This window comes from Okeania sp. SIO2C2 (assembly GCF_010692625.1).
GTDB lineage: Bacteria > Cyanobacteriota > Cyanobacteriia > Cyanobacteriales > Microcoleaceae > Okeania > Okeania hirsuta.
The window spans coordinates 57,672-115,342 of sequence record NZ_JAAHGM010000011.1; the positions used below are offsets into that span (position 1 = coordinate 57,672).

The 57,671-nt window shown below is 37.1% G+C and carries 39 protein-coding genes and 3 pseudogenes (2 of these 42 cut by a window edge); 17 read left to right on the plus strand and 25 right to left on the minus strand.

Going from position 1 to position 57,671, the window contains the following annotated elements; translation table 11 throughout:
- Both F6K18_RS11090 and F6K18_RS11095 read right to left on the minus strand, forming a co-directional pair.
- On the minus strand, positions 1–1,360 hold the 5' portion of the coding sequence (locus F6K18_RS11090; protein WP_287520831.1) for a TolC family protein. Its footprint begins 1,598 nt before the window's first position; 1,360 of the gene's 2,958 nt are visible here — the first part of the coding sequence; it begins with the start codon at positions 1,358–1,360; its stop codon lies beyond the left edge, outside the window.
- Positions 1,361–1,446: 86 nt separating this feature from the next.
- Complete coding sequence (locus tag F6K18_RS11095) at positions 1,447–2,790, minus strand: TIGR03279 family radical SAM protein (RefSeq protein WP_287520833.1); 1,344 nt, start codon at positions 2,788–2,790, stop codon at positions 1,447–1,449.
- Positions 2,791–3,186: 396 nt separating this feature from the next.
- Between F6K18_RS11095 and F6K18_RS11100 the strand changes: the two genes are divergently transcribed.
- Both F6K18_RS11100 and F6K18_RS11105 read left to right on the plus strand, forming a co-directional pair.
- On the plus strand, positions 3,187–3,498 hold the full coding sequence (locus F6K18_RS11100; RefSeq protein WP_287520834.1) for a hypothetical protein: 312 nt from the start codon (positions 3,187–3,189) through the stop codon (positions 3,496–3,498).
- Positions 3,499–4,219: 721 nt separating this feature from the next.
- Positions 4,220–4,816 (plus strand): hypothetical protein, encoded by a 597-nt coding sequence (locus tag F6K18_RS11105; protein WP_287520835.1) that lies wholly within the window; start codon positions 4,220–4,222, stop codon positions 4,814–4,816.
- Between the two features lie 110 nt (positions 4,817–4,926).
- On the opposite strand, the gene F6K18_RS11110 is transcribed toward F6K18_RS11105, so the two are convergent.
- From F6K18_RS11110 to F6K18_RS11140, 7 genes and pseudogenes are all read right to left on the minus strand, one after another.
- Complete coding sequence (locus F6K18_RS11110; protein WP_287520837.1) at positions 4,927–5,535, minus strand: hypothetical protein; 609 nt, start codon at positions 5,533–5,535, stop codon at positions 4,927–4,929.
- 325 nt (positions 5,536–5,860) lie between these two features.
- Positions 5,861–6,670 (minus strand): precorrin-4 C(11)-methyltransferase, encoded by an 810-nt coding sequence (gene cobM / locus F6K18_RS11115; protein ID WP_287520839.1) that lies wholly within the window; start codon positions 6,668–6,670, stop codon positions 5,861–5,863.
- 792 nt (positions 6,671–7,462) lie between these two features.
- Positions 7,463–8,347: a prolipoprotein diacylglyceryl transferase gene (gene lgt, locus F6K18_RS11120; RefSeq protein ID WP_287520841.1), complete on the minus strand. Its 885-nt coding sequence runs from the start codon at positions 8,345–8,347 to the stop codon at positions 7,463–7,465.
- 56 nt (positions 8,348–8,403) lie between these two features.
- On the minus strand, positions 8,404–8,535 hold the full coding sequence (locus F6K18_RS11125) for a hypothetical protein (RefSeq protein WP_287520843.1): 132 nt from the start codon (positions 8,533–8,535) through the stop codon (positions 8,404–8,406).
- Positions 8,536–9,336: 801 nt separating this feature from the next.
- Positions 9,337–11,070 carry an iron uptake porin gene (locus F6K18_RS11130; RefSeq protein WP_287520845.1) on the minus strand — a complete coding sequence of 578 codons (1,734 nt, stop codon included), beginning with the start codon at positions 11,068–11,070 and terminating at the stop codon, positions 9,337–9,339.
- A gap of 1,730 nt (positions 11,071–12,800) precedes the next feature.
- Positions 12,801–15,005, minus strand: a complete 2,205-nt coding sequence (locus tag F6K18_RS11135) for a PhoX family phosphatase (protein ID WP_287520847.1) — start codon at positions 15,003–15,005, stop codon at positions 12,801–12,803.
- A gap of 1,072 nt (positions 15,006–16,077) precedes the next feature.
- Positions 16,078–16,230 (minus strand): annotated as a pseudogene (locus F6K18_RS11140) (IS5/IS1182 family transposase); the annotation flags it as partial.
- A 280-nt stretch (positions 16,231–16,510) separates the two neighbouring features.
- Between F6K18_RS11140 and F6K18_RS11145 the strand changes: the two are divergent.
- A pseudogene (locus tag F6K18_RS11145) lies at positions 16,511–16,817 on the plus strand (IS5/IS1182 family transposase); the annotation flags it as partial.
- A gap of 198 nt (positions 16,818–17,015) precedes the next feature.
- Here F6K18_RS11145 and ribBA read toward each other — a convergent pair.
- Positions 17,016–18,761 (minus strand): bifunctional 3,4-dihydroxy-2-butanone-4-phosphate synthase/GTP cyclohydrolase II, encoded by a 1,746-nt coding sequence (ribBA, locus tag F6K18_RS11150; RefSeq protein ID WP_287520848.1) that lies wholly within the window; start codon positions 18,759–18,761, stop codon positions 17,016–17,018.
- Positions 18,762–19,227: 466 nt separating this feature from the next.
- Here ribBA and bluB point away from each other — a divergent pair, with 466 nt between their 5' ends.
- On the plus strand, positions 19,228–19,866 hold the full coding sequence (bluB, locus tag F6K18_RS11155; RefSeq protein WP_287520849.1) for a 5,6-dimethylbenzimidazole synthase: 639 nt from the start codon (positions 19,228–19,230) through the stop codon (positions 19,864–19,866).
- A 730-nt stretch (positions 19,867–20,596) separates the two neighbouring features.
- Here the strand turns inward: bluB and F6K18_RS11160 are convergent.
- Positions 20,597–23,200: a hypothetical protein gene (locus tag F6K18_RS11160; protein ID WP_287520851.1), complete on the minus strand. Its 2,604-nt coding sequence runs from the start codon at positions 23,198–23,200 to the stop codon at positions 20,597–20,599.
- Between the two features lie 917 nt (positions 23,201–24,117).
- Between F6K18_RS11160 and psaA the strand changes: the two genes are divergently transcribed.
- Positions 24,118–26,373 (plus strand): photosystem I core protein PsaA, encoded by a 2,256-nt coding sequence (gene psaA, locus F6K18_RS11165; RefSeq protein WP_287520852.1) that lies wholly within the window; start codon positions 24,118–24,120, stop codon positions 26,371–26,373.
- Positions 26,374–26,613: 240 nt separating this feature from the next.
- Positions 26,614–28,830 (plus strand): photosystem I core protein PsaB, encoded by a 2,217-nt coding sequence (gene psaB, locus F6K18_RS11170; RefSeq protein ID WP_287520853.1) that lies wholly within the window; start codon positions 26,614–26,616, stop codon positions 28,828–28,830.
- A gap of 786 nt (positions 28,831–29,616) precedes the next feature.
- Here psaB and F6K18_RS11175 read toward each other — a convergent pair.
- Positions 29,617–29,748, minus strand: a complete 132-nt coding sequence (locus F6K18_RS11175) for a hypothetical protein (RefSeq protein WP_287520854.1) — start codon at positions 29,746–29,748, stop codon at positions 29,617–29,619.
- A gap of 114 nt (positions 29,749–29,862) precedes the next feature.
- Here F6K18_RS11175 and F6K18_RS11180 point away from each other — a divergent pair, with 114 nt between their 5' ends.
- The 4 genes from F6K18_RS11180 to yidD all read left to right on the plus strand — a co-directional run bounded on the left by F6K18_RS11180 (position 29,863) and on the right by yidD (position 33,605).
- Positions 29,863–30,843, plus strand: a complete 981-nt coding sequence (locus F6K18_RS11180) for a glutathione S-transferase family protein (protein ID WP_287520855.1) — start codon at positions 29,863–29,865, stop codon at positions 30,841–30,843.
- A 419-nt stretch (positions 30,844–31,262) separates the two neighbouring features.
- The gene (locus F6K18_RS11185; protein WP_287520856.1) at positions 31,263–32,174 is read left to right on the plus strand and encodes a D-alanyl-D-alanine carboxypeptidase family protein; all 912 of its coding nucleotides are present in this window, start codon (positions 31,263–31,265) and stop codon (positions 32,172–32,174) included.
- A 255-nt stretch (positions 32,175–32,429) separates the two neighbouring features.
- Positions 32,430–33,311 (plus strand): aspartoacylase, encoded by an 882-nt coding sequence (locus F6K18_RS11190; RefSeq protein WP_287520858.1) that lies wholly within the window; start codon positions 32,430–32,432, stop codon positions 33,309–33,311.
- Positions 33,312–33,368: 57 nt separating this feature from the next.
- Positions 33,369–33,605, plus strand: coding sequence for a membrane protein insertion efficiency factor YidD (gene yidD / locus F6K18_RS11195; protein ID WP_124144875.1), 237 nt, complete (start codon positions 33,369–33,371; stop codon positions 33,603–33,605).
- Between the two features lie 483 nt (positions 33,606–34,088).
- On the opposite strand, the gene F6K18_RS11200 is transcribed toward yidD, so the two are convergent.
- Together F6K18_RS11200 and F6K18_RS11205 are read right to left on the minus strand one after the other, a co-directional pair.
- Positions 34,089–35,519 carry a WD40 repeat domain-containing protein gene (locus F6K18_RS11200; RefSeq protein ID WP_287520860.1) on the minus strand — a complete coding sequence of 477 codons (1,431 nt, stop codon included), beginning with the start codon at positions 35,517–35,519 and terminating at the stop codon, positions 34,089–34,091.
- 210 nt (positions 35,520–35,729) lie between these two features.
- Entirely contained in the window at positions 35,730–36,248 is a 519-nt protein-coding gene (locus F6K18_RS11205) for a ferric reductase-like transmembrane domain-containing protein (RefSeq protein ID WP_124144873.1), read from the minus strand.
- 945 nt (positions 36,249–37,193) lie between these two features.
- Here F6K18_RS11205 and F6K18_RS11210 point away from each other — a divergent pair.
- The gene (locus F6K18_RS11210) at positions 37,194–37,364 is read left to right on the plus strand and encodes a hypothetical protein (RefSeq protein WP_161564509.1); all 171 of its coding nucleotides are present in this window, start codon (positions 37,194–37,196) and stop codon (positions 37,362–37,364) included.
- A 25-nt stretch (positions 37,365–37,389) separates the two neighbouring features.
- Positions 37,390–37,614 carry a hypothetical protein gene (locus F6K18_RS11215; RefSeq protein WP_287520862.1) on the plus strand — a complete coding sequence of 75 codons (225 nt, stop codon included), beginning with the start codon at positions 37,390–37,392 and terminating at the stop codon, positions 37,612–37,614.
- 77 nt (positions 37,615–37,691) lie between these two features.
- Here F6K18_RS11215 and F6K18_RS11220 read toward each other — a convergent pair whose 3' ends face one another.
- The 4 genes from F6K18_RS11220 to F6K18_RS11235 all read right to left on the minus strand — a co-directional run bounded on the left by F6K18_RS11220 (position 37,692) and on the right by F6K18_RS11235 (position 40,876).
- Positions 37,692–37,937, minus strand: coding sequence for a hypothetical protein (locus F6K18_RS11220; protein WP_287520864.1), 246 nt, complete (start codon positions 37,935–37,937; stop codon positions 37,692–37,694).
- A 549-nt stretch (positions 37,938–38,486) separates the two neighbouring features.
- The gene (gene thiO, locus F6K18_RS11225) at positions 38,487–39,590 is read right to left on the minus strand and encodes a glycine oxidase ThiO (protein WP_287520866.1); all 1,104 of its coding nucleotides are present in this window, start codon (positions 39,588–39,590) and stop codon (positions 38,487–38,489) included.
- A 610-nt stretch (positions 39,591–40,200) separates the two neighbouring features.
- On the minus strand, positions 40,201–40,434 hold the full coding sequence (locus F6K18_RS11230; RefSeq protein WP_287520868.1) for a hypothetical protein: 234 nt from the start codon (positions 40,432–40,434) through the stop codon (positions 40,201–40,203).
- A gap of 103 nt (positions 40,435–40,537) precedes the next feature.
- Positions 40,538–40,876, minus strand: a complete 339-nt coding sequence (locus tag F6K18_RS11235; RefSeq protein WP_287520870.1) for a 2Fe-2S iron-sulfur cluster-binding protein — start codon at positions 40,874–40,876, stop codon at positions 40,538–40,540.
- A 277-nt stretch (positions 40,877–41,153) separates the two neighbouring features.
- On the opposite strand from F6K18_RS11235, the gene cimA reads away from it, so the two are divergent.
- Positions 41,154–42,752 (plus strand): citramalate synthase, encoded by a 1,599-nt coding sequence (gene cimA / locus F6K18_RS11240; RefSeq protein ID WP_287520871.1) that lies wholly within the window; start codon positions 41,154–41,156, stop codon positions 42,750–42,752.
- A 132-nt stretch (positions 42,753–42,884) separates the two neighbouring features.
- Here cimA and F6K18_RS11245 read toward each other — a convergent pair whose 3' ends face one another.
- From F6K18_RS11245 to pstS, 3 genes are all read right to left on the minus strand, one after another.
- On the minus strand, positions 42,885–43,250 hold the full coding sequence (locus F6K18_RS11245) for a DUF2237 family protein (protein WP_124146633.1): 366 nt from the start codon (positions 43,248–43,250) through the stop codon (positions 42,885–42,887).
- A 314-nt stretch (positions 43,251–43,564) separates the two neighbouring features.
- Positions 43,565–43,732, minus strand: coding sequence for a hypothetical protein (locus tag F6K18_RS11250; RefSeq protein WP_287520873.1), 168 nt, complete (start codon positions 43,730–43,732; stop codon positions 43,565–43,567).
- Between the two features lie 154 nt (positions 43,733–43,886).
- Positions 43,887–44,924, minus strand: coding sequence for a phosphate ABC transporter substrate-binding protein PstS (gene pstS / locus F6K18_RS11255; RefSeq protein ID WP_287520875.1), 1,038 nt, complete (start codon positions 44,922–44,924; stop codon positions 43,887–43,889).
- A 734-nt stretch (positions 44,925–45,658) separates the two neighbouring features.
- Here pstS and F6K18_RS11260 point away from each other — a divergent pair.
- On the plus strand, positions 45,659–46,600 hold the full coding sequence (locus tag F6K18_RS11260; RefSeq protein ID WP_287520877.1) for a hypothetical protein: 942 nt from the start codon (positions 45,659–45,661) through the stop codon (positions 46,598–46,600).
- A gap of 464 nt (positions 46,601–47,064) precedes the next feature.
- Here the strand turns inward: F6K18_RS11260 and F6K18_RS11265 are convergent, their stop codons facing one another.
- Positions 47,065–47,301, minus strand: a complete 237-nt coding sequence (locus F6K18_RS11265) for a hypothetical protein (protein WP_287520879.1) — start codon at positions 47,299–47,301, stop codon at positions 47,065–47,067.
- A 152-nt stretch (positions 47,302–47,453) separates the two neighbouring features.
- Between F6K18_RS11265 and F6K18_RS11270 the strand changes: the two genes are divergently transcribed.
- Positions 47,454–48,278 (plus strand): phytoene/squalene synthase family protein, encoded by an 825-nt coding sequence (locus F6K18_RS11270; protein ID WP_287520880.1) that lies wholly within the window; start codon positions 47,454–47,456, stop codon positions 48,276–48,278.
- A gap of 1,160 nt (positions 48,279–49,438) precedes the next feature.
- Positions 49,439–51,598 carry an EF-hand domain-containing protein gene (locus tag F6K18_RS11275; protein ID WP_287520882.1) on the plus strand — a complete coding sequence of 720 codons (2,160 nt, stop codon included), beginning with the start codon at positions 49,439–49,441 and terminating at the stop codon, positions 51,596–51,598.
- A 139-nt stretch (positions 51,599–51,737) separates the two neighbouring features.
- Here F6K18_RS11275 and F6K18_RS11280 read toward each other — a convergent pair whose 3' ends face one another.
- A complete protein-coding gene (locus F6K18_RS11280) occupies positions 51,738–54,215 on the minus strand; it encodes an ATP-dependent Clp protease ATP-binding subunit (RefSeq protein ID WP_287520883.1) in 2,478 nt (825 codons plus the stop codon).
- 597 nt (positions 54,216–54,812) lie between these two features.
- Between F6K18_RS11280 and F6K18_RS11285 the strand changes: the two are divergent.
- Positions 54,813–55,039: pseudogene (locus F6K18_RS11285) on the plus strand (DUF2887 domain-containing protein); the annotation flags it as partial.
- Here the strand turns inward: F6K18_RS11285 and F6K18_RS11290 are convergent.
- Together F6K18_RS11290 and F6K18_RS11295 are read right to left on the minus strand one after the other, a co-directional pair.
- Complete coding sequence (locus tag F6K18_RS11290; protein ID WP_353735056.1) at positions 55,036–55,440, minus strand: tetratricopeptide repeat protein; 405 nt, start codon at positions 55,438–55,440, stop codon at positions 55,036–55,038. The pseudogene F6K18_RS11285 and the gene F6K18_RS11290 overlap by 4 nt on opposite strands.
- Before the next feature lie 259 nt (positions 55,441–55,699).
- Positions 55,700–57,671, minus strand: partial view of a peptidase domain-containing ABC transporter gene (locus tag F6K18_RS11295; protein WP_287520884.1) — the 3' portion only. The gene runs 239 nt beyond the window's last position; 1,972 of the gene's 2,211 nt are visible here — the last part of the coding sequence; its start codon lies off the right edge, out of view; the stop codon is at positions 55,700–55,702.

The window sequence follows — 57,671 nt, forward strand, 5'->3', positions numbered from 1 at the left end:
TATAAATAGTTGCCACTGAATTTCGGTTATTTCTACCGGGCAATTTCAGGGGATTAGTTAAGCCTAATGCTTGGGTTTCAGTCTGTGCTAAGTCATTGACTGTTTCCATTATCGGTGCTCGATTGATGCTTGTCATTACTCGGTAAGAATTTCCTAGAATTGAATTTCTTTCTGATGTTGTTTTGGGGTTATTTGTTTCGTTTTCTTGATTCGGTTGTAAATTTGTCTGAAATTTTGCTGTTTCAATTTGAGGATTTTCTGCTTTTGGTTTTGACTGTAATAAATCTAATAAACTAGAATTTGATTTCTCTAATTCAACCAATTTTTTTGATTCTACATCAAATTTTTCAGCCCCTTTACCAGCAAGAGTAATTGACTGTTGAAATTCTGTTCCTTTACCAGGAATAACATCTGCTTCTCTGTGATAATTATCTGAATTTGACTGTAATAAATCTAATAAACTAGAATTTGATTTCTCTAACTCAACCAAATTTTTCGATTCTACATCAAATTTTTCAGCCCCTTTACCAGCGAGAGTAATTGACTGTTGAAATTTTGTTTCGTTACCCGGATTACTTTCTGCTGCTCTATGAGAATTACCATACTTTGACTGTAGCAAATCTAATAAACTAGAATTTGATTTCTCTAACTCAACCAAATTTTTTGATTCTACATCAAATTTTTCAGCCCCTTTACCAGCAAGAGTAATTAACTGTTGAAATTCTGTTTCGTTACCCGGATTAATTTCCGTTTCTACCTTATAATCATCTGAATTTGACTGTAATAAATCTAATAAACGAGAATTTGATTTCTCTAATTCAACCAAATTTTTTGATTCTACATTAAATTTTTGATTCTTGTTAGCTGCAAAACTACGATTAATATTTTGTTTAAATGGTAAGACTGAGGACGAAACATTTTCTCCCTTTCTATGGGATTTTAATTCGGTCAATAAACTACCTGTATTTTCATATATATGTTCAAATTTTTTTAAAGATGAAATAATCTCTTGATTAGGTTTTGACTTAGGTAATTGTTTATTAATATTGACTTTTGAGTGTCTTGTTGATGGTGCTTTTGTACCTAATGAAGGAGCATCAGAATTTGAATTTAACTTTTCTAATAAACTGCCTTGAGGTCTTGATTGAGTAATATCCTCTAAAGAATCAGTATCTGACTTGACTTCTTGAGTTTCTGTTACCTCAATAGATTTTTCTTTGACCTCTTGTGGGTCTAAAATAGAATCTTTAGGAGTATTACTTTGGGAGTGCATAGGTGGTGGGGCAGTAGACCCCTGTCCCGCATTTGAAATAACTACTCCGATCGCTCCTGCTACCAATACATTACGAAAAACACTCATGGATTTTTTTATTCGTCTCCAAGTCCAACTGATATTTTAAACTAACGAGTCAACTGCTTTGCCAAAGTCAAAAGTTGAAAATTCAATTAGCGATCGCCCACAGCAGTCAAAATTAGTTCTTCTACTCCTGCCACTGGCCAAATAGGTTTCTTCAGTCGATCTGCTAATTCTTCTAGGGTCATATCATCCAAAAATAGATGATCTCCTGGTTTGAGCATGACTGAGGGTAAAATAATTCCTTCCCCTAAGTCTCGTCCCTGTAAACCCTCTAGCAAATCTTGGCCTGTTAATAATCCAGTGACACTAATACTTTGTCCCCAATAATTGCTTGATAAGGCCACCATATTTACTTCCAGTCCTTCAATTTGATTGAGTCGCTCGGCGATCGCTGCAAATGCTTTTTCTACTGCATTTCCTACTACCCAGGTTAATTTCCTTTGAGTGCTTAAGCAAATGTTTCGATCTAAATTTTCTTTGACAGCAGCTTCAAATTGTGATATGAACTGGCGAATTGAACCAACTCCATTGCCAATTTGAGGATAATCTTCATATTCTGAGGCAGGGGGTAGGTCTCGGCGGCCAATCAAAAACCATTCGTCAGCTAACCAGATGCAATTAGTCCCAGATATCTGTCTCAGTTTAGCTTGAATTTCTTGGACTTGGTCTATGACTTCCTCCGCTTTTTCAGTAGTGACGGGTATTAGTTCACCTGAACTAGGGCGAAAGCGAGTTAATCCCACTGGTACAACTGCCACAGATGCTACTGCTGGAATTTCCCCAGTATGAAAATTTGCTAAATCTAATAATGTGCGTTCCAGATGAATACCATCATTAATTCCCGGACAAACTACAACTTGAGCGTGTATTTGCAGTCGCCGTTGTTGAAACCACTGAATTTGTTCGAGTATTTTACCTGCTCTAGAATTTTTCAACAGGCGCGATCGCAATTCTGGTTCAGTAGCGTGGACAGAAACATAGAGTGGTGAGAGTCGCATTTGTTCTATTCTCTCCCACTCTCGTTGGGGAAGGTTAGTCAGAGTTAGGTATGAACCGTAGAGAAAACTGAGACGATAGTCATCATCTTTTAAGTAAAGAGTTTCTCGTTTACCTGGTGGTTGTTGGTCGATGAAGCAAAACGGACAACGGTTATTACATTGAATTAAACCATCGAACAGAGCGGTAGAAAATTCTAAACCCAAGTCTTCATCGTAGTCTTTTTCAATTTCGATGTGGTGAGTTTTGCCTTTAGCATCGATGACCTCTATTTCTAGATATTCGTCAGCACAAATATATTGATAGTCGATCAAGTCTCGTGGTTGTTGTCCGTTGATAGAAGCGATCGCATCTCCTGGTTCAAAACCAATTTCGGCAGCGATGGAGTCGGGGATAATTTTAGTTATGAGAGCAGGGCGAATAGAAGTTTTACTCATTTAATATATTTAATAGCAAATAAATTTTTTATTATATCATTTATCAAACATATTTTAACCTAATTAAGTATATATAAAATTTTGTATCGACATTCAGAATTTCTGGGTTTCCAACAGGAGGTAATAGATAAAAGCACTTGATTAGGTGTTATCAAAGCTCTAATTCAGTACCGACAGAAACTTATTCACTCAAAAACTGGACAAAGGATACAAATGTAAGTATTCAGCGGTCAGCTATCAGCTATCAGCTTTATTACCTTTAGTGTACTATTTAAGCTTGCTGTTCTTGTGCTTCAATTCTTTGTTTAAAAATGTTGAGAAGTTAAGCAAATGCTTACTTCATTCATTAAAAAGCTGATAGCTGACCGCTAATAGCTGAATGCTTACATACAAATTATGGCAAAAGATATAGTTGCAAGCTATGAAATACTACATAAGTTAATTAATGATCTATCCGAAAAGAAGGAACATTTCCTAATAAGTCTTAGAGAAGAAATCAAAGAATATGTTAGTAGTCAAGATACACTCACTTGTCTAACTCTTGTTTCTAAAAAGATAGACTCAGAAAAGCATGAATTATCTTGGAAACCTACTGAAGGATACAGGTACGGTAGAAAATTTATTACCTTTATTAGAAAGGGTGTAAGCATTCAGCAGTCAGCTATTAGCTATCAGCTATTGATGATCGGAGGAGGTAAAAGCAATTGAGAAATGCAATTGATAAATTTGGATAGAATTAAAACTTACTGTAAAATTATGCTTCTTTAAGCTTATAAGAAATTATTCATTATTTGCGCTCTAGCTGAATGCTGAGAGCTGAATGCTTACGAAAGGGGAATTATGTTGAAAAAATGTTTGCTACAGAGTAGATTCTATTTTCACCAGTAATATAACTGAAATAATTAGTAGGCATTTTAGTCAATTTTATCAAGAAAATCAGGAGTTAGTAGTACAACATTTAGCAATCTATCTTTTAGAGGAAGGAATAGTAGCAGATGCATTTGTTAATGCTGCTATAAAAGAAAGTAAAATTGTGGATTTTGCGAAAGAAGAAGCTAAAGCAGTCGCAAAGCGTGCTGTTATACTAGTATTCAATAATTAATAATTGATAATGGATAATTGATAATTACCTCTCCCTAAAAGGAAGAGGATTGAATAAAAGGAAAATTTTTTCTCTCTTGGTCGATTGGATATGGCGTTAGCGGAGCGGCTCTGTTAAGAGCAGGAGACCCGTTCTTACAGACCCGCTCCGCTGTTAGCGTTTGCGGTAGCATTCCGGAACGGAAAGCTTTGCGGTAGCAAACGCCATCCCACCCTACGGGAAGCTACGCTAACGACCGCTTGTTTCTCCTTTAAAGGAGAGGATTTTTACCTTAATTATTCGGTAAAAAAAATTGTCCAAGATGCGACAAAAGAAGTTTCTTCTTATTTGACTAACAGCGCAGCAGTAAAATCAGTTGAAACAGTTGTAAAATTGGTTGGCACAACTATTGCAACACAAGGAACAGTAGTTGTAGGAAAAGTTGTATTTCAGAAGGCTCTTGTTATTGCACTAAGGAGTTCTTTAGCAAAAGCTATTGCTAAGGTAGTAGCTGAGTTAATTTCTACAAAATTTATGGTAGCAGTTGGGGCACTCTTGTTAACAATACCATTTCATAAAATTGTAGATGAGCTGGTTTTAGTGGTAGTAATTGGTAATTTTCTTCTCTTGATTGGAGAAGCAGGTATTATGAGCACAACTACCATAACTGCAATTATTTTAATACCAATATTTGCTTGGATTATGTACCATGAGTACAAAATTTTTCCATCTAAAATTGGCAAGAGTATATCAAAGTCAATGTTCAAAGAATTAGATAAAAACTTCGATCAGATTAATACTAAAACTTTTGCTAGTTTAGTTCAAAATGCAGGACAAGATTTAGGAAAAACTTTAGGAACTCTTTTATTTGAAGATGCAGAAGTTAAAGCTCAGATTAATACAATTATTAATGCAGTTACTCAAACTCAGAAAGTGATGAATTAAGCCGATAAATACAAAAATTAAGTACACGACTTTAGGGAAATAAATTCTCATTCGCGCATTTGAGTTGGTTTTTTTCAGATCAACCCAACCTACATTCTTTTTTCTTGAATTTATCTTGCTTGAGAAGTCAGACTAGCTGTTAATATTCCCATAATTAAATTAATTTGATTTAGATAATATTCTGTTAAATCTATAATAATATTTTCCCCTTCCAGTTTCAAGAATCGCCAATTTGTTCCCGATGTAATTGCCCCATAAATTGTAGTAATATTGTTACTTTCTTTCTGGTTAAATATTCGGGCTGCTATCATTTCTGCTATACATTGCCCTAATCCTAAATTAAGGTTTTCTTTTTTCGCTTCAACAATCACGATTATTGGAGCTGTTATGATTAACATTTCCGCAGATTTCGTGATTAAAAAGTCACAACTTCCGTTTAATCCTGTTTCTGGTTCGACTGTAAAATCTATGCCTGAAAATATGTTTATTTGTGTTTGATTTTGTCTTTTGACATCTATTAATATTGGCGCAATTATCATTTCCGAACGAGCTTTTTCACTATTACTTGCTAGAGCGATCGCTACGTTATAGTTCAGTATTTCTGTTAATAATTTACTTGGTTGTAATGGCGATATATTTGCAAAATAGTTTTGTTCTTCTCTGATATTAATTTCAAAGGATTGTTTAATTTTTTCTAATGTAAAATCGCTGTAAGACATTTTTTATTAAACACCTATAGCAGGGAACAGGGAACAGGGAACAGGGAACAGGGAACAGAAAAGAATAAAAACAACTGTACTTCATAGCTTCGGAAACTGCTGTATATCATGTCCGAATAATAGCACGATCAAAAAACCTTTTGCCTTCCGTCTTATATCATGTTCGGATAAACACTAACTATAAAGTCATTGCGACTGGAACGGAGTGGAAGGAAGCAATATCAGGGGTTTGAGATTATCTCTTCCATCTATATCCTAATCATAACTATTCAACCGAACATGATATTACTTCCTCCAAAGTGTAAATATTCAACCGGACATGATATTATTCCTTCTTCCTTCTTCCTTCTTCCTTCTTCCCTCGAAATAAATGAGTATGTTGAGGATTATAAAGACCAGAACGCCCTACTTTTTCCACTTTCTCCAACGCTGGACTAATCACATAGAGCGTTGTTCTAACTAACTGTTTCTCCTCAGTAACAACAGCCATTTTCTCCAAAGGTACAACCCAAATCTGTTCATCAGGCCATCCCAAACGATAACATATTGCAATAGGTATTTGAGGCGAGTAATGTTCTATCAACTTTTGTTGTGCTTCCCAAACATGACGAGCGCTCAAATACAAACATAAACTCGCTCCGTGAGCAGCCAAACTACCCAACTCTTCACTAGGAGGAACTCCTGTAGCTTTTCCACTAATCCTAGTTAATATGATTGTCTGCACCAACCCAGGTACAGTCAACTCCACTTTTAACTTAGCTGCTGCATCCTGAAATGCGCTAATTCCCGGCACAATTTCAAAATCAATTTCTGCCTCTGCCAAAAGCTGCATTTGCTCATAAACCGCCCCATACAAACTTGGATCTCCAGAATGGAGACGCACTACAGAACAACCTTTTTTCACTCGGTCTATCATTAAAGGCAGAATATCTTCTAGAGTTTTATTTGCCGTTCCAATAACCTCAGCATCAGGACGTACAACTCGTAACATTTGCTTAGGTACTAAAGAATCTGCATATAGAATCACATCTGCTTTCGCCAAGAGATTATAAGCTTTCACCGTTAATAGCTCGGGATCTCCTGGACCTGCCCCTACAATGTAGACTGCTGGTTCAAGACTTTCTGTATTATTCATTTATTATATTAGTCAAAAAATTTTCTTCAGTATTCTGTGATTTTTCCTGATGTTAGTACCTATATTCAGAGAAAAGGAATGGTAGATGGACCCTGGTATAGCTCTGGACTTACTGTCTAGAGCTTTTTTTATCTTTTCTTTTGCGAGTTTAATACCAAGCGTGAAAAAATAATGTTACAAACTCTAGTTATAGGGAACAGGGAATAGGGAATAGGTAACAGAGATTCGTCGCAAACATTTATCAAACTGGTATAATACCTCACAGTCAACGCAGGGTCAATTTATTGTCACGCTTAGAAAAATTGTATCCTCAGGACTTATGCAAATTAACCTTTGACACGCCATATGTAGGGGTGAATGGCATTTGCGCTCTGCAAAGCTCCGAATAGCGTCCTCACTTGATTTAGTGTCCGTGCGTAAGTCCTCATTCTTTGAAATTTCCTACATCTTGCTAGAATTAGTTAACCAAAAATATAGAGTTGTAAATATTCTCTGATGACAAAGAATTAGCCCTGCACCGTCAACAGGGGTGGTGAAAATTGTTTGGGGCAATCAGAAACGAAGTAGCGTGTCAAACACTATCGCCATGCAATTTTTCCTTCTTACTTCTTCCTTCTTCCTTCCCCTTTTGCCTTCTGCCTTCTGCCTTACTCATTATAGCGCTATGCGCAGGCAACAGGCAACAGGCAACAGGCAACAGGGGGAATAAAAAACCGATAATATCAGGCTTTTAGCTATTGGACAGTTACTGTAATTTGTAAATATGCCAGCACACATTGCTATACTAGCATTTCACTCTTTCTGTGTCTCTTCCTCTCTATACTTATTCTCTGAAGGCCATATATCAGGTAAAGGTCGCTTCAACAAATATAGCCAAGCCAAACCTGCTAACCCCAACAAAATTCCAGCTAAACTCACAAATTGGGCAATTCGCAGTGGCCCTAACATCAAACTATCAGTCCGTAATCCCTCAATCCAAATTCGTCCACTACTATAAGCTGCCATATAAACAAGAAATAAAGTCCCTACTTTAAGTCGATATCTACCCCGCAAATCTCTAAAAAATAGGAATAGTAATAGTCCAAATACCATCAAATTCCATAGAGACTCATATAAGAAAGTGGGATGAAAATAATCAAAATTTACTAATTCCGATGGACGACGTTCTGGAGGGATATATAACTTCCAAGGTAAATCAGTGGGACTACCAAAAGCCTCAGAATTGAAAAAATTACCCCACCTACCAATGGCTTGTCCCAAAATCAAAGAAGGAGCCACTAAATCTGCCAACTGCCAAAAAGAGATTTTATTAATTCTGGCAAAAATTAAAGCAGCGATCGCTCCACCAATAATTGCTCCATGAATTGCAATACCTCCTTTCCAAATTGCAATCATATCTATAGGATTTTGTTGGTACTGTTCCCACTCAAACAGAACATAGTACAACCTTGCTCCAGGAATTGCAGCTAATACCAACCAAACCACTAGATCACCTAATAACTCAGGGTTAACATGACGTCGTTTAGCCAAATATTGGGAGAGAGTAACTCCAATTAATACTGCTGTGGCAATTAAAAGTCCATACCAACGGACAGCCAAAGGCCCCAATTCAAAAATAATTGGACCTGGAGAAGTAAATTGAAAGCCTAAAGGCAATAGTGGAATCTCTACTGTCATAGATTTACATAGAAAAATTACTTAATAAGAATACCTTAATAGCTAAAAGTCAAAAGTTAGAAATTTTGATAAATATAGCGATCGCACAGCATATAGTTAAGTAATATTATGTCTGGTTGAATAGTTATAAATAACGAGAGAGGAGTCAGTAGGGAAGAAGAAGGAGCAAGAGGAGAAAATTTTTTCATCACTAATTTATCCGGACATGATATAAATAGTTTTTCCGTTCTACTAAACTTACCCAAACTTACCCAAATGAGATTTTGAGCTTTGGAGCTAGCTTCCTGCTTCTGTGAGAACCACTGACCGCAGTCTGTAACTTATTCTCTCCACAGGCTTAAAATCGCTTGAAACTCAAGCTACTGATACACATAGTTTTTCAGGTTGACAGCAGCATTAAAATCTCTGTCTGCTTGAAAACCTTTCAATGCTGACTGCTGATATGAAATCCGGTTATACAGTCAAAAAAATAGTGCAAATTATACCTATTTCTTTCTATTTAGTCACCGAAAAACTCCTTTCTGACTCCTGTACGATAGTTATGCGAAGTATAGGCAAGAAACGCGTTTGCTTCGCATAACTATCGTTAACGCCCCTACTGATACCAATTCCCAAAAATAATGCTATACTTCCGATGAACTTAAGTTATTAAGTAATAATAATGCTTCAGTAATATTTATAAAGATTATCGGCATTAAACCAAAATATCTTATGTCTTTTCACCCTACTCCCTACTCCCTACTCTCAAGGAGATGTAGCAAGACTTTTGAGAAATGGTATGACTCCTTTAAAATCATACATTTATTCAGCAAGCCAAAAATTAAACCCCTTAGCTTTTAATCAGCACTTCTAAAGGCTAGCTAGGGGGTATAAAACTATTCCAGAAACTGACTAGCTAATCGGTTGTTCTATCATTTACTAAATTGCCAAAGTTGTCGAAATAATGGAATCTGACTAACTAATATATTTCTTGTTGTTAATTCAAAGTTTTAGAATCTGAATTGAGTTCTTAATGTACCGACCCAAAGAGTGTCATTATCTTCAATGTGGTTAGGATTTGTAATCACAAATACACCAGGAGTAATAGCTATATTATCGTTCATTTGGAAGCGATAAAAAGCTTCAATATGTATTGAAGTATCATCATCTTTCAAATCATCATTATCACCACCATCAGTAACAATTGGTGGTACACCAACAATAATACCTCCTAGACTACCTTCTTTCAGTAGGTCTGGGAAAGCTAAAGTCAAAGCACCAGTAATAATAGTGATATCATCAGTATCATCATCATCTTCAGGACGGGCAAATAAAGTACCGCCCCAACCACCTATCTGAAAGCCATCAGTAACTCTCCATTGAGCCTCAAAGTTAATAGTATCTGTGGTAGTTGCTCTACCATCAAAAGGATCTCTGGCTAGAAAACTACCTGTACTTCCGGTCAAGTTAACATCATTTTTCGTATGATAGCCGCGCAAATAACCGACTTGAAAAGCAAGTTTGTCATTTGGTTCAATTGTAAACTGGCCAAATCCACTAAATGAACCATTAAAAGCACCTCTACCTTCTCGAGGATCTTCCTTATCTGGTGCAGCATAACCCACAGTTACCTGAATTGCATCATTGAAAGCGTAGGCAAACTTAACACCAGCATCAGAAGGAGCACGATAATAAATAGGGTTGAATCGTCCAAATCTGGAAATACTACCAGCACCACTACTTTCTAGAGGTGTGATAACTCCGATAAAGTCATCAATACCATAGCCTGTAGCAGCTAGTTCTACTTCACCTCTACCATTCAGTACAGGAAAACGATAGGCCAACTTGCCAATGGAAACAGTATCATCTGGACTGCTATCTGTAGATAAACGAGTCATTAAACTATTGGTCAAATCTCCACCGCTATAGTTAGGAATGTTATTAGCTTGTAGACGAGTTCTTAAGCGGTCCTCTCCTGTAAAACTGGTATCAAAGTTCAAACGAACCCGATAACCAAAAGTTGTCTGAGTTTTGTCATTGTCTGACTGTGATACACCACGGCCTCCAGCTCTTTCTCCCCAGGTATCGCTCAACCAAAACAAAACCTCTCCGTTAAGTTTGGTAGTAGTGGAGAACTGATTATTTTCTAGTTCTGCTGTTCTAGCTTCTAGAGCATCTACTCGTCCTCGCAAAGCAGCTAATTCTGCTGCAAATTCCTCTTGTAGTCTTTGTAAAACTGCTAAATCTTCTCTGGTTACTAGGTCAGAAGTTGCCGCTGCGATTAATTCTGTAATTCGGTCTAAACAAGAATTCAAACCTGCTGCAAACTCAAAACGGGTCATCGCTCGATTTCCCTTATAAGTCCCATCAGGATAACCTGCGATACAACCATAACGCTCTACCAAGGATTGTAGTGCTTGGAATGCCCAGTCTGTAGGTTGTACATCTGATAACTGAGTTACAGATGTTACCTGATCTAGTGAATCTCCATCTTCCAAGTCTGATACTGCCACTGGTGCCAATGAAGGGTCATCCATGGGCATTGAGCGAATATCTATTTGAGCTATTTCAAAGGAAGATGCGTTTTCTATCGTACTTTGGGCTAAGTTCTGATTTACAGAGTTTTCGCCACTTCCTAAAGTCTGTGGAGGAGCTTCAGCAGCGATCGCCGAGCCTGCCATTAATAATGCTACGCTAAAAACACTAGGACTGTGTTTTAGAGTTTTCCAGATAAGTCTTGTCATATTTACTAATCCTCACACCAATTTGGACTGAGCCAGGAATACCTAACTTTATACTGACATCTGCTTGATAAAACTGATACAAAGCGTCACATTAAGTGACAATCTGATGTTTACTTCCTGCTTCTACCGGAACTGTCGGCAGCACTCCGTCCACAGGCATTTTCATGTCGGCGATAGCCGAAACGGTTAAGCTAACCGCATTTCTCCCTCTTTATACTTGGGTTCAAATCGCGGTCAATGGATATAATTATGGTAAATGAGCTGCAAACCTCGCAATATCATGTTACAAGGGCTGTTTCTGTCTCTATGTGGGCTATAACTACACTGAGGACATTGAAACTTTTTATTTCCACCTAACTGCTCCATAAAAATGATATAAAACGTCATATAGCGACATTTTAATCTTCACTTCCTGCTTTCCTACGGAATGCTACGCAAACAACTGAGGCCGTCGGCGGTTACTCATCCACAGGAGTCCACGGCCAATCCGACCGCATCTCTACTTTTGTTTTGATATATCAAGACTAGGGCGTTATATTTGTTTTTGTTTTACAAAAAAACATTTGAATAAGTCTTAATATTTTTTTTGATCTTAAGTTTTAAATGGCCAACTGCAAAAGTCGTTTGACAATGTTAGAGATTGGTTTACTGATTAAGCGATACTGTAAGCTAATTTCCAGCCTTTGAGAAAGACGTGAGGATTTATTTACAAAAAGCTCAACCATTATTCCTTTCTCTCTATCACAGTTTAGTTATTTTGTCTATATATACAATTTGTTTACAAGGGATGAGCTGAGAATGCCACCTTAGAAATTAGATTTTTGCTTGATTTGTAAAAATTACGGTCTCGTGGCAAATTTTACACCTAATTTGGTAATTTGCAACCTAATTTTCAGAGTATTTTTTTCAGGAAAACAAGCCGAAAACTAAGCAGGGAATAGATAGTAAGACAAACTGATAGTAAAATCTGAAATCAATATAATAATCTAACCCACATTCCGCACCACAAAATGTAGTATCGAATCAGGAGTCAGGAGTCAGGAGACAGGAGACAGAATTTTAGAAGAAAATCATAGCTGCCGTGATTGAGTAATCAATCAAGCAAGTATTTATGCGTAAATTTTTTACTCGGAAGCATGATCAACGAAAAAAGTAATTGAGATGATTTGCATAGTATAAATACCTGCCAAGCTACGGATTTATATACTACTTTTAATGCTACAAATTGACGTGCGGAATGTGGGATCTAAAATTAGAAAATCATTCGATCTAACGACCCCCTGCTCACCACTTATCATTTTTCAGTTTCTCAATTTCTATTTAGGGCTTGCTGATTAAATCTAAAAGCATTGACAGGTAAAGGATTTAGCTTTTTTACAGCGAAAAAAGTGCAACTTTTTTAAGCTTGAGCGACCAAAAAGTTAGGATAAAAGGCAGAATAATTGCAGAAAAATCAAGGGATAATATCATGTCCGGTAGCATCGGAGCGTGTATAAAATTAAGGTGACAATAGGATAAAACCTTCTGCCTCCTGCCTCCAGCATAGCTGCCTTCCTTCCAGCAAAGTCTAATTATTCAACCGGACATGATATAAAATATCCGACTACCTCCTCTAAATTCTCCATTCCTCCTGACTCCATTTCTCCTGACTTCCCCTCCTGGGAGGGGGAGGGGTTAGGGGTGGGTTGACTCCTACCTCATACCAAAAGACTTCCATAAGCAAACCCTATTTAAGTAATCGATGTTGAATCTAATCGACGAATAGCTACCACTGAAGGTTTCGGAGGATCGTTAACTTGTTTAGTTGGCCAGTTAGACCCCATAGGCACTATACGATTCTGGACTAAATCTGAACCATCAGTAGTTTTCATTGCCAACTGACGAGTTTCTGAAGCCATATTCTGGCGAATGCCGTTATATTCTCCTGGATGTTGAATGGCCAGAAATAAAGTTTTCCCATCTTTAGTAAAGAACGGCCCACAAGTTTCGGTTTCTGTTGGTCCAATACCAAATAAGTATGCTTCACCAGCATTAGGACCGGAGGTAGGAATATACCAAATTGAATTATTACCAAATAAACCACAAAGACTAGCTTGATTCATTGGTTTGCCATCTTTACCCATTCGATTTTCAGGTACTGCTTTATTATGTTTGCTGGTACTAATATCTGTCATCATCCAGAGATTACCCTGTGGGTCAAATTCTAAATTGTCAGGATTAGAAAATCCTAGTCCACCCTCCATAGGTTCGCCCCCAGTAGCAAACATTTGCCAACTAAATGTCATAGCATCTGGTTGATTATCATCCTCAGTCAAACGCATGATCCAACCAAACTCGTAAGCTTCACCATCGGGACCTTTAAATATACGTTTATCTGGACTACCATCAGATTTACTGGGAGACCCGGAGGTAAAGGCAATAAATAAATTACCATTTTTATCTACCTGAGTATCTTCGGGACGTGCAGTACAAGTAACACCAGCAGCATTAGCAGCTAGATGAGCATCAATAAGAATAGCTCCTTGTTTCTGTTCCGCATTACCTTCATACAAGTCCCCCAAAGTTTTATATTTCTGTTTAAACCTTTCTACTTCTTGAGCAGTTATCGCTTTGAAGCTACCACCATCAGGTCTTTGGGGTAGATTAATCATATTGTTAACGTGGACTTCTGGTAAATCTGGATTCACAGGAGTATCAGGTTGCAGGGAAATCCAACTACCTGTACCATCAGGATTAAATTTAGCGCCATACAACATCCCCTCTGTCAAAAGTTGAGAGTTAGCTTGATCAGTGGGGTCTTTTACTTTACCTTTACTGACAAATTTATATAGATGACCACTACGGCGATCGCATCCGGAATAAAAAACTAATGGTTTATCTGTTTCTACCCTAATACCTACTGCTTCGTGGCGATAACGACCTAACCAAGTATGTTTTGTACCATAGTCGTCAGGGTTAGCTGGGTCTAGTTCTACCATCCAACCATACTTATTACCAGCTAAACCAAATACACTTCCCAAACCTGCTACTCCTCTTTCACCCAAAAAGAGTGATTTTTCTTTGGTAGGGTCTATAGAAGTACCATCAGAATATACTGCTTCTACTACATAATTTTGAAAATTTTCTTCGGCACTAAATACTGTTCCCCAAGGTGTAGTACCACCTGCACAGTTAGCAAAACTACCAATGATGCGATCGCCTAATTTATCATTATAACCTTTGCCTTTTTTATTAAAAACTGCTACTGCGGGTCCTGTTGATTTTAAATAACGCCCGTCTTCTAATCCTGAAATACCTGTTATTCTGCGGTCAAATTTTGAATTTGTTCTTACCCATTTGCCATCTGGTTCGCGACGTATGGAAATTACACCTATTCCCATATCAATCATTGCTTCTTTAGCTGTTGCGATAATATTTTGTTTCAGGGAATTTTCAAGTAATTCTTCAGAACTAATTCCTGATTCTCCTACCTGTCTAAATGCTATTGCTAATTCTGTAAAAGGCAAAGATTTACCAATAACTGCTTGATAAGTTGTTACCCAAGGCAAAGGACTAATATATTCAAAGTTTATGGTTAATAATCCTTCATTTTTACCTGTTTCAATGTAGGAAATATAGTCGTTATTGTAGCCAAAACGGGAATCACCTATTTTGTCACCCCATGACCCAATAACATCGTAAGTAAAACCTTCTGGAATTATTAAATCATCTACTACTTCGTAATTAGTATAATTTTCTATATTGAATTCTTGATTATTTGTTGTTAAAGGCATTGGACCTTTAACTGGTTGGAAATTAATATTCTTGGTAGAAGTTCCACTAATTGGGGATTTTTCAATTGCTGGAGTAGATGATTGTTTTTGACAAGAATTAAGGGTTATTGTTCCTGCAGTAGCTCCTAGAAAGGTCAGGAATTCTCTACGTTTAAGGTTCATAGAAAAAGTAATAAGTTTGACGATTTTTAATATAGCGTCGATTGATACTTTTTGGAAAGGGATAATTAGGCATAGTATGTACTCTTTTCTTTTTTGTAGTAGATTTTTTTTCAACAGCATTAAATGGATATTATCTGTAACTTTATTTTGGGAGTTTAGTGTTAAGGCGGTTTAATTTCATTTTTCAAGTATAGATATATCAAGGCTTCTGTTCTTTTATTGCGTATGTCGCAATAGTCTTTTTGGGCTTTTTCTAAAAAATAATGTTTTACTTACTGGAAAATGAGCTGGAAAGATTGATATGTAACTTTATTTTGGGAGTTTAGTGTTAAGGCGGTTTAATTTCATTTTTCAAGTATATGTATATCAAGGCTTCTGTTCTTTTATTGCGTATGTCGCAATAGTCTTTTTGGGCTTTTTCTAAAAAATAATGTTTTACTTGCTCGAAAATGAGCTGGAAAGATTGATATGTAACTTTATTTTGGGAACTTAGGCTTAAGGCGGTTTAATTTCATTTTTCAAGTATATGTATATCAAGGCTTCTGTTCTTTTATTGCGTATGTCGCAATAGTCATTTTGGGCTTTTTCTAAAAAATAATGTTTTACTTGCTCGAAAATGAGCTGGAAAGATTGATATGTAAATAGGGCTTGCTAAAAAAGTCTCTCAAAAAATTATGCTGTCAAGAGATGATTATTCTTCTGACAATTAATCACCTTTCCTGTTTTAAAGTTGTTACATATATAATTTTTATTACCGAATAATTAATAATTAATGATTAAATAATTCGCGCCTTGAAGCCTCCCCTTTTAAGGGGAAAAAAGCGGTTGAGGGATGGCGAGGGGACCTCGCAATATCCAATCAACCAAGAGAAGAAATAATGTTTCCTTATATTCAATTACGTAGCGGTTAAAACCCGAGGTAATTATCAATTATCCATTAATGAAAGCGCTTTTCACTCGAGTAGACCACAAAGTCAGGCATCTATTGTGGAATTAGCAGCCCTCGTTTCGCTTACCACCTAACACCTACCACCTAACTTTTTAACTGTGGTTTACCCATTTAAAAACTGCTATAATGAGGGGGATTTAGTTCAGATATTTTAGAATCAAAAAATAAACATAAAAAAAGCGAAAATAACTGCCGAAGCAGTGTAGAAAGATTCACAACTAAGAAGGTAATAGCGATAGATGTTTCTGAAGTTTCGGGTAGTTTAGTAGTAAGCATTCAGCAGTCAGTTATCAGCTATCAGCTTTATTACCTTTAAAGGAGAAAAAAGTAATTTTATCAAAGCTTCAGAGTAGGAATCTCTGGTGGAGAATGTAGTAGAAATAAAATGAATACTTGCTTTATTCATTAGACATCTCCAATAATAAAAAATCTAATCAATTATCTCATAGCAATTATCAATTCTTTCCCCCTCCATACCGACTCCCTCATTTGGAGGAGATGTCTATTAAAAAGGTGTTTGCGCAGCATGACAAACGGAATAGCTGACCGCTATAGCATAGCTAAAAAGCGTCGTCCATCTCAAAAAGAAATAAGAGAAGCGATCGGGAAACAACTAAAATATATTCAGAAAAACTTCTTACATATAGAAGAATTAATTCAGGTTGGAGCATCGCTCAAACAATTGAGTAACAGACAGGAAAATCTCCTAGATATTGTTTTATTTTTATAAACAACAGCTAGAAATCTGGGAGAATAAAACTCAGAGATTTGACCAAAGAATTGTCAGCATAACTCAACCACATATTCGACCTATTGTCGGAGGAAAAGCGGGAAAATCAACGAAATTTGGAGCCAAACTCTCTTTCAATAATTGATAATTGATAATGGATAATTGATAATTACCTCTCCCTAAAACGGAATTGATTGAATAAAAGGAAAAAATTTATTTTTTTCCCCTTTCGAGGGGAGGATTTTTACCTGAATTATTTAATTATTTAATTATTAATTCTTCGGTAAGTTGTGTGGATAACTAGTGGCTGATTTTTTTGCTTGAGCAGAAGTTAATTTTGGGGAATTAAAAAACTGTAAATTTTTTGTGGTTCTAAATCCTGAATAACTGTCAATAATTCAGCCATTTTAAAAGTATTACGCTGGAGCTGTACTTGTAAAGTAGTCATAGGATCGGAACCAGAAGCAATGAGAAATTCCAATTTTGAAATATTCGGCCATTTACCTATTTCTGTTAATATTTTTGCGATCGCCTCCAAATAAGGATGATTTGATTGTTGATACCATTCAGATGTAATTAATGTTGCTTTTTCTAAACCAAAATTCACTATTAAAGGTGCTTGAGCAAAAACCGCTGTTGCCACTGCTCTAGTTTCTTCCCGCAACAGAAAATCATATTCTTTGATTAAACTGCGTAATTTTTCCAAATATTCATAGCGCTGTTGAACCGGAGTTTTTAGACTTGCAATATAAGAATTATCGGCAAATTTTCCTTCTGTGTTTTGATAATTCCAATTAATAGCAATTGTCACTAAATAACTGCGTAACAACATATGACCTAATTTTTGCGCCTTAGTCGCCAAATAAGTAGAATTATAATCTGTTGTTTCAATTAACAAAGGAACTCGATCTACTACTTCAATTCCATAACCATTTAAACCTGCTATTTTCCGGGGATTATTTGTAATTAAACAAATTTTCTTCACACCCAAATCATGTAATATTTGTGCTCCGACACCATAGTTGCGCAAATCTGCTGGAAACCCTAATCTTTCATTAGCTTCGACTGTATCTAATCCCATATCCTGCAATGAATAAGCTTTCATTTTATTGATTAAACCTATTCCCCTACCCTCTTGTCGCAAATAGACAACCACTCCCGCACCAGCATTTTCAATCATTTTCATTGCTGCTTGCAGTTGCATTCGACAGTCACAACGGAGGGAACCAAAAGCATCTCCCGTCAGACACTCAGAATGTACCCGCACCATCACATCTTTTTCCTGAAATTCTTCTGGATTCCCTTTAACAATAGCTATATGTTCCGAATTATTTTGAGTATTGCGGTAAGCATAAATTTGGAACTCACCAAATTGGGAGGGTAACTTAGCAATAGCTTCTCGGTAAACAAAGCGATCGTGTCTGATGCGATAACTGATAAGATCAGCAATACTAATCAACTTCAGATTATGAGTTTGAGCATATTCTATTAATTGAGGTAACCTTGCCATCGAACCGTCTGGGTTTTGAATTTCACAAATAACTCCCGCTGGATATAAACCTGCAAGTCTAGCTAAGTCAACAGAAGCTTCTGTATGACCTGCTCGTTTTAATACTCCTCCTTCTTTAGCTCGAATGGGGAAGATATGACCGGGACGACGTAAATCTTCCGCTTTGGTGGTAGGATTAATAACTGCTTGAATAGTACGCGCTCGGTCTTCTGCTGAGATACCTGTAGAAACTCCCAACTGTGGGGAAGCATCAATACTAACAGTGAAAGCAGTTTGGTTACTGTCAGTATTTTTAGTAACCATAAGTGGAATATCTAATTCATCGAGGCGATCGCCTGTCAATGACAGACAAATTAGACCTCTAGCTTCTACTGCCATAAAGTTAATCATGTCTGGAGTAGCAAATTGGGCGGCACAAATAACATCTCCTTCGTTTTCTCGATGTTCGTCATCGACTACTACTATAGACTTACCTGCTTTAATATCTGCTAGTGCAGCATCAATAGAGTCAAATTGAAATTGTTGGTTTGGCTGTTTATTCACAGATAGCTTCCCTGGTTTTGTCATTTTTTTCAAAGTATGCTTAAAACTATACAAAGATTATAGCGTTTGAGAAAAAGTCAAAAGTCAAAAGTCAAAAGTCAAAAGTAAGATTTTATCGGCTCAAAACTCTTATACCAAATTCAAATAAGATAGTTACAGTAAAGTAATAACCAAAATGTTAGTAAATTTGCTGCCCACCTCGGAAGTAGAAATCAAATTATCCCTTAACCAAAAACAATTTATTATAGTTATCAGACTATTTTTAGTCAAAGATAGAACATTTTTACTCTCTGAAAAAATAAATATTATAAATTCTTCCCTCTTCCCCCTTCCCTCCTGACTCCTGACTCCTAAGAACAAGGAAACTTTAGAAATATTTTATGAAATTGGTATTACGCTACAGTAATTTCAGGAAATTATCTCACATCTAACAGTTTGAAATTATTTGTGAAAGTAAATTAGTACAATAAATGGATTGGAGGTAAATTATATGAAAGGTAGAATTTTCACAGAAAAAGAACGTCAAATACTTGCAGATATTATCATCCATCGCCGAACAGAATTTGGGGAAAATTTTATTAGTCAAGAAATTCCTGATACAACAATCGAACGCTTGTTATTTGCTGCTTTAAACGCTCCTTCAGTAGGTTTTTCTCAACCTTGGGAATTTGTAATTATTCGTGACCCATTAATTAAAGCTAAAATCAAAACATCTTTTGAAAAAGAAAACGAAAAAGCTAAAGAAATATTCAAAAATAAACCTTTATATAATCAGCTTCAATTGGAAGGAATTACTGCAGCTCCTGTTAATATTGCTGTTTTATATAAACCTTCACCTAATTCTGTTATAGGTCAAACCAGTAAGGATAAATTTGGACCCTACAGTGTTTGTCTGGCAATTCAAAATTTGTGGTTAATGGCTAGAGCGGAGAATATAGGTGTGGGTTGGGTAAGTATTTTAGACGAAAAAGAGGTAAAAACTATTCTTAATGCTCCTCCAGAAAATGAATTAATCGCCTATTTATGTATAGGTTATGTCACAGAATTCATAGAACGTCCTTTGCTGGAAATTGCTAACTGGGAAAAGCGAAAATTAAAGGAGGCGGTGATTTATTATAATAGTTATTAAATAAGCATTTCCTACGGAATGCTGCGCAAACAGCCGTCAGCTATTAGCTATCAGCTATTAATTTTATTTTGGGAAAGGTAAAAGTAATTGAGAAAATTGAGAAATTGAGAAATAATAAAAAGTTACTACCAAAGTCTCCTTCCCCAACCTTATACCAGTTTTATATGAGGTTGCATAGAATGATGAAATTCATTACCGAAAAATTCAGGTATAAAGCCTCTCCATTCATGGAGAAAAAAGCGGTCGTTAGCGGAGTTCCCGGAGGGTGGGATGGCGTACTTCGGAGCGGGTGCAAGAACGGGTCTCGGAGCCATATCCAATCGACCAAGAGAAGAAAAAAATCCTTTGATCCAATCCTCTTATTTATAAGAAGAGGTAATTCTAAATTCTTAATTCGCGCATTCTAAATTCTTGAAATCGATCTATCTCTATCTACTCCTATCTGCGGTCAATTCTGCTTGAAATATTATTCTATACAGCTTCATTTCAATTTGGTATTAGAAGTAATTATTCATTATTAATTGCTGTTTGCGTAGCATCCCGCAGGGAAGCGCTGACTGCTTACCTTATTAACTACTGATTAAGACTAGATATTTGCCACTTATAGAGGCGTTTTATACAACATCTCTATAAGTGGCTTATTTACCTTGAAATTACTGTCAATATAAATTTATTCTGTTATCTCTTATGGAGAATCAAGAGTATTTTCAGATTCAATTTATTCAGTAATTTATTGTATGGAATCATTACTTTCGGGTGGGAGAGATTCTACAACTTCTTCAGATTTTGCCTCGGTAATTTGTGATGATTCTGGAATAGTATCTTCAAGTGGAAAATCTTCTACAACTTCCGGTATAGAAATAGTAGAATCATCATTTTCAGTGGGGATATATTCTACAACTTCTTCAGATTTTGCCTCAGTAATTTTTGATGATTCTGGAATAGTATCTTCAAATGGAAAATCTTCTACAACTTCCGGTATAGAAGTAATATAATCATCACTTTCAGGTGGGAGAGATTCTACAACTTCTTCAGATTTTGCCTCGGTAATTTGTGATGATTCTGGAATAGTATCTTCAAGTGGAAAATCTTCTACAACTTCCGGTATAGAAATAGTAGAATCATCATTTTCAGTGGGGATATATTCTAGAACTTCTTCAGATTTTGCCTCGGTAATTTGTGATGATTCTGGAATAGTATCTTCAAGTGGAAAATCTTCTACAACTTCCGGTATAGAAATAGTAGAATCATCATTTTCAGTGGGGATATATTCTAGAACTTCTTCAGATTTTGCCTCGGTAATTTGTGATGATTCTGGAATAGTATCTTCAAGTGGAAAATCTTCTACAACTTCCGGTATAGAAGTAATAGAATTATCACTTTCGGGTGGGAGAGATTCTACAACTTCTTCAGATTTTGCCTCAGTAATTTGTTCTAATTCTGGAATAGTATCTTCAAATGGAAAATCTTCTACAACTTCCGGTATAGAAGTAGAAGGAATTTCTACTGATTCATTACTTTCTTCTACATTTGGGGTTAAAGTAGAAGTTTCTTGCAGAGGCAGTTTTTCTACTGATTCTGGTGTTGGTACTTCCTCTACTATTTCTGGTAGACTAGGAAACTCATTTTCCTGAAGTGAATCTTCAACTTCAGATTTTTCTGATGGATTGAAATTTTCTTCTACATTTGGTTTTTCTATTGTGTCTAGAGTTGCTGATTTCTGTTTTTCGGTAACTTTATTCCTAATACCTTTAAATATATCTCTAACACGATTCACAAATTCACCTATTTTTTCTTTTGTTGTTGGTAGTTCCTTTGCTTCGTCGGTAGTTTCGATTTTTGAGGTTGGTTCTTCAGTAAAAGTTTCCTCTACTTCAATTTCTTCTGATTCAGTAGTAGGAATATCCTCTATTTCCGGTGCAATTAAAGTTTCCTCTACTTCAATTTCTTCTGATTCAGTAGTAGGAATATCCTCTATTTCCGGTGCAATTAAAGTTTCCTCTACTTCAATTTCTTCTGCTTCAGCAGTAGGAATATCCTCTATTTCCGGTGCAATTAAAGTTTCCTCTACTTCAATTTCTTCTGCTTCAGCAGTAGGAATATCCTCTATTTCCGGTGCAATTAAAGTTTCCTCTACTTCAATTTCTTCTGCTTCAGCAGTAGGAATATCCTCTATTTCCGGTGCAATTAAAGTTTCCTCTACTTCAATTTCTTCTGCTTCAGCAGTAGGAACATCCTCTATTTGTTCAATTTCTTCTTCCTCAGTAGTAGGAATATCCTCTATTTCTAATTCTGGAGTTACTTCTGCTTGAGTTTCCTCATAAATGTATTCTGGGTCAACTATACTATATGCTTCCTTAAGTGAAATTTCTCCTTGAATGATTTTACTGAGAGTATCTTGTCCACCTGGTTCGTAGGTAATCAAAGCAATAGTGCTATTATAAATCTCATTGAGAGCATTACCCTCATCATCAATATATTCTAACTTTATCCAATTCTTTCCTGGATGAAACCCTTGTAAATATATTGACTGCCATTGATCGGTAATAAAACTGGTTCCATTAACCGTAACACGAATACGCCAATCAACTATTTCATCTTCAGGATCTTCTTGTGCTGCTAAGTGGGATGGTGCATTAGTAAGATAATAGTCAAGCAAGATGGGTTCCGCACCATAGTCACCCAAGGGAGTATTGTAAGTTAATAGTGGTAAATTTGGAGCAGGATTATTATTCGTGGTTTTAGTGAAAATGTGAAAAGTTGTTTGAGCATAAGCACCTTCATTCTTAAAACTTTCATCCCACGGACTACAAGCAAAAACCCTGATAGTATGAGTACCGGGTTCTAAGTCTGATAAAATCAGGGATTGATTTAGGTCATAGATTTTTTGATAAGGTTTGTTGTCTAAAATTACTTCCAGATAAGGTCCTAAGTCTAATTCTGACTTGAATATTGGTAGGTCTTTCACCTGGAGTTGTACTTCAATAGTATTGTCTTCAAATATTTGGTCTGGTTGAGGACTTTGTATTGTAACTTGTGGTTTGTAGATGTCGATCGCTTGACGCAGTTGTTGAATTATTTCTGGTGGCGAAACTTCAAATATTTTAGAGCTAGAAGTTGTTAAAGGTTTTTCCTCCCTAAGTTGAGGTAGGTCAGAGAAGCGATCGCTACAACTGACCAAACCGGAAGTTAAAACTACTACTATTAGAAGTGTTAATAATTTTCTTAGATATAGCAAGTCTAGATGATTTGTCAAAAATCCAAAAAGAGATAAAGAGTCTAAAATTCTTACCTTTGTTTCCTGTTCCCTCTTTTGGTGTCCTAATAAGTGCATCTGTCGGTGATGCATCCTACTGATGTAACTTCTTGAGGATATTTTCTGTAAAAACAAAATAAGACTGCCGTATATTCTTGGCAAATTTATATTAAACACGGACTATACTCCTAATAAATTGAGAGTTGACATTGATATTTCTTTTCTCAGTTTTTCTGTTGTTTATGATGATTTTCTCACTAAAATCAATATTTTTGCTATTGATGGGGATTAACTATATTTTTTCGTTTTTCGATAATTTAGATGAACATTTGTAGAGCTGATCAAAATGTAGGAAAGTCCATTAAGTCTAAATTATCTAGTCAAATTTAAAGTTTTCACAGAATAGTTATAGCGCTACGCAAATATATTAAGACATTTGTCTATTCCCTGTTCCTTATTCCCTATTCCCTTACAGCTAAAATTTATTATTCTAACTAAAAGACGTAGTGCTATAACTTTAAGAATTGTAAATTTTATCATAATAAGTCTTAATTTTTTTGATATATCATGAAATTAAGCCACAATACATAATTAAGTTATGTTAAGAATAAGTTAATTGTGAGAATTGTAAATTTCCTCATCATAAGCCTTGACTTTTTTTCCTTACCGTGAGATCAGAAACAAGAGCCGATTAAGTTGTTCTAAAGAAATTTTAATAATTGTAAACAAACAACTTATACTCGTTAAGCAAGTCTATAATCTCCTAAAGAACTTTCATTTACATTCAGATCGATCAAATCGAATCTATGTATTTGAGAGAGTTTAGCCAAAGTCTTATATACTATTGGCATAACCAAAGAGTGTGGTGTTGCATTCCTGCAAAAGACAGCTAAAATCTGTAAGTTTGCAAAAGATATTGATAATTCGTTACAAATGTTATCAATGTTGACAACATCAATAGTTCAGTTAAGTTTCTTTCAGAGGGGAGAGTCTTCATGACCATAAGTCCTCCAGAGCGCGAGGCAAAGGTAAAAGTAACCGTAGATAAGGACCCTGTACCCACCTCATTTGAAAAGTGGGGCAAACCAGGTCACTTCGATCGAACTTTAGCCAAAGGGCCAAAAACAACAACTTGGATTTGGAACCTACACGCTGACGCTCATGACTTTGATAGTCATACCAGCGATTTAGAAGATGTATCGCGCAAAATCTTTAGCGCACACTTTGGTCATCTGGCCGTAATATTTATCTGGTTGAGTGGCGCATATTTTCATGGCGCTAAATTTTCCAACTATGAGGCTTGGTTAACAGATCCCATCGGGATTAAGCCAAGCGCTCAAGTAGTATGGCCAATATTTGGCCAAGAAATTTTAAATGGTGACGTTGGTGGTGGTTTCCACGGAATTCAAATCACCTCTGGACTATTCCAGTTATGGCGTGCTTCCGGCATAACTAATGAGTTCCAACTATATTGCACAGCGATAGGTGCCTTGGTAATGGCTGCCTTGATGCTGTTTGCTGGTTGGTTCCATTATCACAAGAAAGCACCTAAGCTGGAATGGTTCCAGAATGTGGAATCAATGATGAACCACCACTTGGCAGGTTTGCTAGGTCTAGGTTGCTTATCTTGGGCTGGCCACCAGATTCACGTTTCTCTACCAATTAATAAGTTGTTAGATTCTGGTGTAGCACCAAAGGATATTCCTCTACCCCACGAGTTTCTATTTAATAAAAGCTTAATGGCAGAGTTATACCCTAGTTTTGCTAAAGGTCTAACTCCATTCTTTACATTAAATTGGGGCGAGTACGCTGACTTCTTGACCTTCAAAGGTGGTTTAAACCCTGTAACAGGTGGTTTATGGTTATCTGACACAGCTCACCATCACTTGGCATTAGCAGTATTATTCATTGTAGCTGGCCATATGTACCGGACTAACTGGGGCATTGGTCACAGCATGAAAGAAATTCTAGAGACTCACAAAGGCCCCTTAACCGGAGAAGGTCACAAAGGTCTTTATGAAATTCTGACAACCTCTTGGCACGCTCAATTAGCCATTAATTTGGCAATGATGGGATCCCTAAGCATCATCGTGGCGCATCATATGTATGCAATGCCACCATATCCCTATATTGCTACTGACTACCCAACTCAGTTATCTCTGTTCACACACCATGTGTGGATTGGTGGATTCCTGATTGTGGGAGCAGGAGCTCATGCTGCTATCTTTATGGTTCGGGATTACGATCCAGCCAAGAACGTTAATAACCTCTTGGACCGCGTAATTCGTCACCGGGATGCGATTATCTCCCACTTAAACTGGGTATGTATATTCTTGGGTTTCCATAGCTTTGGCTTGTACGTTCACAACGATACTATGCGTGCCTTTGGTCGTCCCCAGGATATGTTCTCTGATACTGGTATTCAACTACAGCCAATATTTGCTCAGTGGGTACAAAATATCCATATGATGGCACCCGGTAATACTGCTCCTAATGCTTTAGCATCTGTTAGCCCAGCTTTCGGTGGTGATGTTGTAGCAGTAGGTGGCAAAGTAGCAATGATGCCAATAGCTTTGGGTACAGCGGACTTTATGGTTCACCATATCCATGCTTTCACCATTCACGTTACAGCTTTAATTCTGCTAAAAGGCGTACTTTATGCCCGTAGCTCTCGTCTAATTCCTGATAAGAGTGAACTAGGCTTCCGATTCCCTTGTGATGGTCCTGGTCGTGGTGGTACTTGCCAAGTTTCTGGTTGGGACCATGTGTTCTTAGGTCTGTTCTGGATGTATAATTCCCTATCAATTGTGATTTTCCACTTTAGCTGGAAGATGCAGTCGGATGTTTGGGGAACAGTAGACCCAGACGGTACAGTATCCCATATCACTTACGGCAACTTTGCACAAAGTGCAATTACCATTAACGGTTGGTTGCGTGACTTCCTTTGGGCGCAAGCTTCAAATGTAATTACATCCTACGGTTCAGCTCTGTCTGCCTACGGTTTGATGTTCTTAGCTGCACACTTTGTTTGGGCATTTAGCTTAATGTTCTTGTTCAGTGGTCGTGGCTACTGGCAAGAGTTGATCGAGTCTATCGTTTGGGCTCATAATAAGTTAAAAGTTGCTCCAGCAATTCAGCCACGTGCTCTAAGCATCGTTCAAGGTCGGGCAGTGGGGGTAGCTCACTATCTCCTGGGCGGAATTGTCACAACCTGGGCATTCTTCCTGGCTCGAATAATTTCAGTAGGATAAGAATGCAATAGCGTTTTAAGATTCTTGCTTGGGGATTGAACGATCCTCAATCCCCAAAAAAAGGCGGTGGGTATCATCGTCTCTGTCTGTGGAGGGTTAAGTGGTTGCACTCCCTGTGAAACAGAAAACCCTATCCGTGAGGTTGGGAAGCGTACATCATAATCTTTAGATTTGATGTAGGAGAACGTCACTTCAATCTAAGATTCTCAGATACACGCGAGACATTTAGATAAAACATTTATGGCCACAAAATTCCCAAAATTTAGCCAAGACCTGGCACAAGATCCAACCACCCGTCGGATCTGGTACGGGATAGCTACAGCTCACGACTTTGAGACCCATGATGGTATGACTGAGGAAAATCTTTACCAAAAGATTTTTGCCTCTCACTTCGGCCATCTAGCAATCATTTTCCTCTGGACATCCGGTAGCTTATTCCATGTTGCCTGGCAAGGAAACTTTGAACAGTGGATTAAAGATCCTCTGAATATACGTCCAATCGCTCATGCGATTTGGGACCCTCAATTCGGTCAACCTGCAGTAGATGCCTTCACTCAAGCAGGTGCCTCTAACCCAGTAAATATCGCATACTCTGGTGTTTACCACTGGTGGTACACCATCGGTATGAGAACAAATGGAGACCTATATCAGGGTTCTATCTTCCTCCTGATCTTGGCATCCATCATGCTGTTTGCTGGTTGGTTACACCTCCAGCCCAAGTTCCGTCCTAGTCTCGCTTGGTTCAAAAATGCTGAGTCCCGCTTAAATCACCATTTAGCTGGTCTGTTCGGTGTTAGTTCCTTGGCTTGGACTGGTCACTTGGTTCACGTTGCGATTCCTGAATCTCGCGGACAGCACGTTGGTTGGGATAACTTCCTGACAACTATGCCTCACCCAGCAGGTTTAGCTCCCTTCTTTACAGGAAACTGGGGCGTTTATGCTCAAAATCCTGATACTGCCAGCCATGTGTTTGGTACTTCAGAAGGTGCAGGAACTGCAATTCTGACTTTCTTGGGTGGTTTCCATCCTCAAACTGAGTCCCTGTGGTTGACTGACATGGCTCATCACCACTTAGCGATCGCAGTAATCTTTATCGTAGCTGGTCATATGTACCGGACTAACTTTGGTATTGGTCACAGCATCAAAGAAATGCTGGACTCCAAAGCTGGTTTAGTAGGTGGTAAGAGTGAGGGTCAGTTCAACCTACCTCACCAAGGGTTGTATGAAACTCTCAACAACTCTCTACACTTCCAGTTAGCTTTAGCATTAGCTTCTCTGGGTGTAATCACTTCCTTGGTAGCACAGCATATGTATGCTCTGCCTCCTTATGCTTTTATTGCCAGGGACTATACAACAATGGCAGCACTTTACACCCACCACCAGTATATTGCTGGTTTCATCATGGTAGGTGCATTTGCTCACGGTGCTATTTTCCTAGTACGGGATTACGATGCCGAGCAAAACAAAGGCAACGTGCTGGATCGTGTATTACAGCACAAAGAGGCAATCATCTCTCACTTGAGCTGGGTTTCTCTATTCTTAGGTTTCCACACTCTAGGTCTTTATGTCCACAATGATGTAATGGTTGCTTTTGGCACTCCTGAAAAGCAAATCTTGATCGAGCCTGTATTTGCTCAGTTCGTTCAAGCTGCTTCCGGGAAAGCTTTATACGGCATGGATGTGCTGTTGGCTAATTCTGATAGTCTTTCTGCCAATGCTGGTGCTGTATGGTTACCAGGCTGGTTAGATGCTATCAACAGTGGTACTAACTCTCTATTCTTAACCATTGGTCCTGGCGATTTCTTGGTACACCATGCGATCGCTCTAGGTTTGCATACCACTACCTTGATTTTAGTCAAAGGTGCTTTGGATGCTCGTGGTTCTAAATTGATGCCAGACAAGAAAGACTTCGGTTACGCATTCCCTTGCGATGGCCCTGGTCGTGGTGGTACTTGCGATATCTCTGCTTGGGATTCCTTCTACCTGTCTATGTTCTGGATGTTGAACACCATTGCGTGGCTAACGTTCTACTGGCACTGGAAACATCTATCTGTTTGGCAAGGTAACGTTGCTCAGTTCAACGAATCTTCTACGTACTTGATGGGTTGGTTCCGTGATTATCTGTGGTTGAACTCTTCCCAGTTAATTAACGGTTATAACCCTTATGGAACTAATAACTTGTCTGTTTGGGCTTGGATGTTCTTGTTCGGACACCTAGTTTGGGCGACTGGTTTCATGTTCCTCATCTCTTGGCGTGGTTACTGGCAAGAGCTAATTGAAACTATTGTTTGGGCACATGAGCGTACTCCTCTAGCTAACCTAGTTCGCTGGAAGGATAAGCCTGTTGCTCTTTCTATCGTTCAAGCTCGTGTGGTAGGTTTAGCTCACTTCACAGTAGGCTTTGTCCTAACCTACGCTGCCTTCTTAATAGCCTCTACTGCTGGTAAGTTTGGTTAATTTTTTGAGATTAGCTCAAACCTAGTTTAGTAGGTTAATTAAATTCAACCTCCTGCTTTTAGTAGGAGGTTTTTTTGTAAATATTTATAGTTTTATTTGGCTTTGTTGTGTAGCAACCGCCTGGTTGGTGTTTGACAATTAGTGCGAGCATCTTGCTCGCGTTATGAATCATCATAATTACCCGATGTCCTAACTATAGTGGCGACTGCTGTAAGTCAAAGTAAAGAATTAAGACTACATTGGGAATATCAAGGCTTTCGGCTAAACCCGTTGAGTTGAGGGCGGGTTTTGAGGACTACATTAGAAATATTAAGGCTTTCGGCTAAACCTGTTGAGTTGAGGGCGGGTTTTGAGGACTACATTAGAAATATTAAGGCTTTCGGCTAAACCCGTTGAGTTGAGGGCGGGTTTTGAGGACTACATTGGAAATATCAAGGCTTTCAGCTAAACCCGCCCCTACAATTTTTTTAACGTTGAATTAGACCTACCTACTTATTTTTGTGAAAACCGCGGCTTTGTTGCATGAAAGTATATAGCTGCCGTACTTGTTCCACATATGTACTTCATAATGCGCGGGAACTGCTGTAACTATTGGACAATAGATAAATAGAACATCAATGTTTGACAGAAAAAGGCTGAAACTTTTACCTGTAAATACTTTTAGCTTTGATCGGCAGAGCAATAACTATTGGACAATAGATAAATGAGAATATCAAGCTATCCTGAAACACAGCGATCGCTTTCTGTGCAGAGTCATAACTATTGGACAATAGATAAATGAGAATATCAAGCTATCCTGAAACACAGCGATCGCTTTCTGTGCAAAGTCATAACTATTGGACAATAGATAAATGAGAACATCAAGCCATCCTGAAACACAGCGATCGCTTTCTGTGCAGAGTCATAACTATTGGACAATAAATAAATAGAACATTAATAATCCCGAAACACAGCGATATAGCTGCGGAATGGATGTTAAGAACGCTACTTTCATGCAACAAAGCCGAAAACCGCTATAAATAAAAAAAATAAATGGTTAACAAACGCAAATCTCTTCCACCTTCTCTGACAATAAAACTAGGAAAATGGGTTTGGACAAGCTTGTGGCAAATAATGATGTCAAAACTTGCCCCACGCAATAATTCAGGAGAATACATTCGTCCTGCTAGTCTATTTAGAGAAACAGTAGGGATACAAGCAGAAAACAAATATCAACCAGCTACTAAACGCTATCGTCTATTTGTCGGGTTGGGTTGTCCCTGGGCACATCGAACTCTAGTTGTTCGATCGCTCAAAGGTTTGGAAGATGCTATTCCAGTAACTATTGTTTCTCCAGCAGGCGATCGAGGTATTTGGGTATTGGAAGAGGAACAAGAAGGATGTTTTACTCTACCGGAATTATATAATTTAGCAAAGCCTGGTTATAATGGACGTGCCACGGTACCTGTGCTATGGGATGAGCAAACAAAAACTATTGTGAATAATGAGAGTGCAGATATTATTGTGATGCTCAATGCTGAATTTGATCGGTTTGCCAAAAATCCTCATCTTGACCTTTATCCAGAACAATTAAAAACCAAAATAGACGAGTGGAATGACAAAATTTACCACACAGTTAATAATGGAGTGTATCGTTGTGGGTTTGCCCAAACTCAGGAAGCTTATGAAAAAGCTTGTAAGGAACTATTTACTACTTTAGATGAAATTGACAATACACTTTCTGGCAGTAAGTATCTTTGTGGTGAGACAGTAACATTAACAGATGTACGTTTGTTTACTACATTATTCCGGTTTGATGTTGTTTATTATGGTCTATTTAAGTGTAACTTGCGGCGAATTCAGGACTATCAATATTTAAGTGCTTATCTACGAAATTTATATCAACTTCCTGGCATAGCAAATACTTGTAATTTAGAAGCAGTTAAGCAAGATTATTATGGTAATCTTTTTCCTCTTAACCCTGGGGGAATTATTCCTTTAGGTCCAGATATAGTAAGTATTTTGCAGAAATAATTCTTAGGCAGGACAAGATAGAAGTAAGAATTCAGAAGTCAGAAGTCAAAAGCAAGGTAGGGGCTGTCAGTAGGGCAACGTACAGGAGGAAAAAGGAAGGAAGAGGAGAAGAAAGTTTTTTATAGTTAATTATATCATGTCCAGTAGCATAATTATTGTAAGGTAAGGGTAAGGAAAAAGGAAGAATGAAGAAGGCTTAAAAGCCTGAAAAAACTTTAATTTCCTCTAGATATTCACCCTTGGGTTTAGACAAAGGATACCAGCGGACATGATAAGCGGACATGATATTAGTCCATAGGCTGACTGTGGCCTTTGCTCAGAGAAGATTATTTCCTTATGCTAAGGTCTAATCGTGTTTACTTTTAAGTTTTTTAGTAAAGTAAGAAACGACTTTGAAATTCACTAGCAGGAGTCGAACTTTGCACAACGAAAGTCTGTCAGAAAATTTATCATTAGTCCAAGAAACTGTTGCGGATGACATTCCTGAAGCAGTACGAGACCCTCAAAAGGATGAAGAAATTATTCCAGCTCAGTCTCAAAGCAAAAAATGGATGTGGGGTTGGATAGGAATAGTTGTAGTTGTGGGAGCAGTTAGTCTGGGATTACAACTTCAATCTAATCTCAATCAAGTTAATGCTTCATCAACTCAAACTGAAGTTGATAATGCAAATACTGTAGCTACATCTTCTGTGAATGAAACTCCGATAAATGAACTAAAAAAAGATACTTTATTAGATTTTACTTACTCGCAAGTATCAGAAATGGAATTAGAGTATATAACTTCTGATAGTGAGATTAGATTGCAAATAAATGCAGTGAAAAATTTTCAAAAAATGCTTTATGCTGCTAGAAATGATGGTATTAATTTAGTGGCTTTGAGAGGGTTTCAGTCTAAGTCTGAATTAAAAGATTGGGCGAGCAATACTAATAATATTGAAGATCATCATACAAATAATGCAAATCAAATTTCACCTTTTAGTTATGGGGAATATGTAACAGGTTATGCTGTTGATATTGGAGATGGTAATGCACCAGCAACTAACCAAAATGTTGAATTTGAAAAGACAGTAGCTTTTCAATGGCTACAAAATTATGCTGCTTACTTTAGCTTTGAAATGATACCTACTGATGATGAAAAAAATATTGGTTATGAACCTTGGCATTGGCGTTATGTAGGCGATCGCCATAGTCTAGAGACTTTTTATAAAAATCAACCTAATATAGTTTCTGAAGAGTCAGAATTAATTTTAGAAGATACTGAATTGATTGAAGAAGGAAGAAGCAAGAAGGAAGAAGAAATAGATGGAGACTCAAATATGAATCAATTGTAAAAACCGTTTATACGGCGGGGTATTAAACCCAAAAGAAAAAGATAACGAATAATTATTATTGTTTTGGTTGTTAAATACTTGGTAAACTGCTTTGCTAAAGTTAATTGTGAATAGGAGTCAGGGTAGTAGTTGAATAGGGGATGTACAGGAGCTAAAATGATTGAGAAAGATTGAAAATATCAGTTGCTTATCAAATATTGATAATTTAATTGAGTAATCATCAATGGATTGTATTTTTGTAGGGGATTTATCGAAATGGAAAAAATTAATAAAGTGGCAATTGTGGGTGGAACTCACGGTAATGAGTTTACAGGTATATATCTTCTTAAAAAGTTTGAAAAATTTCCTGACTTGATTAGTAGAACTAATTTTGAAACTCAAACATTATTTGCTAATCCTCAAGCATTTGAACTGGTGATAAGATACGTTGATACTGACTTAAATCGTTGCTTTAAACTCCAGGATTTAGAAAATCAAAACAAGACTAACTATGAAGAAACTAGAGCAAAATTTATTAATCAAATGCTAGGACCAAAAGGGAACCCTAAGTTTGATTTTATCTTGGATTTGCATACCACCACTGCTAATATGGGATTAACAATAGTTTTAGCGAATAATCATCCCTTTAACCTCAAAACTGCTGCTTATTTAAGTTCAGTTGAACCAGATGTTAGAGTTTATAGCTGGATTAATCCAGGAGAAGAAAATGCTTTTGTAAATTCTATTTGTGAATTAAGTTTTGGTATTGAAGTAGGTCCCATAGCTCAAGGTACTCTCAAAGCAGATTTATTTCAGAAAACAGAAAAATTAGTTCAGGCAAGTTTAGATTTTATAGAAAATTTCAATGAAGGTAAATTGAATCTAATTAATCAGGATATTATAGTCTATAAACATCTAAAAGTTGTAGATTATCCTAAGACTGAAGATGGAGAAATAACAGCAATGATTCATCCTGAGTTACAAGGGAGAGATTATGAACAATTAACTCCAGGTGAGCCAATTTTTTTAACCTTTGATGGCGAAACAATTTATTATGAAGAAGAAATTCCTACATGGCCAGTTTTTATTAATGAGGCGGCTTACTATGAAAAGGGAATTGCTATGTGTTTGACAAAAAAAGAGAGAATTACATTTTAATTTCATCATCAAACACGCATTTGAATCAGTTATCAGTTATAAGTAAGTGGCTCAGATATGAAAGTATTACTAATTAAATTAATTAAAGGCTACAAAATTTTCATTTCACCAATGTTACCTCCATCCTGTCGTTTTCAACCTACTTGCTCAGAATATGCGATGGAAGCGATAGAAAGATTTGGGATTTTTAAAGGCGGTAGAATGGCAATTATGCGAATTTTACGTTGTCATCCTTTTCATCCTGGTGGTTATGACCCAGTTCCTCCAAGGGAGTGTGAGGACTGTGGGGAGTAGGGGAGTAGGGGAGTGGGGGAGTGAGGGAGATTAGATACTGAAGTAATTATAGAATAAACAGCCTCTTATACCAATTTGAAAAAAGAATGTTACGAATAATAAGTGGGATAAAAAGATTTTACAGTAAATGTTCCTTTGACAAAAAAGATAATTTACACCCTAAAAATCGTATTAAAGCCATTCATTATGACTCCTGACTCCTGACTTCCCCTCCTGGGAGGGGTTAGGGGTGGGTTGACTCCTAATAAATAGCCTAGCTATTTGTAGCAAACATTTATCAAATTGGTATTAGACATCTCCTGCAAAAGAGGGAGGAGTTGAAATCTCCTTTTAGTTCTGGAATGCTCTGCAAACGAGGGAGTCTCAAAAAAAGGGGTTGGTGATTAGGTAATGCCATTAAATATTTATGAACGGTACAATTATCGTTTTTTCATAGATATTTGAGACAAAAGCATTACGCATTCACCAATGCCCAAAAAAAATCTACCGATCGCTGACTGCTGACTGCTTCTTTAACCAACCACCCCAAGGACTAACTTCAAGTACCCCCGTCGGTGTCATCACCACCCGGAATATTGCAAAAGACTGTTTCTGACTCGTAACTTCAGAATTAGCACTATTTAACAACTTGGGTAAAGGTGTGTGTTTACTATAATATTGTGCAGGTTCATTCATCGGTTCTAAGCTAGCGATCGCTCCATCCCCATTAACTTTTACCTCAAACACTAAATCTTCATACCATACTGGAGTATCTTGCCAACTTTGGTCAATTTGGTCATATAACTTTTGGTTTAACTCTTCTAACTCAGCTATATCAGTAATCTCTGAAACAGAAATTATATCTGCTTCCTCTTTCACAATAGATGGGGGAGTTGTATTCTGTAAATCGTTACTACTAAAGTCAGATACAGACCACAGTTTGATAGTTCTATCAGCACTCCCACTGGCAAGAGTTTGTCCATCAGGATTAAACTTTACCGACCAAACAGCTTTAGAATGATCTGTAAATGTTTCTAATAATTTTTCTGTATCTACCTCCCACAAATGAATATTTTTGTCATAACTGCTGCTAGCAAGAGTTTTGCTATCGGGACTAAAAGCAACAGACAAAACTGCTTTGTCGTGTCCTTCTAGAGTGCATTGTAGTTGACCAGTGTCCATCTGCCATAACTTAACTTTTCGGTCTTGACTACCGCTAGCAAGAATTTTACCATCAGGACTAAAAGCGATCGCCCAAATTGTGTTTGTATGTGCTGCCAAGGAGTGGAGTTGTTTACCTGTATTCAATTGCCAGGTTTTGATTTGACCATTTTTACCTCCACTAGCAAGCATCTCTCCATCCTTGCTCAAAACTAGAGATGTGACAGGAGCTGAATGTTGAAAACGACCCTCAACAGAACCAGTGTTAAGATTCCAAATTTTGATCGTGCCATCATAACTACCACTAGCAAGAGTTGTTCCATCAGAACTTATAGCTATAGTTTTCACATCATCGGTATGACCTTTGAGAGTCTGGATAAGAGTTCCATTTGCAATATTCCAAAGTTTAATGCGGTTATCCCAACTACCACTGGCAAGAATTTTACCATCTGGACTCATCGCAAGAGATTCGATCGCATCTGCGTGAGCATTGATAGTATGTAGCAATTTACCATTGCTTAAATTCCAAATTTTGATCGTGCCATCATAACTACTACTGGCAAGAGTTTTTCCATCAGAACTTATAGCAACTGCATACACCCATCCTTTATGTCCTGAAAGGGTTAGAGAGGGTAAAGTTCTTTGCTCAGATGGTCGGACAAAGTTTGTGGTTGATATGGATAGCGATCGCCAGGACCACAGTCCACCAATAGTTGCTAAAGTAGTTGCTGCTATCACTGTAGAATATTTTCGACACTTGGGTTGAGCTAGCATAAATTTTAATCCTACCATTGATGATTACTTGTTGAAAAAATTTCAAATTACTGTTTATTTTTGACTTAATTTACACCCTTATATCTGATTTGTAAACTGAGTTTAAACTCCTTTCTAGCATGGGTTTGCCGAAAATTATTCCTGGGAGCTTAGATAGTGTCAAACCCTTAAACTGTAAAGTATTTATCCTCTTAATATTTACTTGATAAATCAGCTCTTAGTTTTTGTCAGTTTTTTTCTACGCTCTATACATCTTCTAACAATAAATAAAACTGTTATAGTTGTTATGCCAATCATTCCTAATGGGGTGAGGTAGCTCCAATGACCCCACATTTTGTCTATGACGTGCCAGACTAAGAGGAACATTGCTAGATATGTTAGTTCATGTAATTTCTTCCAATTTTTTTTCATTCTTTTGATACTCCAATCATTGGAAGTAATTGTTAGTAGTGTGAAAATAATGAAAGTTACGACTCCTTGTATATATATCCAATAAGTTTGGATGTCAAAAAAATCAAAGTTTCTCTTGCTCACTAGCAACATTCCATGACCAAAAGCAAATAGAAAAGCAATTACACCTATTTGACGACGATACTTCAGCAATATTTTAGGAAATTCTGTTTTTTTTGTGCTCGGAAACACAATCCTCAAAATGCTTGGTAGTAAGGTAATTACATAACATACTAATGCTAATAAACCTAAGTAGTTAGCTACTGGTGCTGTATCCATAATAGTTTCTCCTTTAGTTACTAAATTTTATTTACAGTAAATTCCAAGTATATGAAGTAATGCAAGTGCGGCCATCTTGCCCGCGATGGGTGTACCTCACGCTTAGTGGAATCTGCTGTAAGTGAGATTTTTTTGCTCAGTTATAGAAATATTTACAGCAGTTATTTTTCTCTAGTAAAGATAATTTTTATATCATTTTTTAGAAATGATCTTCGTAGAATTACCAGGCTAAATGATTACACCCAATCTAAGAGATATTCCTGAGAAAAATATTGAAAATTAGATTTTTTTAAATTCTAGTTATTAATTGCTCAATTCAAGCATAAAAAGCAACTACTAACATTTTGAATATTTTGAAATTGATTACCCCCGATAATATATTCTAATCTATTCAAAATATCAAACATCTATTCCGGATAATTAATTACGATCAAATTAGAGTTCTAAATCTCTTTAAAATATGAGTCATAATACTTAGGCTTTAAGTTTATTTTTTCACTGACTAATGTGATCAAGCCTCATTATTTTTATTGGTAATTATGAAATATAGGATCTGAAATTATAGTTATGTATTCAGAAGAATATTTCATAAATTATTTACCTAAAATCATCGGTATTTTCATGATTTTTGTGAGTTAATCTTTGAATTGAAGAGTAATTATGTAGAAGTAGTAATATTTGTCTGTACATACTTTTCATAGTCTGGTGAGAAACTGCAAACATTGCTACTTGTATACTACTATCAGACCGCTTTGGGGTGTACTATTAATTTGTGCCATTTTCTAGCTCCTAATAATTTTTAGCTTAGAGTTTTTCTTGTTGTCTAAGACGATATATTTCTGAGTTTTCAAGGGTTATGCAAGTTGTGAAACTGGCAACAAATAATTTTAACGAAAGCTATATTTACACACCATTGCTGATTCATCCGGAAAAATAATCTGGGCTTTGTCATGGCCATCAATATCAAGCAACTATGTTGATTTACGTGGTAAAGGTCGAGTTTGGGATAATGGTCTTAGATATGAGTGGATTAACGGCCGTCATGGTGATTGGGGAGATAGTCATGGTGTTAGTGTTGTTAATGTAAATCCCCTAGTCGCATTATTTTATATATAAAATTTGAATACAAAAAAACTAATCCATGAAAAATATAATTATCAACTCTAAACCAGATAAAGTCAGACATATTCCTATCACTTCAATGCAAAAATATTTAGTGAAGGAATATTACTTAATACCCGGTTACGAAAAGTTTCGCGAAAATCACAAAAATGTAATTGCTCAGTTAGAAACTATCCTAGAAGAAAAAGTGGAGAATTTTGACAGCAGCATTTCAACAATTAAAAATTACCTCTATTTCAAATAAGAAGATTGACTAAAATATTTTTTTTATCCTTGTATTATACTATTTTCAAAAAAGAATGTTACGCATAATTTGAGTAATTAGGGCTTGCTGATTAAATATAAAAGCATTGACATATAAAGACAAGTGCCTTTTTGGGAACGAAAAAACTGCGCCTGTTTCAGCTCTTCACGCTCATGCATGGAGCGTATTTTAGGCGCATAGTTGGGCCGAAAAATCATTCTTACAAAACGCCCGCTCCTACTTCCTCGCTCCCGATCCATTTCTCCTGTCTCCAGTATAGCTGTCTCCTGTCTCCTACCCCTACTAAAATACTTTTTCAGCAAACCCTAATTAAAATACTTTTTTGGAGATGTATTTTTGACTAAAAAGATAAGTTTTGACCTGAAAAATTATATCGAAGTCATTCCCATACGACTCCTAACTCCTGACTCCTAAAAAATAGCCTAGCTATTTGTAGCAAATATTTATCAAACTGGTATTACAACAGTCCTTAGCCTAGTGAAATAGAGGCTTTAAAATTTAATTATTGGTAATTTTTAGATCGTATATTCAGGAAAACCAATAAAAATTTTGTATATTATCTTTTTCTTTATCTTTTGATTTTGGGTTTAATACCCCGCCGTCTACAAGGTTTTGGCAATTGGTTAGGGTTATAAGACACGAAGTGGCAGGTCGAAGACTATCCCCATCGACCTTTTCTTCCTTCTTTATTCCTTCTTCAAGTGCTGAAAACTCACCGTCATTCGTACTGTCTACAATTGGTTAGTGTTTGTAGACACAGAGCTACTTCTTTTAGTAGGAAAGCCCACTTTTTCCAACTTCTTTTTTCTTCAATACAAGACCAATATTCTGATTCAACCATTACTATCAATTCAAAATTTACTACTAACTTCAGCAAACCTAGAATAATTAAAAGCATCTAATAATCGATCGGATTTATTATTCCAAATCAAATCAGCTATTAATAGCGCTGTTACAGGTGTTAATAAAATTCCATTCCGATAATGCCCAGTAGCAATGGTCAAATTCTCATAATTACTTGTTCCTAATATTGGCATTTCATCTGGAGTATCAGGACGAAAACCCCACCACAATTCTAATATTTTGTAATTTTTTAAAATCGGATATAACCGAATAGCATTTCCTAATAATTCTTGAATTCCTGCTGCTGTATTTCCCTCTGAAAATCCGACATTTTCATTTGTTGCACCTATAACTATTCTTCCATCTTGGCGTGGCACAATATAACTTTCTGTGCCAAATAAAACTCGCTGTAAAGGTAGATTTTCTCTAGCTATATCTGAGGGAATTTTTAACGACAACATTTGCCCCTTTCTAGGAAATACAGGAATTGGTAATAACTCCTGAGACCATGCACCTGTAGCTAATACATAATGTTCCGCTTGTAATTCACCTATTGATGTTTTGATGCTTTGAATTTTACCTTTTTGACGAATTATTTCTATAACAATTCCTTCAAGAATATCAATTTTTAACTCTTTAGCTGCTGCAATAGTTGACTTGTACAAATAACGATTATCTACTTGCCCATCTTCAGGGTAAGACCAACCCCCAATTACCTCTAGACCTAATCCTGGTTGATATTGATGGATTTCAGCTTGATTTAACCATTGATAATTTAGGTTTTGAAAAGTATAATTTTCCCTGTCTTTTTCTGCATAAACTGGGGCTAAAATTCCACAAGGCCAATAGCCAGTTTTTATACCACTAATTGATTCTATTTTTTTTACCCATTCTGGATATAATGCCCGACTTTTTAAACATAAATCTAACATTTTACCAGGGGGAATAGCTTCTGCTTGAGGAGCTAACATTCCAGCAGCAGCATTTGTCGCTGTTTGCTGAAAATCACGGCTAATAACTGTTACTTTTGCTCCTCGTAATGTTAGCTCTATTGCTATTGATAGACCAATAATACCGCCACCAATAATTAGGATATTGCTTGATTGATTCATTTTCTAGGTGTTACTGAATTAGTGTATGATATTAAACTTAATTACTTAGGAGTCAGGAGTCAGGAGTCAGGAGTCAGGAGAAAAGAAAGAAGAAGAAAGAGGAATGGATGATTATTGGCAACACTTTTTTAGTTCTTTTCTTTGGTTTTATTCAAATATACAGCATATTTCTGACTAATAATGCACTGGTCTGAATCGTAAAATTCTTGTAGTGCGGGCATCTTGCCCGCTAGTCCTGTACCTTATAACTTCGGAAACTACTGTATAACAGTCGCCACTATAGTCAAAACATCGGATAATTATGATGATTTATCAAAATAATATGGGTCTAAAACTCCGCATTTTAAGGAGAAATATTTTTTGAACCTTGCTCAAATCACCGTTACAAAAATAACTTCTGACTTCTGAGTTCTGACTTCTGACTTCGTTAAGACGCGAGCAAGATGCTCGCACTAATTATCATTTTCTGGCATTGCTGACTGGTGGGTATGATTTGATAATTTTGTATTTGGGATTTTTTATTTTGGATGGTTTGAACTACTTGTTAATATTAACTGTTCCCTGTTCCCTGTTCCCAGTTAAGTGTTCCCTATAAACCTACTTTCATACCTTAATTCAGCAATGCCCATTTTCTTTGTGGGTTTAATACCCCACCGTCTACACGGTGTTCAAAATTACTTGGGGGAGCGTAGACGCGGAGCGGCAGGTCGTTGACTATCCCCATGTAATTTTCCTCCTGTCTCCAGTATAGCTGTCTCCTGTCTCCTTCTTCAACAAACATTAACCTAGCGGTTGCTATAAATAATATTTTTTCTATGTTTTTATTATCAGAGAATAATCCCAAATCATTTGTAAAAAATCAAAAAATAGCTCGAAAGTCTGAAACTTTTATCCCTAATATGTCCGTTTTTGGCAGATATTTTTAGTAATTTTTTTCAAGGTATATTTTATCCTTCATAAGTCCAAACAATTTCGGAACCTTGCCCCCAAAAACCATTATATTTAGTTACTTTTATATCTCCTAAAACTTGCACTTGACAAGACAAACGTTTACTAGAATTAGGGGAATGAGGAGGCATAGAAAGTCTAGCTTTTTCTCGCCATTGAAGTGGAGAAACTTCTCCTTCTATTTCCACTGCACAAGTGCCACAAGTACCAATACTACGACAGTTAATAATTGAAGCATTGCCATTATAGACATCAACACCATTTTTTAGTAAAACCTGACGCAAATTTGCACCACGATCGCAAGTTATAGTTTTACCTTGAGCCTGAATCTTAACCATAATAAATTATTTTATCTATATTACTATATTAACAGTTAAAAGTTAAAAAAAATTAAAAGATAAAGTAAAAAATCACTAAAAAAGTAGGATTAATTATAAAGTTTAAATTAAACAGGAGTTACGCAAATTCACCTTGAAAACCGTATATGTAGGGGCGAATGGTATTCGCCCTCACTGGATTTAGTGTCCGTATGTAGAGGCGAATGGCATTCGCCCTCTCTAGCGCAAATCCTGTTAAATTGAAAAATTCTCTGAATTTCTAACACCCCTATTAATAATGAAAAAACTCTGGATTTACGATACAACCCTACGCGATGGTGCCCAACGAGAAGGACTATCCTTATCCCTAGAAGACAAACTACGCATCGCCCACCAACTCGACAGCTTGGGGATTCCTTTTATTGAAGGAGGTTGGCCAGGTGCGAATCCTAAAGACGTACAATTTTTCTGGCAACTAAAAGAACAACCTCTTACTCAAGCAGAAGTAGTCGCATTTTGTTCCACTCGTCGTCCCGGAAAACAAGCAGCTTCTGATACCACTCTACAACCCATTTTATCTGCTGGTACGCGGTGGGTGACAATTTTTGGCAAATCTTGGGATTTGCACGTTGTTGAGGGGCTAAAAACTACTCTGGAAGAGAATTTGGCAATGATTGCAGATACGATTTCTTATCTCCGTAGTCAAGGTCGTCAGGTCATCTATGATGCGGAACATTGGTTTGATGGTTACAAAAATAATCCTGACTATGCTTTGCAAACCTTAGCTGCTGCAACTAATGCTGGTGCGGAATGGTTAGTTCTCTGTGATACCAATGGTGGTACTCTTCCCCACGAAATTACTCAGATAGTAGCAGATGTTTCCCATGCTTTGCCCACTGCAAAATTAGGCATTCACACTCATAATGATTCAGGTACTGCTGTTGCTAATGCTTTATCTGCTGTCAGAGAAGGAGCGGGGATGGTGCAAGGAACTATCAATGGTTATGGGGAACGTTGCGGTAATGCTAACCTTTGTACTTTGATTCCTAATTTACAAATTAAGCTGGGTTATGATTGCATTCAACCACAACAACTGGAAAAATTGACTCAGACCAGTCGCTTTATTAGTGAAGTTGTGAATCTTGCTCCTGATGACCACGCGCCGTTTGTGGGTTTGTCTGCTTTTGCTCATAAGGGTGGTATTCATGTGTCGGCAGTGGAGCGCAACCCTCTAACTTATGAACATATTCAACCGCAACAGATAGGGAATAGTCGTCGCATTGTGATTTCTGACCAAGCAGGTTTGAGTAATGTGTTGGCAAAGGCAAAAAGTTTTGGTATCGAGCTGGATCGTCAAAACCCTGCTTGTCGGCAAATTCTGGATAAGTTAAAAGAGTTAGAAAATAAGGGATATCAGTTTGAGGGAGCAGAAGCTAGTTTTGAGTTATTGATGCGAAAAGCTTTGAAGCAAAGACAGCATTTCTTTGAAATTAAGGGTTTTCAAGTACACTTGGATAAGGATGGTGAAAAATTTAGTAATTCTCTGGCGACAGTGAAAGTTACTGTTAATGGTCAGGATATTTTGGAAGCTGCTGAAGGAAATGGTCCAGTTTCAGCTTTGGATGCTGCTTTGCGGAAGGCTTTAGAAAATTTTTATCCAGCGATCGCTAATTTTTATTTGACTGACTATAAGGTGAGAATTTTGGATGGTAGAGCTGGTACTTCTGCTAAAACTAGGGTGTTAATTGAGTCTAGTAATGGTCAGCAACGGTGGACGACTCTTGGGGTTTCTTTTAATATTTTGGATGCTTCTTATCAGGCGGTTGTTGAAGGTTTAGAGTATGGTTTGATGTTGGAAAGTCAATCTCAAGAAACTGCATTAGGTGTGGTTTTGTAGTAGCAGAAGGAAGAGGGAAGAAGGAAGAAGGAAGAGGAAAGAGGGAATAAGGAAAAATCTTACTTTGTCTGAGTTTTAAGCTTTTGACCTGTCCTAACCTTTCCTTCGACTGCTATAACTCAGACCTACCACCTAAATAAGTGCGTGTTCCTGCAAAACCTCCAAAGGTACTACTTCTAATGCTTTTTGATGAGTTCCTGACAAAACTACTGGTGGTGCAACTCCAGAATCTAGAGCTTCTTTCCAACGAGACGCACACAAACACCAGCGATCGCCCGGTTTTAAACCAGGAAAAGAATATTCTGGTCTAGGTGTACTCAAATCATTACCACGACGCTTAGTAAATTCCAAAAATTCTGCTGTCACTGCTGCACAAATAACGTGGGAACCAAAATCTGATGGTCCAGTCTGACAAAACCCATCCCGATAAAATCCAGTCATGGGAGAAGTACAGCAAACTTCTAGCTTTTCACCTAGTACATTTAGTGATTCTATCATTTTAAAATAGTTCCCCTTAATTTAGTTCAGTTTTTCAGTTTACCAGAGAGATTCACTTTAGTACTTTGGAAGAGAGGGAGTAGGGAGTAGGGATTAGGGAGTAAGGGGAAAGAATTGATAATTTCTGTGCGATAATTAATTTGATTTTTTATGATCACCAGATGTCTATTAAATAGGGTGTTTTGATGGGCGATCGCTACTTTTTTGTGCTGTTCAATAGATATCTCCGGAAAAGAGGGAGTAGGGGGAAAGAATTGATAATTTCTGTGCGATAGTTGATTTTATTTTTGGCGTTGGTAATTTGAGGCATGATATCATGTCCGGATCAGAGCGCGATAGAAGTCCATGACCTTTACGCGACCAAAAAACTTTCTCCTTCTATTCCTCTTTCTTCTCTCCTGACTCCTGACTCCTGTTCCCCTACTGGGAGGGGGAGGGGCGAGGGGTGGGTTGACTCCTAAGTAATGCGCGATTAATATCATACACGCGCTTTACCAACGCTAATTTTTTATTATCGGAGATTCCTAATGAGGCACACCTATCTTTGATTTCTATTCTATTCCCTATTCCCTGTTCCCTAAAAAAAACGAATTTTGTACCTCACTCTTTTTGGGAATTGCTATAGCTCAAGTCTGATTATTGATTTGCTACTTGAGTTTCAACTTTCTCAAGTATTTTTGCACCTATAGCTTCTGGAACACGAGTATACTCAAGAGTATTGTTCAAGTTTTGACCTTCCTGTAAAACCCAATTGACCATTTTCTTAACTGCAGTTGCTTGACCTGAAGTCTCATAATTTTCCTTAACTAATAACCAGGTCACTCCAACTATGGGGTATCCATCATCAGGGTTAGCTTCGTTAGCAGGGGTAAAGTCTTGATAAAATCTCAGTCCGGATAATGCAATATTCGCCTCTTCGAGAGTAGGTTCGACAAACCGACCCTGTAGGTTCTCCAGCATTGCTGTTGACAGGTTGTTTTGACGAGCAAAAGTGTCCTGTACATAACCGATCGCCCCTTCAGTTTCTTTTACTAAAGCAGCTACACCATCATTTTTTTCACCTTTGAGGGGATTTTTTGGCCAATCAGGTTTTCTGGATGCACCCACTTCTCGACTAAATGTTGGACTTGCAGCACTCAGATGCCTGGAGAAAATAAAGGTTGTACCACTACCATCCGCTCTTACTACAGTTTGAATAGGTAAGTCAGGTAAGTCAATTCCTGGGTTGTCCTGAGCAATACGGCGATCGTTCCATTTAGTAATTTTACCTGCAAAGATATCTGGCAATACCAACTGAGATAGTTTTAGTTCAGTAACTCCTGGCAAATTATAAACTACTGCTACAGCACCTCCTGCGGTAGGTACCATAACTACTCCTTTTGGCATTTGTTCTATTTCTGCTGCAACTGGTGGTGCATCTGTACCTGCAAAGTCAACAGTATCTGCAATAAAACTCTCAATACCTTTGCCACTACCCACAGAATTGTAATTTACTGTAATTCCTGTATCTTCTTTTAATTTTTGAAAGTAACGCTCATACAAAGGAGCGGGGAATGATGCTCCTGCACCTTCAATAGTTTGGGCGATGACTTCACCAACAGTGCCAAGTGAAAGAGTAACTGCTGCAACTGTAACTGTTAGAGCATTGTGCCAAATAGTTTTTAATAAAACCATATATGAGCCTCCGGAAAAATCTAATTATTTATTAAGTTTCTAGTTTATTAATTCTCTAGATAATAACGAAGATAGCAGTTTAAATACAACACACTTTACTTATATTACTAAATCTTTATATTACTATATATTACTATTTTTACCGAATAATTAAGGTTTAAAGCCTCTCCTTTAAAGGAGAAACAATAAAAAATTTTCCTTTTATTCAATCCTCTGCCTTTTAGGGAGAGGTGATTATCAATTATCAATTATTGAAAGAGTTCTATAGACAATAATTTAATTATATAATCTTCTCAAGATTTTGCAAAAATTTTAATCTATTGTTAACTTTAACGTAAGCATTTCCTCCGGAATGCTGCGCAAACAGCGGTCAGCTATCAGCTATTCCTACGGAATGCTGCGCAAACAGCTTTATTATCTTTAGTGGACAATTTAATCTCGTTATTCTTGTGCTTCAATTCTTTGTTTAAAAATGTAGTAGAAGTTAAGAAAATGCTTGCTTCATTCATTAAATCGATAAAATTATCAATTATTTCTCCCTATTCCCTATTTCCTATTCTCTGACTTTTGCAATAAGTCTAATAGTTTTCCAAATCAACATCTTCATCATCTAAACTGTAGTTATTATATATGTAGTGTTTCTCAAATTACTACTCCCTATTCCCTATTCTCTATTCTCTATTCCCTATTCCCTATTCCCTATTCCCTAAAATATGAACAGTCAATATATTTTTATGTGGGTTGGATTTCTATTAGCATCATATTCGATTGTAGCTAACGATGCTATACAAACCCTTGGCACATTTTTAAGTTCTAATTCTCAGCGCCCTTGGTGGGTTTTATGGCTGTTTATTTGCTCCGTTTTGTTAGTAGTTTTTTTCTATGGCTGGATTACTAATGATGGAGATATAGCTTATGGGCGTTTGGCAGAATTTCCTTTTCCTGAAAATTTTAGTTGGATTTATATAGTTCCTCCTTTTGTACTTCTATTTTTAACAAATTGGGGAATTCCTGTTAGTACCACTTTTCTCATTCTCACAGTTTTTGCTCCTAGCAATCTCATCAGTATGCTGACTAAATCATTTTTTGGCTATGGGTTAGCTTTTGTCACAGCTATACTTGTTTATAAATTCATCACTAAAGCTTTAGAAGAGAAATTTCTAAGTACAGCAGACAAAGAAGCACCAATTTATTGGGTGATTTTGCAGTGGGTATCAACAGCATTTTTGTGGAGTCAATGGTTAATTCAAGACTTGGCAAATATCTTTGCATACTTGCCACGAAATCTTGATGCTTCAATGCTATTTTTTTCCATGTTTGTGATGTTAATTTTACACGCAATTATCTTTTACAGAAATGGTGGTGCAATTCAACATATAGTTACCAGTAAAACTAATACTCAAGATATTCGTTCGGCAACAATTGTAGATTTGATTTATGGATTAATCTTATTATTATTTAAAGAATGGAGCAAAATGCCAATGAGTACAACTTGGGTATTTATCGGTCTTTTAGCAGGAAGAGAAATAGCAATAGCTCACAATTTCCAAAACCGTGAAATGAAGGATGTAGGTAAGATTATTTTTAGTGACGCTTTAAAAGCTTTTGCTGGTTTAGCGGTTAGTATTGTTATTGCCTTTGGACTTCCTTTTCTAGAAAAAATGATGAGTAATTAGGGTTTGCGCTCAAAAGTCTTATGAGTGAGGGTAGGAGACAGGAGACAGGAGACAACCCACCCCTAACCCCTCCCAGGAGGGGAAGACAGGAGAAATGGGAATTACAGAGGATGTAGTTGGAAGAATTGTCCCTTAATTTTTCTGCCCAACTCTTGCACAAAATGCTAGTTTTTTGAGCTTTCTTGACCGAAAACAGGCGCACTTTTTTCTATCTAAGAAGGCTGAAACCTTTATATTTCAATACTTTTATAGTTAATCAGCAAGCCCTAATTAAGTTATGGCAGGGAACAGTGGTGCGACCCCACGGGTTGTGGCAGAGGTCAGAACGAAGCGCCATCAGGTTGCGCCTGAGTCGGAAGTTTCGCTAGCAAAATAATCTCAGATTTCCTGCCAAAACTTTGATAAACTATCCAAATGTGAAATCATCAGTGTAACACACCGAAAATTAAAATCTAGATGGTGCGTTACATTTCATTAACGCACCCTACTGGACTTACTGACTCCTCAGAAATAATACCATTTCTCAAAAACTTTTCTACATTTTGTTGAGTAGGGGAGTGGGGGAGTGGGGGAGAAGCAAACATAAGAATAATTAGGAGGTATTCGGAAAAATTGTCCCAAGATTGTTCTGCTAAAGCGGAGATTTGCGTCAGCAAATGGCCATTCGCCCCTACAGGTTTTTGTTGATGACGTGAGGTCATCAACCTGAAAAGCGCTGTATAGCAGTCTAAGCAAAGATTAGGACATATTAAAAGCTTAAAACTCAGATAACGCAAGATTTTTCCTTCTTGCTTCTTGCTTCTTACTTCCTTCTTCTGTTATAAACCAAAAATAGCCGTGAGGAGTGAAACAGATGAACAGACCTGAAGATAAAGATGCCTTATATATATTAAAAGAAACAAGTCGTACTTTCTATATTCCTATTAGTCAATTACCATCTGGGCTAAAAGAGGCAGTTACATCGGCCTATCTTTGTATGCGTGCCATTGATGAAATTGAGGATCATCCAGATTTAGATAGCTTCACGAAGGCAAAATTGTTGCGAAAGATTAGTTTACTTTTACAAGAAGGAGTTAACCATTCAAGTTTCCCGAACTTTTCCGCAAAGTTAGACTTGAATATGACTAACCTACCGGAAGTAACAAAAAGAGTAGGAGAATGGGCAATACTGGCTTCAGATACAATAGCACCCAGGATCTGGGATGTAACAGCAGCAATGGCAGACCGGATGGCTTATTGGGCTGAAAATAATTGGGCAATTCACACTGAATCAGATTTGGATCGTTACACTTTTAGTGTGGCAGGTGCAGTAGGTTTATTACTTTCCGATTTATGGAGTTGGTATGATAATACTAATACTAATCGTACTCAGGCAATTGGATTTGGCCGTGGTCTACAGGCAGTAAATATTCTCCGAAACCATTCAGAAGATTTAGATAGGGGCGTAGATTTTTTTCCTAACGGTTGGGTTGCCAAGGATATGCAAGCTTATGCTCAACGTAATCTATTATTAGCTGATTCTTATACTAACTCTCTTCCTTCAGGACCTGCTCGAAATTTTTGCCAAATTCCTCTGACTCTTGCTCATGCTACTCTGGATATTTTAACTATGGGGCAAGAAAAGTTGAGTCGTTCGGAAGTGATGGAATTAATTTATCGTTGCAATAATTCTGCTTAATATTCTTGAGTGTCTTATGATTGCTCAATTCCAGCCAATTAAATATCGATATTAGATAATTTGGATACAAATTCCATGGGAGTTTAGTAGTATCTATAAAAATATAGTTAAGTGCTAGACAGTACAAACTTCTGGGAAAAATTATTACTAGCTAAAGCTTTCGGCGCTCTCAAGGTGACAAACCATATTATATATTATAGAGAGTTTATTTGCTGCAAGCCTTTTTCAGTAACACTTTCAGCTTTGAGATTACAGTACTTTGCGCGGATGGTGAAGTACAGTTGAAGACTAATCTCTCTTCCCTATTTACTAAGGAATGAGGATTTATTAACTTCCAAATTTCCTGCACAGAAGCATTTGAGTACCATACTCCTAGCCAAAAACTGTGGATCTTATTTAATTCTCATTTCTAAGGCAATAAAACTTTGTATCTAACTAACTCTGAAACTCCTGTAAGTAATATTTTTAGAATAACTTTGTAGTCTTTAGTCTGTAAGGTAGGATTGCTCAATTCCAACCAATTAAATATTGATCTTAGATAATTTGGATACAACTTCCATGGGAGTTTAGTAGTATCTATAAAAAATAGTTAAGTGCTAGAGAGTACAAACTTCTGGGAAAAATCATTACTAGCTAAAGCTTTCGGCGCTCTCAAGGTGACAAACCATATTATAGAAAGTTTATTTGCTGCAAGCCTTTTTCAGTAACACTTTCAGCCTTGAGATTACAGTACTTTGCGCGGATGGTGAGGTATACTTGAAGACTAATCTCTCTTCTCTATTTACTAAGGTAATAAAACTTTGTATCTCTACTAACTCCGAAACTGCTGTAAGTAATATTTTTAGGTATAGCGCTGTGCGCAGGGAACAGGCAACAGGGAACAGGGAACAGGGGGAATAAATTGCCGTTTGCGCAAGCATTCCGTAGGAATCATATAAGACTTCTAGCTCTTTTGCCCCTACTACAATTTGTAAATATACCAGCGCTCATTGCTATAGTTGTGTAGAAGTAGTGATTTGTGCATTTTTACTCCTTACTGTGAAAGGATTTTACTTATAAATATCACTACATCTACAGGACTACCTATTTTTAGAAGAACTTTGTACTCTTCAGTTAACTGCTAAAACTCAAAAAAATATCTCGAGAAAAAAAAATTAGCGATGATAAGTAACATTTCTGAAATCAAAATTCATCGAGTACGAATGGCAGTTGCCTTGGGTTGGTGTGTACTAATTTTTTCACTATTCTACGATCCAATATCCACTCAGCTAACAGAAGCTTCCAATGTATTAAGTCCGTTCAAAATCAATCCAGAAAACTGTGTCCTACTACAAGGAAAATGTATTGAAGAGATACCCTATGCGATGGGAGCTCCTCTTTTTTGGGGTCTGATCGTGCCCTGTGGTGTGCTGATTTTATTTGTGTTCGGACACGAATTTTGGCGACGAATTTGTCCTCTCTCCTTTATTTCGCAAATTCCTCGTGCATTAGGATGGGAACGTAAACGCAAGCGCGTCAGTGGAACAGGGAAAGTGCGCAAGGAATTGGTCAAAGTTGCCAAAAATTCATGGCTAGCTCAGAATCATCTTTGCCTACAATTTGGTCTTTTATATGTAGGAGTCTGTGCTCGTATTGTGTTTGTCAACTCTAATCGTTTGGCATTAGGCTTGTTTCTAACCTTTACCATTATCTCAGCACTAACGGTTGGTTTTCTCTATGGAGGTAAGAGTTGGTGTCAGTATATTTGCCCAATGGCTCCCGTACAAAAGATTTATGGACAACCAAGAGGACTGTTCAACAGTACGGCTCACAAAGGCGATCGCAAACCCGTTACCCAATCTATGTGTCGTACAGTAACTCAAGAGGGTAAAGAATTGAGTGCTTGTGTTGCCTGTACAACCAAGTGTATTGATATAGATGCTGAATCTGCCTATTGGGATGAGATCGAGAGCTATAAGCAGCAATGGCTCTACTATGGCTATATTGGCCTTACAGTTGGGTATTTTGTTTATTACTATCTTTATGCTGGGAACTGGGATTATCTTATATCGGGAGTCTGGTCTCATGAAGAAAGTCAACTGGCAGATATACTCAAACCTGGGTATTATTTATTAGGTGAGCCTATAGACTTTCCTAAATTACTAGCAGTACCCGTCACTATTGGTCTATTTATCTTTGGTGCTATAGGTATTGGTTGTGCCTTGGAAGATCTTTATAAAGCCTATCATAAGCGCCATCACAAACATACTGACTCCCGAGTCATTCGACATCAAATGTTTACGTTGTGTACGTTTTTCATTTTTAATTTTTTCTTTATTTTTTCAGCGCGCGGTTATGTTAAGATGTTACCATCACCTCTGCCTAGTCTTTTCCCGGTTTTTATAATGGTATCTAGTAGTTTGTGGCTTTATAGAACTTGGCGGCGCACTCCAAGTCGTTATCAACGGGAAAGTCTTGCCACTCGATTGCAAAAGCAGCTCAAAAAGCTGAATTTAGATACTGCGAAGTTTTTGGATGGACGATCTATTGACGATCTTAATGCGGATGAAGTCTATGTTCTTGCTAAAGTTCTGCCTGATTTTTCCCAAGAAAAACGTCTGCAAACTTATAAAGCGATGCTGCGAGATGCCATTGATGAGGGTTATGTATACCCTGCTAATACTCTGGAAAACTTCAAGCAAATGCGGCAAGAACTGGGTATTTCTGATAAAGATCACGATACCATCTTAGTGGAACTAGGCCAAGAATATCCCGAGCTATTCGATCCTCGTAAGCCGCACAATAGAGAAAACTCTCTGCGGTTGGAGAGCTATCGAGAAACTCTTCTGGAAATTATCTTACATTCTGGGAAAACTCACCCAGATCGAAACTGGGTTGCTAACTTGATGAAAGCATTCTCTGAGGAAACATCCAATGAAGTGTTAGAAGACCTTTTGAAGAATTTATCCCCAGAAGATCGCAACCTAGTTCAAGAACTTCGCCAAGAATATAGCATTACTAAAGATGACGAAGCAGATGCTCTTAAACACACTGACTCCTATCAGTTGTGGAAGACGATCGCTGAAAGTCTTGGTTTCGTAGAACACATTATTTCTGTAGAAGAAGAGCAACTCTACAGAGTTTTCCAATATATTGATACAGATAGGTCAGGATATATAAGTTTAGATGAGTTACAAACTTATATTCGTAGTATCGATACCCATATTAATGATGTTCAAATTGAGAATATGATGAAAACTGCAGACACAAGTGGTGATGATCTAATCAGTTACGAGGAGTTTCAAGCAGTCTTTAAATCCTTGAAATCTCAGACAATCTGAGACAAATAGTATCTAATTGTGTAAATCAATTTCCGAAACTGCTGTAAAATTATGTCAATAAAAATGTTGGGTTATGCTAATGCTTAACCCAACTCCTTGTTCTCAGAAATTATACGTTGATCGGAACCTTATCTTGAGATTAATTATTGCTGTAAGCAAATTCTGGAAGTTGCTCTTTAGCAGCTCCAGCAGATGTAACTTTTACCTCTCCATTTTCATCTAAATCTACATAAACATTTTCACCATTCTGAATTTGACCAGCTAATAATGCTTCTGCCAAAGCATCCTCTAACAAATGCATAATTGCGCGACGCAGTGGTCTGGCACCATAACTAGGATCGAATCCATCCTTAATCAAGCGCTCTTTAAAGCTGTCACTGAGTGTCAGAGTCATATTTCGTTCGCCCAAACGACTGAATACTTCCCGCAGCATAATTTCTGCAATTTCTTTCACCTCATCCTTATTCAACTGACGGAAGACAATAATTTCATCCAGTCGGTTGAGAAATTCTGGGCGGAAATACTGCTTGAGTTCCTCATTGACTAAATTGCGGATACGGTTATATTGAGCTTCTTCTTTATCCTCAGCAAACTCAAAACCTAAACCACCGCCACCTTTCTCAATGACCTTAGAACCAATATTAGAAGTCATAATGATTAAGGTATTTTTAAAGCTGACTACCCGTCCTTTAGCATCAGTGAGACGACCATCCTCCAAGACTTGCAACAAGATATTAAATACATCTGGATGAGCTTTTTCAATCTCATCAAACAATATGACAGTGTAGGGGCGACGGCGTACTGCTTCAGTAAGTTGGCCACCTTCGTCATAACCAACAAATCCTGGAGGTGAACCAATTAGTTTAGAAACTGTATGACGTTCCATGTATTCTGACATATCTAGTCGAATCATTGCTTCCTCAGAACCGAAGAAATAAGCAGCTAAGGCTTTTGTCAGTTCGGTCTTACCAACACCAGTTGGACCAGAGAAGATAAAACTAGCAATGGGTCGGTTGGGGTTCTTCAGACCAACACGGGCACGACGCAAAGCACGAGATACTGCTTTAACTGCATCTTCTTGACCAATGAGACGTTGGTGCAGAGTGTCTTCCATGTGTAGTAGTTTCTCAGATTCAGATTCTGTCAACTTACTCACAGGTACTCCAGTCCAAGATGCCACGATATGAGCAATATCGTCTTCTGTCACCACAGGGGTAACCTTCGTTTTTTCCTCTTGTCTATCGGTATCGCTCTGTTCAATTTGTGCTTGAATTTCCAGTTCGCGGTCGCGCAATTGACTAGCTTGCTCAAAGTCTTGTGCGCGAATAGCTTCTTCTTTATCCTTTGTCACTTGTGAGATTTCTCGCCTCATATCCTTCAACTGTGGTGAAAGCATTGAGTTTTTGACTCTAACACGAGACCCTGCTTCGTCTATCAAATCAATTGCTTTGTCTGGTAAGAAGCGATCGCTAATATATTGGTCTGATAGTTTAGCTGCTGCGGTCAAAGCTTCATCAGAAATTATCAACTTGTGGTGTTGTTCGTAAGCAGAACGTACCCCATAAAGAATTTCAATTGTTTCCTCCACAGTAGGTTCGCCCACTTTCACAGGTTGGAAACGACGTTCGAGAGCAGCATCCCGTTCAATATGCTTGCGATATTCATCCAGAGTAGTTGCCCCAATACATTGTACCTCGCCTCTGGCCAAAGCAGGTTTGAGAATATTAGCAGCATCCATACTACCTTCTATGGCACCAGCACCCACAACAGTATGAATTTCATCAATTACTAGGATAATATTGCCATTAGAGCGGACTTCATCCATAATCTTTTTCAGTCGTTCCTCAAATTCTCCTCGGAACCTGGTACCAGCAATTAAGGAACCGATATTTAGACTCACCACCTGTTTATTTTGTAGAAGATCCGGAACATCTTGGTTAACGATACGTTGAGCTAATCCCTCAGCGATCGCTGTTTTTCCGACCCCTGGTTCGCCAAGAAGGACAGGATTATTTTTTGTCCTCCGGCCCAAAATTTGAATCATCCGTTCAATTTCTTTTTCCCGGCCCACGACTGGGTCGATTTTACCCTCTGCTGCTAATTTCGTCAGGTCTGTACCAAATTCTTCTAGAGTTACAGCTTTCTTATTTCCAGAATTAGAGCTTCCAGGAGAAACTGCAGCAACTTCTCCAAGGGAGCGAATTATCTGAGTCCGAATTTTGCTTCTATCAATTCCCAAATTGTCCAATACTTTAGCAGCGACTCCTCCAGAATCTTGCAGCAATGCTAGTAGCAAATGTTCTGTACCGATATAGTTATGGTCTAGTTTTCTTGCTTCTTCTAAAGATACTTCCAACATCCGTTTTACCCTGGGAGTAAAAGGAATTTCTGCCGGAGTAAAGCCAGACCCACGGCCAATTATTTGTTCTACTTCGTTCCGAGCATCTTTGAGATTTACATCATATTCTTTGAGAACTTTAGCCGCAATACCTGTACCTTCACTAATCAAACCCAGGAGGATTTGCTCTGTACCCACAAAGTTATGTCCAAGGCGACGAGCTTCTTCCTGGGCCAACATGATCACTTTGATTGATTGTTCTGTAAAGCGTTCAAACATGGTTACTTTTCCTTACATATTATAGTTACAGGGGATATGTCCCTCCTGTAGTTTAATTGTTACCTAGTTTTAAACCACAATTAGGCCATAAATAGAAACTAATGTAAATTTTTGTTTACTGTAACTAATTTAGCGTCGTAAAAGTAGGAGTGCCTAGTGAGGAGAGCCGTAACCGAAAATTAACTGAGGATGAAGAGGCCAAAAGTAGCTAGTCTTTTTTTGAAATATTTTCTTAATAGTACCACTTGGGAAAAAAGTTGACACACATTGACATAATATCTGGCGTTCAGGTATGCAGGTATAGAGATTCTCCTGAAACTAGGATTCTTGGTTCACAGAAAAATTGTATTCTTTGAAATCTCGTATAATATTATCCTTTTCTCAAGCCGTTATAGGGACATTCCATGGAATCTCCCTACATTTTTATCTACAGGACTTATGCAAAAGACGAATTTTTTATTTTTTAAGATTAATTAAACTACATAATAATCATTGATTATTTACTGGAAAAATTCAACTATTTAATTTGCACAAATACTGAAAATTTTTAGCAATTTAAAGTTCTGTTAATTTATAATTAGACTAACAAAAAAAAACCTGAAAACAGACAGCATTTCCTATCAACTATTTCTGATATTTCCGCCGATTTTTTTTAATTAATTGGTATTTCTGAACCGGAAGCCAACAATTATGAATTTACTTCCCGTGAAGTCAAACAATTAGCATTTCGTTTGGATGGATTATTTCTACCAACTGATAGTAATTCTGACCAGCCATTCTATTTAGTAGAAGTACAATTTCAACCAGATGATGAATTATATTATTGCTCAATTGATGGCTGAAGAGCAATGGCTTTTTTATAATAAATTTCAGCTTCGGATAAATCACCCTTACTTTCAACAATTAAATTAGCCAAAGTAGAATATAAATTAGGATGAATATTAATATAATTTGACTCTTTTAACAGCACTATAGCCTCCTCAACTTTTCCTATTATAGAAAGCAAAAAAGTTGCAGATTGAGGATTGATTTTAATTGCATTTTCATATTGGATAACTGCCTCTTGCAATTTCTTTTGTGTGGCTAATATTTCTCCCAGATAGTAATAACTCCAAGCAAAATTTGGATTTAATTCTATTGACTGTTTATATTTTTTAAAAGCATCGTCTAATTTACCAGATCGCCACAGTATTTTAGCCTGTGTAAAAGACGTAGTAGTTACCATAATTATTTAACTTACTGATGTTTCCCAGATGAATTTTCAAATTCCACTGTAACATTTTGACACCAGGAATAAGAAATTTGCCAACTTATAATTAATCAGGCGATCTGAGGATGAGGCGATCGCTCTCGATCAACCTTTAGTGCTTCACAGAATGAATCAAATTACTATTTCTCCTTACGCAATAGTCAATAAAATTCGAGATACTCAACTGAAACTTAACAAATAAATAGAATTAGCAAACTTATTACCACTCGATAATTTAAGGATTCAAAAAATCTAAATGATTCCCATGTTTTGCCCGTAAAGAAGCGGTAGAACCTTGCAACTCTAACTTACCATTATTCAATAAAACAATCCATTCAGCCCGACTAATTACCTTTGGTCTATGACTAATAAAAATTGTTGTTTTACCCCGTCGATGCAACAATAAATTCTCCAAAACTTCCGCCTCACTCACAGGATCTAAACCAGAAGTTGATTCATCCAAAATTAATACAGCAGGCTCATTAACCATAGCTCTTGCTATTGCCAAACGTTGTCTTTGTCCGCCAGAAATATTTGCTCCAAATTCTCCTAAAACTGTTTGATATTTATCAGGTAAACGACTAATAAATTCATCCGCACCAGAAATTTGACAAGCTTTAACGATTTGTTCAAAAGTTACTCCAGGCACTGCTAGTTGAAAATTTTCAATAATCGAACGACTCCAAAAATGAGCATCTTGAGGAACTAATACTACCTGTTTTCTAAAAGAATCTATATCTAAATCTTGCAGATTATAAATCCCAACCTGAATATTACCAGACTGCACCGGATACAAACCAGCAATTAATTTTGCCAAGGTACTTTTACCACAACCAGATTCACCAATTAAAGCGATAGATTTACCACCAGGGAATTTCACCGAAAAATTTTCTAATAAATCAATTCTACCAGCGTAGTGAAAACTAATATTGGAACAAATAATATCGGCTTTAGGACTAATTTTTGCATCGGGTTTTTGATAATTTTTATCTACTTCTGGTGGATAATCAATTACTTCAGAAAGTCGTTTCGTAGCAGTCTGAACTCTGGTCAATTCATCCATCAATCCTACCAAAGTAGTAACCAAAGTTGAGACATATTGATTCATAGTAATAAAAGCCAATAACTGACCAATACTTAATTGTTCGGCGATAACTAAATTACTGCCAAACCACAAGAGAAAAATATTAGCAATATTACTAACTAAACCCGAAAAAGTATCATTCACAATCCCAATTTGAGTAGTTCTAAAACTCAAGTTAGCTAACTTACCAAACCTGCCTTGAAATTCCTCCCAAAATTGAGGAGAGCTAGAGGTAGTTTTCAGAGTCATTGCTCCCTTGAAAGTCTCTACTAAAACACCCTGATTTTCTGCCTCTAAAGCAAATAAACTTCTGGTTTTTTGCTGCAATATCGGCAATAAAGCAATAGTTGATAAAGTCATAATTACCGCCATAAAAACAGCAACTATACTCAGGGAAAAACTGTAAATACACATCACAGTCAAAGAAACCAAAGCAATAAAAAATTGACTGGGCAAACTGACAATTACTTGAGAAACCAACTGATTAATTTCTTTAATATCCGTCAATCTACTAACAATTTCACCGCTGCGTCGCGTCTCATAATACTTCAATGGCAAACTCAAAATTTTTCGCCCAAATTCCATCACCAACCCTAATTCCAAACGTTGGGCAAAATGAGCAATCATATTAGATTGAACTAATTCCAAACAACTGCTAAAAACATTCATCACAATTACAGCAATTACCACACTGGTAAGTAACTGAAAATCGCCCCGAACTAGCACATCATCAGTGAGAATTTGTACCAAAAAAGGAGAAGCAATAGAAAGCAAACCCAAGACAATATTCAACAGAAAAACTTGAATAATAATTTGCCGATAATACCAAACTCGTCTGAGCCATCTGCTAATATTACTGACTTTTTCATCAGCTTCAGAAAAAAAACGTTTTGGGTCAGGTTCTACTAATAAACAAACCCAATCTCCCCAGGCTTCAGCTAATTCTTTTTTTGATAAAAAACGAACTCCAAGAGCAGGGTCAGCAATGATATATTTATCTCCTTGTTTTCCATACAAAACCACCCAATGATAGCCTTGCCAATGGATAATTGCTGGTAAAGGGGCACTTTCAATTTGGTCTAAAATTCCTGGATTTGCTTTGACAGACCTAGCATTAAAACCA

Bases quoted from the DNA above. Each gene is read 5' to 3' on its own strand.
- F6K18_RS11095 (WP_287520833.1), bottom strand. From the start codon at position 2,790: ATGAGTAAAACTTCTATTCGCCCTGCTCTCATAACTAAAATTATCCCC.
- F6K18_RS11100 (WP_287520834.1), top strand. From the start codon at position 3,187: ATGGCAAAAGATATAGTTGCAAGCTATGAAATACTACATAAGTTAATT.
- F6K18_RS11110 (WP_287520837.1), bottom strand. From the start codon at position 5,535: ATGTCTTACAGCGATTTTACATTAGAAAAAATTAAACAATCCTTTGAA.
- cobM (WP_287520839.1), bottom strand. From the start codon at position 6,670: ATGAATAATACAGAAAGTCTTGAACCAGCAGTCTACATTGTAGGGGCA.
- lgt (WP_287520841.1), bottom strand. From the start codon at position 8,347: ATGACAGTAGAGATTCCACTATTGCCTTTAGGCTTTCAATTTACTTCT.
- F6K18_RS11125 (WP_287520843.1), bottom strand. From the start codon at position 8,535: ATGAAAAAATTTTCTCCTCTTGCTCCTTCTTCTTCCCTACTGACTCCT.
- F6K18_RS11130 (WP_287520845.1), bottom strand. From the start codon at position 11,070: ATGACAAGACTTATCTGGAAAACTCTAAAACACAGTCCTAGTGTTTTT.
- F6K18_RS11135 (WP_287520847.1), bottom strand. From the start codon at position 15,005: ATGAACCTTAAACGTAGAGAATTCCTGACCTTTCTAGGAGCTACTGCA.
- ribBA (WP_287520848.1), bottom strand. From the start codon at position 18,761: ATGACAAAACCAGGGAAGCTATCTGTGAATAAACAGCCAAACCAACAA.
- bluB (WP_287520849.1), top strand. From the start codon at position 19,228: ATGAAAGGTAGAATTTTCACAGAAAAAGAACGTCAAATACTTGCAGAT.
- F6K18_RS11160 (WP_287520851.1), bottom strand. From the start codon at position 23,200: ATGCACTTATTAGGACACCAAAAGAGGGAACAGGAAACAAAGGTAAGA.
- psaA (WP_287520852.1), top strand. From the start codon at position 24,118: ATGACCATAAGTCCTCCAGAGCGCGAGGCAAAGGTAAAAGTAACCGTA.
- psaB (WP_287520853.1), top strand. From the start codon at position 26,614: ATGGCCACAAAATTCCCAAAATTTAGCCAAGACCTGGCACAAGATCCA.
- F6K18_RS11180 (WP_287520855.1), top strand. From the start codon at position 29,863: ATGGTTAACAAACGCAAATCTCTTCCACCTTCTCTGACAATAAAACTA.
- F6K18_RS11190 (WP_287520858.1), top strand. From the start codon at position 32,430: ATGGAAAAAATTAATAAAGTGGCAATTGTGGGTGGAACTCACGGTAAT.
- yidD (WP_124144875.1), top strand. From the start codon at position 33,369: ATGAAAGTATTACTAATTAAATTAATTAAAGGCTACAAAATTTTCATT.
- F6K18_RS11200 (WP_287520860.1), bottom strand. From the start codon at position 35,519: ATGCTAGCTCAACCCAAGTGTCGAAAATATTCTACAGTGATAGCAGCA.
- F6K18_RS11205 (WP_124144873.1), bottom strand. From the start codon at position 36,248: ATGGATACAGCACCAGTAGCTAACTACTTAGGTTTATTAGCATTAGTA.
- F6K18_RS11215 (WP_287520862.1), top strand. From the start codon at position 37,390: ATGAAAAATATAATTATCAACTCTAAACCAGATAAAGTCAGACATATT.
- thiO (WP_287520866.1), bottom strand. From the start codon at position 39,590: ATGAATCAATCAAGCAATATCCTAATTATTGGTGGCGGTATTATTGGT.
- F6K18_RS11235 (WP_287520870.1), bottom strand. From the start codon at position 40,876: ATGGTTAAGATTCAGGCTCAAGGTAAAACTATAACTTGCGATCGTGGT.
- cimA (WP_287520871.1), top strand. From the start codon at position 41,154: ATGAAAAAACTCTGGATTTACGATACAACCCTACGCGATGGTGCCCAA.
- F6K18_RS11245 (WP_124146633.1), bottom strand. From the start codon at position 43,250: ATGATAGAATCACTAAATGTACTAGGTGAAAAGCTAGAAGTTTGCTGT.
- F6K18_RS11250 (WP_287520873.1), bottom strand. From the start codon at position 43,732: ATGATATTAATCGCGCATTACTTAGGAGTCAACCCACCCCTCGCCCCT.
- pstS (WP_287520875.1), bottom strand. From the start codon at position 44,924: ATGGTTTTATTAAAAACTATTTGGCACAATGCTCTAACAGTTACAGTT.
- F6K18_RS11260 (WP_287520877.1), top strand. From the start codon at position 45,659: ATGTGGGTTGGATTTCTATTAGCATCATATTCGATTGTAGCTAACGAT.
- F6K18_RS11265 (WP_287520879.1), bottom strand. From the start codon at position 47,301: ATGACCTCACGTCATCAACAAAAACCTGTAGGGGCGAATGGCCATTTG.
- F6K18_RS11270 (WP_287520880.1), top strand. From the start codon at position 47,454: ATGAACAGACCTGAAGATAAAGATGCCTTATATATATTAAAAGAAACA.
- F6K18_RS11275 (WP_287520882.1), top strand. From the start codon at position 49,439: ATGATAAGTAACATTTCTGAAATCAAAATTCATCGAGTACGAATGGCA.
- F6K18_RS11280 (WP_287520883.1), bottom strand. From the start codon at position 54,215: ATGTTTGAACGCTTTACAGAACAATCAATCAAAGTGATCATGTTGGCC.
- F6K18_RS11290 (WP_353735056.1), bottom strand. From the start codon at position 55,440: ATGGTAACTACTACGTCTTTTACACAGGCTAAAATACTGTGGCGATCT.